At 66.2% G+C, this 44,212-nt stretch carries 37 protein-coding genes; 21 read left to right on the top strand and 16 right to left on the bottom strand.

From position 1 onward, the window contains the following. Positions 1 to 123: 123 nt before the first annotated feature. The 7 genes from J0M27_RS16965 to glgC all read right to left on the bottom strand — a co-directional run bounded on the left by J0M27_RS16965 (position 124) and on the right by glgC (position 11,641). Positions 124 to 621, bottom strand: coding sequence for a dihydrofolate reductase (locus tag J0M27_RS16965; protein WP_294994391.1), 498 nt, complete (start codon positions 619 to 621; stop codon positions 124 to 126). Positions 622 to 630: 9 nt separating this feature from the next. After that, a complete protein-coding gene (gene glgA, locus J0M27_RS16960; protein WP_294994388.1) occupies positions 631 to 2,061 on the bottom strand; it encodes a glycogen synthase GlgA in 1,431 nt (476 codons plus the stop codon). Positions 2,062 to 2,200: 139 nt separating this feature from the next. Then, a complete protein-coding gene (pgi, locus tag J0M27_RS16955) occupies positions 2,201 to 3,835 on the bottom strand; it encodes a glucose-6-phosphate isomerase (RefSeq protein ID WP_294994386.1) in 1,635 nt (544 codons plus the stop codon). An 11-nt stretch (positions 3,836 to 3,846) separates the two neighbouring features. After that, complete coding sequence (gene glgP, locus J0M27_RS16950; protein WP_294994383.1) at positions 3,847 to 6,402, bottom strand: alpha-glucan family phosphorylase; 2,556 nt, start codon at positions 6,400 to 6,402, stop codon at positions 3,847 to 3,849. 31 nt (positions 6,403 to 6,433) lie between these two features. Next, entirely contained in the window at positions 6,434 to 8,446 is a 2,013-nt protein-coding gene (locus J0M27_RS16945) for an alpha-amylase/4-alpha-glucanotransferase domain-containing protein (protein WP_294994380.1), read from the bottom strand. Positions 8,447 to 8,454: 8 nt separating this feature from the next. Then, complete coding sequence (locus J0M27_RS16940) at positions 8,455 to 10,176, bottom strand: glycoside hydrolase family 57 protein (RefSeq protein WP_294994377.1); 1,722 nt, start codon at positions 10,174 to 10,176, stop codon at positions 8,455 to 8,457. Positions 10,177 to 10,381: 205 nt separating this feature from the next. Further along, positions 10,382 to 11,641, bottom strand: a complete 1,260-nt coding sequence (gene glgC, locus J0M27_RS16935; RefSeq protein WP_294994374.1) for a glucose-1-phosphate adenylyltransferase — start codon at positions 11,639 to 11,641, stop codon at positions 10,382 to 10,384. 131 nt (positions 11,642 to 11,772) lie between these two features. Between glgC and glgB the strand changes: the two genes are divergently transcribed. Continuing rightward, entirely contained in the window at positions 11,773 to 13,926 is a 2,154-nt protein-coding gene (gene glgB, locus J0M27_RS16930) for a 1,4-alpha-glucan branching protein GlgB (protein WP_294994370.1), read from the top strand. Positions 13,927 to 13,929: 3 nt separating this feature from the next. On the opposite strand, the gene J0M27_RS16925 is transcribed toward glgB, so the two are convergent. The 3 genes from J0M27_RS16925 to J0M27_RS16915 are packed head-to-tail and all read right to left on the bottom strand — an operon-like array spanning position 13,930 to position 16,153. Further along, positions 13,930 to 14,361 (bottom strand): DUF2934 domain-containing protein, encoded by a 432-nt coding sequence (locus J0M27_RS16925; RefSeq protein ID WP_294994367.1) that lies wholly within the window; start codon positions 14,359 to 14,361, stop codon positions 13,930 to 13,932. Next, positions 14,358 to 15,341 carry a glucokinase gene (locus J0M27_RS16920; protein ID WP_294994364.1) on the bottom strand — a complete coding sequence of 328 codons (984 nt, stop codon included), beginning with the start codon at positions 15,339 to 15,341 and terminating at the stop codon, positions 14,358 to 14,360. Before J0M27_RS16920 ends, J0M27_RS16925 begins: the two co-directional genes overlap by 4 nt. Next, complete coding sequence (locus J0M27_RS16915; RefSeq protein WP_294994362.1) at positions 15,338 to 16,153, bottom strand: thymidylate synthase; 816 nt, start codon at positions 16,151 to 16,153, stop codon at positions 15,338 to 15,340. Before J0M27_RS16915 ends, J0M27_RS16920 begins: the two co-directional genes overlap by 4 nt. 245 nt (positions 16,154 to 16,398) lie before the next feature. On the opposite strand from J0M27_RS16915, the gene J0M27_RS16910 reads away from it, so the two are divergent. Further along, positions 16,399 to 17,889, top strand: a complete 1,491-nt coding sequence (locus J0M27_RS16910; protein ID WP_294994359.1) for a hypothetical protein — start codon at positions 16,399 to 16,401, stop codon at positions 17,887 to 17,889. 269 nt (positions 17,890 to 18,158) lie between these two features. Here J0M27_RS16910 and mog read toward each other — a convergent pair whose 3' ends face one another. Together mog and J0M27_RS16900 are read right to left on the bottom strand one after the other, a co-directional pair. Further along, entirely contained in the window at positions 18,159 to 18,743 is a 585-nt protein-coding gene (gene mog, locus J0M27_RS16905) for a molybdopterin adenylyltransferase (RefSeq protein ID WP_294994356.1), read from the bottom strand. 82 nt (positions 18,744 to 18,825) lie between these two features. Further along, complete coding sequence (locus J0M27_RS16900) at positions 18,826 to 19,581, bottom strand: YdcF family protein (RefSeq protein ID WP_294994353.1); 756 nt, start codon at positions 19,579 to 19,581, stop codon at positions 18,826 to 18,828. Positions 19,582 to 19,668: 87 nt separating this feature from the next. Here J0M27_RS16900 and J0M27_RS16895 point away from each other — a divergent pair, with 87 nt between their 5' ends. From J0M27_RS16895 to J0M27_RS16855, 9 genes are all read left to right on the top strand, one after another. Beyond that, a complete protein-coding gene (locus tag J0M27_RS16895; protein ID WP_294994351.1) occupies positions 19,669 to 20,967 on the top strand; it encodes an O-acetylhomoserine aminocarboxypropyltransferase/cysteine synthase family protein in 1,299 nt (432 codons plus the stop codon). Further along, positions 20,964 to 21,374, top strand: coding sequence for an SPOR domain-containing protein (locus J0M27_RS16890; protein ID WP_294994348.1), 411 nt, complete (start codon positions 20,964 to 20,966; stop codon positions 21,372 to 21,374). Before J0M27_RS16895 ends, J0M27_RS16890 begins: the two co-directional genes overlap by 4 nt. Before the next feature lie 10 nt (positions 21,375 to 21,384). Continuing rightward, positions 21,385 to 21,765, top strand: a complete 381-nt coding sequence (locus tag J0M27_RS16885) for a RidA family protein (RefSeq protein WP_294994345.1) — start codon at positions 21,385 to 21,387, stop codon at positions 21,763 to 21,765. Between the two features lie 177 nt (positions 21,766 to 21,942). After that, positions 21,943 to 23,982 (top strand): ATP-dependent DNA helicase RecG, encoded by a 2,040-nt coding sequence (gene recG / locus J0M27_RS16880; protein ID WP_294994343.1) that lies wholly within the window; start codon positions 21,943 to 21,945, stop codon positions 23,980 to 23,982. A 10-nt stretch (positions 23,983 to 23,992) separates the two neighbouring features. Beyond that, positions 23,993 to 24,880, top strand: a complete 888-nt coding sequence (ubiA, locus tag J0M27_RS16875) for a 4-hydroxybenzoate octaprenyltransferase (protein WP_294994339.1) — start codon at positions 23,993 to 23,995, stop codon at positions 24,878 to 24,880. Further along, positions 24,877 to 25,977: an MBL fold metallo-hydrolase gene (locus J0M27_RS16870; RefSeq protein WP_294994336.1), complete on the top strand. Its 1,101-nt coding sequence runs from the start codon at positions 24,877 to 24,879 to the stop codon at positions 25,975 to 25,977. The genes ubiA and J0M27_RS16870 overlap by 4 nt, the downstream gene beginning before the upstream one ends. Continuing rightward, entirely contained in the window at positions 25,974 to 27,464 is a 1,491-nt protein-coding gene (gene ubiD / locus J0M27_RS16865; RefSeq protein WP_294994333.1) for a 4-hydroxy-3-polyprenylbenzoate decarboxylase, read from the top strand. Before J0M27_RS16870 ends, ubiD begins: the two co-directional genes overlap by 4 nt. 8 nt (positions 27,465 to 27,472) lie before the next feature. Beyond that, positions 27,473 to 27,904: a hypothetical protein gene (locus J0M27_RS16860; protein WP_294994330.1), complete on the top strand. Its 432-nt coding sequence runs from the start codon at positions 27,473 to 27,475 to the stop codon at positions 27,902 to 27,904. A gap of 9 nt (positions 27,905 to 27,913) precedes the next feature. Continuing rightward, positions 27,914 to 28,618, top strand: a complete 705-nt coding sequence (locus J0M27_RS16855) for a YqgE/AlgH family protein (protein WP_294994327.1) — start codon at positions 27,914 to 27,916, stop codon at positions 28,616 to 28,618. Between the two features lie 853 nt (positions 28,619 to 29,471). Here the strand turns inward: J0M27_RS16855 and J0M27_RS16850 are convergent. After that, entirely contained in the window at positions 29,472 to 30,239 is a 768-nt protein-coding gene (locus J0M27_RS16850; RefSeq protein ID WP_294994324.1) for a fumarylacetoacetate hydrolase family protein, read from the bottom strand. A 123-nt stretch (positions 30,240 to 30,362) separates the two neighbouring features. Here J0M27_RS16850 and J0M27_RS16845 point away from each other — a divergent pair, with 123 nt between their 5' ends. Continuing rightward, positions 30,363 to 31,352: a hypothetical protein gene (locus J0M27_RS16845; protein ID WP_294994321.1), complete on the top strand. Its 990-nt coding sequence runs from the start codon at positions 30,363 to 30,365 to the stop codon at positions 31,350 to 31,352. Between the two features lie 133 nt (positions 31,353 to 31,485). Here J0M27_RS16845 and J0M27_RS16840 read toward each other — a convergent pair whose 3' ends face one another. Next, positions 31,486 to 32,817, bottom strand: coding sequence for a hemolysin family protein (locus J0M27_RS16840; RefSeq protein WP_294994318.1), 1,332 nt, complete (start codon positions 32,815 to 32,817; stop codon positions 31,486 to 31,488). A 316-nt stretch (positions 32,818 to 33,133) separates the two neighbouring features. Continuing rightward, positions 33,134 to 34,012, bottom strand: a complete 879-nt coding sequence (locus tag J0M27_RS16835) for an IS1 family transposase (protein WP_294994314.1) — start codon at positions 34,010 to 34,012, stop codon at positions 33,134 to 33,136. Between the two features lie 140 nt (positions 34,013 to 34,152). On the opposite strand from J0M27_RS16835, the gene J0M27_RS16830 reads away from it, so the two are divergent. From J0M27_RS16830 to tsaA, 4 genes are all read left to right on the top strand, one after another. Next, the gene (locus J0M27_RS16830; RefSeq protein ID WP_294994311.1) at positions 34,153 to 35,190 is read left to right on the top strand and encodes a P63C domain-containing protein; all 1,038 of its coding nucleotides are present in this window, start codon (positions 34,153 to 34,155) and stop codon (positions 35,188 to 35,190) included. A gap of 677 nt (positions 35,191 to 35,867) precedes the next feature. Then, a complete protein-coding gene (locus tag J0M27_RS16825) occupies positions 35,868 to 36,224 on the top strand; it encodes a hypothetical protein (RefSeq protein ID WP_294994308.1) in 357 nt (118 codons plus the stop codon). Further along, positions 36,218 to 37,045: an HDOD domain-containing protein gene (locus tag J0M27_RS16820; protein ID WP_294994305.1), complete on the top strand. Its 828-nt coding sequence runs from the start codon at positions 36,218 to 36,220 to the stop codon at positions 37,043 to 37,045. The genes J0M27_RS16825 and J0M27_RS16820 overlap by 7 nt, the downstream gene beginning before the upstream one ends. A 112-nt stretch (positions 37,046 to 37,157) precedes the next feature. Further along, entirely contained in the window at positions 37,158 to 37,628 is a 471-nt protein-coding gene (tsaA, locus tag J0M27_RS16815) for a tRNA (N6-threonylcarbamoyladenosine(37)-N6)-methyltransferase TrmO (protein WP_294994302.1), read from the top strand. A gap of 110 nt (positions 37,629 to 37,738) precedes the next feature. On the opposite strand, the gene J0M27_RS16810 is transcribed toward tsaA, so the two are convergent. Continuing rightward, on the bottom strand, positions 37,739 to 38,521 hold the full coding sequence (locus tag J0M27_RS16810; protein WP_294994298.1) for a class III extradiol ring-cleavage dioxygenase: 783 nt from the start codon (positions 38,519 to 38,521) through the stop codon (positions 37,739 to 37,741). A gap of 169 nt (positions 38,522 to 38,690) precedes the next feature. Between J0M27_RS16810 and J0M27_RS16805 the strand changes: the two genes are divergently transcribed. The 5 genes from J0M27_RS16805 (at position 38,691) to J0M27_RS16785 (ending at position 44,176) form a co-directional block, all read left to right on the top strand. After that, a complete protein-coding gene (locus J0M27_RS16805; RefSeq protein ID WP_294994295.1) occupies positions 38,691 to 40,073 on the top strand; it encodes a UbiD family decarboxylase in 1,383 nt (460 codons plus the stop codon). Between the two features lie 64 nt (positions 40,074 to 40,137). Beyond that, the gene (locus J0M27_RS16800; RefSeq protein ID WP_294994292.1) at positions 40,138 to 41,160 is read left to right on the top strand and encodes a TRAP transporter substrate-binding protein; all 1,023 of its coding nucleotides are present in this window, start codon (positions 40,138 to 40,140) and stop codon (positions 41,158 to 41,160) included. Next, complete coding sequence (locus J0M27_RS16795; RefSeq protein WP_294994289.1) at positions 41,160 to 41,702, top strand: TRAP transporter small permease subunit; 543 nt, start codon at positions 41,160 to 41,162, stop codon at positions 41,700 to 41,702. The genes J0M27_RS16800 and J0M27_RS16795 overlap by 1 nt, the downstream gene beginning before the upstream one ends. Before the next feature lies 1 nt (position 41,703). Next, complete coding sequence (locus tag J0M27_RS16790; RefSeq protein ID WP_294994286.1) at positions 41,704 to 43,014, top strand: TRAP transporter large permease; 1,311 nt, start codon at positions 41,704 to 41,706, stop codon at positions 43,012 to 43,014. Positions 43,015 to 43,099: 85 nt separating this feature from the next. Beyond that, positions 43,100 to 44,176 (top strand): NAD/NADP-dependent octopine/nopaline dehydrogenase family protein, encoded by a 1,077-nt coding sequence (locus J0M27_RS16785; protein ID WP_294994283.1) that lies wholly within the window; start codon positions 43,100 to 43,102, stop codon positions 44,174 to 44,176. Positions 44,177 to 44,212: the final 36 nt, after the last annotated feature.

The following is a 44,212-nucleotide window of genomic DNA, read 5'->3' as shown; positions in this document are numbered from 1 at the left end:
GGAGGTTCGTCCAGAATTCGCTCAATTGATCAAAACTTGATCAACTATCCCTCCCGGGCATCACGATCCACCTATTCGGCATAGCTCGGCACCCAAGTCATGGGGGCTGGTGAAATATCCGGGCTAGCGGATCCGCTCGTAGCTGACGAAGGCGTAGCCCGGCCCGGCAGGGTCGGCGTGCGCCTCGCGCGCCGATTCGCGCCAGTCGTTCGGGTCGCGCAGGGGAAACCAGGTGTCGCCGGCGTAGTCGGCGTCGATCTCGGTGAGTTCCAGCCGGTCGGCGTGCGGCAGCGCGGCCGCATAGAGTTCGGCGCCGCCGATGACGAAGGCCTCGCCGCTGGCGACCAGCGCCACCGCGGCCGGCAGCGAATTGGCGACCAGGGCGCCCTCGGCGCGATACGCGGCGTTGCGCGTGACGACGATGTTGCGCCGGCCCGGCAGCGGGCGAAATTTTTCGGGCAGCGATTCCCAGGTCTTGCGGCCCATGATCACGCTGTTGCCGGTGGTCAGCGCCTTGAAATGTTTCAGGTCGGCCGGCAGGTGCCACGGCAGGCGATTGGCCATGCCGATCACGCCGTTCCTGGCGACGGCGGCGATCAGTGCGAGGCGCGGCCCGGGCATGATGTCTGGCTACAGGGCGCGATACAGGTCGACATAGTGGCGCGCGGCGCTGGCCCAGCTCGAATCGCGTGCCATGCCGCGCTTTTGCAGGCGGCGCCAGAGCGCCGGATCGCGCCAGGCCGTGGCGGCGCGCTGCACGGCGTCGAGCAGTGCGGCGGCCGTGGCCGGGCCGAAGACAAAGCCGTTGCCGTGCTTTTCGTCGGCGGCATCGACCACGGTGTCGGCCAGTCCGCCAGTGGCGCGCACCACGGGCGGCGTGCCGTAGCGCAGGCTGTACATCTGGTTGAGGCCGCAGGGTTCGAAGCGCGAGGGCATGAGGAAGATGTCGGCGCCGGCCTCGATGCGATGGGCGAATCCTTCGTCGAAGCCGATGCGCACCGCGCATTGCCCCGGGTGGCGGTGGGCCATGCTGGCGAAGGCACGCTCCATGGCGTGGTCGCCGCTGCCGAGGATGACCAGTTGCGCCGGCAGTTCGAGGACGCGTGGCGCGATCTGCAGCAGCAGGTCGAGCCCCTTCTGTTCCGTGAGGCGGCTGACGACGGCGAGCAGCGGCAGGTCGTCGCGCAGGTCTAGCCCGACCTCTACCTGGAGCCCGGCCTTGTTGGCGGCCTTCGCCTCCAGCCGGCGCGGGCCATAGTGGTTGGGCAGGTGGGGGTCCGTCGCTGGGTTCCAGGCTTGCGTGTCGATGCCGTTGAGGATGCCCGAGAGCCGGGCCGCGCGATGGCGCAGCAGGCCGGCCATGCCCATGCCTTCGGCATCGGTCTGGATCTCGCGGGCGTAGCTCGGGCTGACCGTGCTTATGGCGTCCGCCTGTTGCAGGCCGGCCTTGAGGAAGGACAGGTAGCCGTGGTATTCGACGCCGTCCAGGTGCCATGACGCGTCGGGCAGGCCCAGCTCGAACAGAGAGGCGTGGTCGAACAGGCCCTGGAAGGCCAGGTTGTGCACCGTGAGCAGCGACTTCGCCAGCCGCCCCGGCAGGTAGCGCAGGTAGGCCGGCGCCAGGCCGGTCTGCCAGTCGTTGCAGTGGATGACGTCGGGCTGCCAGTCGAGCGTGCTGGCGTCGGAGCCGATCCAGGCGGCGACCCGCGACAGGAGGCCGAAGCGCAAATGGTTGTCGAGCCAGTCCCGTCCCTCGGGGCCGAGGTAGGGGTTGCCGGTTCGGTCGAAATAATGCGGGTAGTCGAGCAGCAAGAGCGGCGTGCCGTCGGGCGTCACCGCCTGCTTCAGGCCGGGCGTCGGCAGCAGGCCGCCGAGCCAGTGCGGGCGCGCGACTTCGACCGCGTCGGGAAACGCCTGCGCCAGGGCCGGGTAGGCGGGCACCAGGACACGCACGTCGACGTCCTGCGCGCGCAGCGCCGCCGGCAGCGAACCGGCGACATCGCCGAGGCCGCCGGTCTTGACCCAGGGCGCAAGTTCGGAGGTGGCGAAAAGAACCTTCATTGGCATTCCCCCCAACCCCCTTGCCACGCAAGGGGGTGGCGGCTGGTCGCCGTCCTGCGGCTTCGTGGTGTTGGCTTGCCCTGCCTTGGGGTCCCCCAAGGGGACTTCCTGCGGGGCGCGGCCCAGTGTCGGCAGGGCTTCACTTGCTCTTGCAGGCGGCGATCAGTCCCGCGGTCGAGCTGTCCAGGCCGGTTGCGGGCGCCTTGCCTTCGATGATCGGCAGCAGGCGGCTGGCGAGTTGCTTGCCGTATTCGACGCCCCACTGGTCGAAGGGATTGATGTTCCAGATGATGCTTTCGACGAACACCTTGTGTTCGTAAAGCGCGAGCAGCGCGCCCAGCGTGTGCGGGTCGAGGCGCGGCAGCAGCAGCGTGGTCGAGGGCTGGTTGCCGGGAAAGCTGCGGTAGGGCGCCTGCGCGGCGGCTTTGGCGGCCGTCATGCCGCCGGCGACGAGTTCGGCGGTGGTTTCGGCCAGCGTCTTGCCGCGCATCAGCGCCTCGCCCTGCGCGAAGCAGTTGGCGAGCAGCTTTTCGTGGTGTCCGGGGAGGGCAAAGTCGGCCTGCTTGCAGACGATGAACTCGCAGGGCACCAGGCGCCCGCCCTGGTGGATCAACTGGTAGAAGGCGTGCTGGCCGTTGGTGCCGGGCTCGCCCCAGAGGATGGGCGCCACGGAATGGTCGAGGGCCTGGCCCTGGCGGCTAACCGGCTTGCCGTTGGATTCCATTTCGAGTTGCTGCAGATAACGCGGCAGCAGTCCGAGGGACTGGCTGTAGGGGAGCAGGGCGCGGGTGTCGGCGCCGAGGAAGTTGCTGTTCCAGATTTCCAGCAGGGCCAGCGTACCCGGCAGGTTCTCGGCGGGCGGCGCGGTGAAGAAATGTTCGTCCATCGCGTGCGCACCGGCCAGCAGGCGACTGAAATTCTCGAAGCCGACCGCCAGCGCCAGCGGCAGGCCGATGACCGACCACAGCGAGTAGCGTCCCCCGACCCAGTCCCAGAAGGCAAGGGCATTGTCCGGGTCGATGCCGAAACGCGCCACTTCGGCGAGGTTGGTGGACACGGCGACGAAGTGCCGCGCCACGGCCGCTTCGCCCAGCGTCGCCACCAGCCAGGCGCGGGCCGAGGCGGCGTTCTGCATGGTTTCCTGGGTGGTGAAGGTCTTGCTGGCGATGACGAACAGGGTGGTGCGCGGCTGCAGCGCGGCGAGGGTGGTCGCCAGGTCGGCGCCATCGAGGTTGGCCACGTAATGCACGCGCAGGCCGGGCTGGTGGAAGGCGGCCAGCGCCTGGGTGGCCATGCGCGGGCCGAGGTCCGAGCCGCCGATGCCGATGTTCACGATGTCGCTGATTGGTTCGCCGGTGCTGCCGCGCCAGTGGCGGCCGTGGATCGCGGCACAGAAGGCGCGCATCTTGTCCAGTTCGGCATGCACGGCCGGCATCACGTCCTGGCCGCGATGCAGCAGCGGGCCTTTCCCGGCCGGATGGCGCAGGGCGATGTGCAGCGCGGCGCGACCCTCGGTATGGTTGATGTCCTCGCCGGCGCGCATGCGCGCGACCCAGGCCGGTACCTCCGCGGCGCGCCAGAGCGCGTGCAGCAGGTCCATGCCGCCGGCGTCTATGCGCTGTTTGGAGAAATCGAGCCGCCAGTCGTCCCAGACGATGGAAAGGCGCGCGAAGCGCTGCGGATCGGCGGCGAACATGTCGCGCAACGGCGTCGCGCGTCCTGACTCGGCAGCCCGAGCCAGGGCTTGCCAGGCGGCGTTTACGGCGGGTGTCATCGGCTGCGCTCCTACAACCAGAGCATCATGCCCATCTCGAAGGGATGGGTCAGCAGGGCGTGGGTGGGATATACGCGCACGCGGTATTCCATCTTGCCGCACTGGTCGGGCGTCAGTTCGCGGGCGAACAGATGTTCGCCATTGCCCAAAGGGCGCTCATGCTTCAGCACGTAGCGGCGGGCCCGCTCGGTGGTCGGTTCGCCGGGGCGGGTGAATACCATTTCCACCGTCAGGTCGTCCGGCGTGAGGCCATCGAGCTGGACTGCCACCTCGAAGCACATGGTTTCCCCATAGCGGATGCGCGGCACCGGCTGGTCGAGCCGGCGCAAGGCGATGCGCGGCCAGGCGGCGCGGATCCTCGTCTTCCATTCGGCGACGTGGCGCGCCCCCGAATAGCCGTCGCCGGCGTAGCGGCGCCACTGCTCCGCCGCCGGCGAATAGAACCTCTCGACGTAGTCGGTCAGCATGCGCTGCATGTTGAAGCGCGGCATGATGGAAGCGATCGACGACTTGGCCATCGCCACCCATTCCGGCGAATAGCCGAGCGAGGTGTTGCGGTAGTACATCGGGATTACGCTGTCCTGCAGCAGCTCGTAGAGCGTGCGCGCTTCGTCGGCATCGCGCTCGGACGGGTCGAGGCCCTCGGCCGCCGGCTTGATGGCCCAGCCGTTCTTGCCATCGTAGCCCTCGCCCCACCAGCCGTCGAGCACCGACAGGTTGATCGCGCCGTTGATCGCCGCCTTCATGCCCGAAGTGCCGGAAGCTTCCAGCGGATAGATCGGATTGTTGAGCCAGACATCGACGCCGGCGACCATGCGCCGCGCCAGGTGCAGGTCATAGCCCTCCACCAGCAGGATGCGGCCCTCGAACTCGCGCTTGTGCGAGAGTTCGGCGATCTGGCGGATCAGCTCGCGCCCCGGCTCGTCGGCCGGGTGTGCCTTGCCGGCAAAGATGAACAGCACCGGGCGCTCGGCATCGGAAATGATCTCGCGCAGCCAGTCGAGGTTGTTGAACAGCAGCGTGGCGCGTTTGTAGGTGGCAAAGCGGCGGGCGAAGCCGATGGTCAGCACCGTGGGATTGGACGGGTCGGCGCCGCGCAGCACGCGGTCTAGGTGGGCCTCCGAGCCCTGGTTGCGCAGATACTGCTGGCGCACCCGGCTGCGCACCAGGTGCAACAGTTGCGCCTTGAGCGACTGGCGGATGCTCCAGAATATCTGGTCCGGGATGCGATGCACGCCGTTCCAGCAGGCCTGGTCGGTCAGGCGGTGCTGCCAGCCGAGGCCGAGGTGGCGATCGAAGGTCTCGTACCAGTCGGTGGCGAGGAAGGTCGGCACGTGCACCGCGTTGGTGACGTAGTCCATCGGGTTTTCCGGGGCGGTGACCTGCGGCCACATGTCGGCGCAGATGCGTGCCGAGACCTCGCCATGGATGCGCGATACACCGTTGTGGAAGCGCGAGCCGCGCAGGGCCAGCGCCGTCATGTTGAACTCGCGGCCGCCATCGCCGACGCGCCCCATGCCGAGCAGTCCGTCGCGGTCGAGCCCCGCCGCCGCGCAGAACTCGCCGAAGTAGTGCATCACCATGTCGTCGGCGAAATGGTCGTGGCCGGCCGGCACCGGAGTATGCGTGGTGAATACCGTATTGGCGGAAGCGGCTTCCAGCGCCGCGGCAAAGCTCATGTCGAGCCGGATCAGGTTGCGGATGCGCTCCAGCACCAGGAAGGCGGCGTGGCCTTCGTTGATGTGCCAGACCGTCGGGCGCAGGCCGAGCGCGGCTAGCGCGCGCACGCCGCCGACGCCGAGGATGATCTCCTGCTCGATGCGCGTGCGGCGGTCGCCACCGTAAAGCTGGTGCAGGATGCCGCGGTCGGCATCGCTGTTCTCGTCGACCTGGGTGTCGAGCAGGTAGAGGCGGTTATTGCCGACGCGGGCGCGCCAGATCTTTGCCCAAACGGTGCGTCCGGGGAAATCCACGCCGACGCGCAGTTCCTTGCCGTCCTCGCCATGCACCAGTTCGATCGGCATGTCGTCGAAGTCGTTGTCGCCGTAATGCGCGGTCTGCCGGCCTTCGCGGTCGATCGACTGGCGGAAATAGCCCTGGCGGTAGAGCAGGCCGACGGCGACGAAGGGCAGGCGCAGGTCGGACGCACCCTTGCAGTGGTCGCCGGCAAGGATGCCGAGGCCGCCCGAATAGATCGGCAGGCTTTCATGGAAGCCGAATTCGGCGCAGAAGTAGGCGATCAGGTCGCTGGATTGCAGCGGCGGCTGTCCTGGCAGTTCGAGGCGCGGTTCGGCATGGTAGGAATCGTAGGCCGACAGCACGCGGTTCATGGTGCCGAGGAAGACCGGGTCCTCGGCGGCCTCGTCGATCCGCTTCTGGTCCATGCGCTTCATGAACGCCTTGGGGCTGTGGTGCACCGCGCGCCAGAGTCCGGCGGAGAGCCGCGCGAAGAGCGAGCGGGTGGGCCGGTCCCAGCTGTACCAGAGGTTGTTGGCGAGTTCGTCCAGGCGCGCCAGGCGTGGCGGAATTTCGGGATTGACTTCGAGCTGGTAGCGGGTGCCGGGCATGATGGGATACTGTCGAGGGGGAGCCGAAATTCTACGACGCCGCCGGGATCACGCGCAGCGTTATTCGCTGTTCGCCGGCGGCGGGCGACCAGGCCAGGGTGATGCAGGCCGCCTGCATGATCTTCTCGAAACCGGCTTCGGACTGCGAAACCGTGCGGTGGGGTCCGGCATCGATGCGCACCGGGCGGCTGGCCTCGATGCGCAGCGCGCCGCCGAGTTCGCTGTCGTCCAGCGTCAGCTCCGACGCGGAGGGCAGTCCGAGTGGCTCCCCGAAGCCGCCGGGAACGCTGCCGTCGGCGAGCACATAGCGGCCGCCGAAGCCGTCGCAGCTGGGCATGGCGAGGTTGATTTCGGTTTCCAGCGACGCCGGCGGGTTCCTGCCTTCGACGCGAAAGACGACGCTCAGCACATCCTTGTCCAGCGTGTAGCGTTTCTCGATGCGCCAGCCCTCGCCGACGGCGATCCAGCTTCCCGGCCTTGCATCGGCCTGGTAACCATCCACCGGGCAAAGCATGTCGTTGGCACAAACACGACTGTCGACGAAGAGGCCGCGCGGACGTTCGTCCGGGTCGGCGTCGCCCGGCAGGATGGTGTGCAGGAAGGCGATGCGGTCGTGGGCCGAGGTGATGCCTCCACCGCCGGCATTGCTGGTCTGGGTCAAGTCGGCAAGGTGGATCTTGGCGTGGTAGGCCTCCTCATAGGCACGCAGCGTGTCGCCGAAATTGTGCGCCACGGCCAGGCTTGAAAGTTCCACCAGCGAGGCATGGCCGTCGTCGCGCACATAGGCGTGGATCAGCGGGTTGCGCAGGGCGGTTTCGACATGGCCGTCATGGTCGAGGTCGCCCTGCTGCAGGCGCGGCCAGGGGGCCAGGCGTTCCAGCGCGGCCTCGAGCTTGAGCAGGTTGTTCCAGATGGCCCGGCGCAGGTGGGGCAGGTAAAGGCCGCCGAACAGGCCGTGCCAGTAGGCATCGTTGGCCTGGGCGCGGTGCAGGCATTCCTGCAGCTCGGGGCTGCGCTGCTCGGGCGGTAGCGCGGCGAGGCGTCGCGAGGCGCCGAGCATGCGCTTGTGCATCCAGTTGGCTTCACTGTAGCGCGACATGAAGTTGCGCCAGATGCCGCCGCGCAGGAAGGGCTTGTGCGCCTCGAAGCGGCCGGCCGCCTTTTCCGCCTCGACCAGGGCGTGGTACTCCGTGGCGCGCCGCGCCGGCAGCGTCCACTCGTTCATTTCGATGTAGGAGGTGGTCGGCAGGTAGACGATGCCGCGGGTGCGTTCCCGGGCGTGGTACTCGGCATAGGTCTCGGTGCGGATCAGCTTCGACGCCAGCACACCCTCGACGAACTGCGTCAGCCAGCCCTTCTCGTACACCCACTGGTAGGTCTCGGGCCAGATACCGAACTTCTCGATGTCGTCGAAGTAGATCGCCGCGCGGCGTCCCTGGCGGGCGAGGTCCTCGAGCCAGCCCACCGCCTCGTCGGCCGGCGAGAAGGGTAGGCGGTAGCGCGCGCCCTCCGAGATCGGGAACAGGTCGAGGCGGCGGCCGTCCTCGTCGGTGGAGAAGAAGCTGTCAAGGTGCTCCTGGCTTTCGCCGGCGCAAAGAAAATGGTAGTCGTCCACCGCCACGTAGCGGATGCCGGTGGCGACCAGCGAGGTGACCACCGAGGACTCCCAGACGCGTTCGGTGAGCCAGGCGCCGCTGGGCCGCATGCCGAACCGGCGTTCGATCTTGTCGGAGAGCGTGGCGATCTGCGTGACGCGGTCGCGATGCGGGATCGCCGCCAGCACCGGCTCGCAGTCGCCCGAGCCGAACCATTCGACCTGGCCGCGGCGGGTCATCGCGGCCAGGCGCGCCATGTCGTCGGGGAAGCGCTCGTAGAGTACATCGAGCAGCCAGCCGGAGAAATGCACGCTGAAACGGAACTCGGGGTAGCGTTCCATGACGCGAATGAACATGCCGTAGCTGCGGACATGGGCGTCGTCGATGACGGCGGGGAAGTTGCCGACCGGCTGATGGGCGTGGACGCCGAACAATAGGCTGATGGTCATGGTCGAATTCAGTTTTGGGAAACGGTGACGCGGCGCATCGAGCCGCCGGTGGCGGTCGCCGATCCGGCGCAAATGGGGGTGTCGAGCTGCGCAGGCGGCTCCAGCTGCAGCAACTGGTAGAGCCTTGCCAGGTTGCGCCGGTACAGGCTGTCGAAACTGGCGACAGCGGTCGACGGGTTGTAGTCGCCGAACCACCAGAACCAGTCGGAGCTTTCGCAGATGGCCAGCTGCGCGATGACCGCGGTGGCTTGCGCGCTGTCGAGGCGGCCGCTGGCCAGCACCCGGTCGCAGCTCTGCTTGGCTTCGCACAGCAGGTCCCAGCCCCGGTTCTTGGCCTCGTCGCCGATCCAGGTCGATAGCGTGCCATACACCCAGCTGCCCGCGGTCAGGCGCGGCAGTATCGTGGCGGCTGGCGGGCTGGGTCGTGCCAGCAGTTCGGCGTAGGTCGTGGTGCGGATACGGGGATGCTCGGCGAGCAGGCCGTAGAGGTCCTCGAAGAAGTAAAAGCCGTTGTAGGGATAGTGCTCCCAGGCATTTTCGCCGTCGAGGATGATGCTGACCACCGGGTTTTCTTCTCCTGTCGCGGCATCGAGGATGGCTTCCAGCTGCAGCAAAAGGTGCTTGGCGGCGTCGCGGCCGTGCCATTTGGCATAGTCGAAACCGATCAGGTCGGAAAGGCGCTCGTCGCGGAAAAACAGGGTCAGGCCGGGAGCCTGTTCCAGCTTCCAGGGATGATAGGTGGCGCGCGGGTCGCTGACCTTGCTGGTGGCAAGGCTGTTGTTCAGCACCCCTTCGCCGCTGGCGATCCAGCGGCAGTCGGCGGCGGCGAGGTGCTTGACGAAGTCCTCGGAAACGGCACCCTCGGCCGGCCACATGCCGACCGGCGGTGCGCCGAAGCGGCGGGCATGGCTGATGCGCGCGGCATCGATGTGGGCGATGACCCGGCTGCGCCCGCCGGGATAGGCCGCGCTGAAGGGCAGCGGCGCATCGGGCAGGCTCTCGCGTGCGGCCTTGAAGTCGAGCAGCAAGGGCGACAGCGGATGCGTGTTCGGCGTGGACGAGATCTCGACCTGGCCGCGTTCGGCGAGTGCCCGCCAGCGCGGAACCAGGCCGGTGATCAGTTCGCCGATGCTGTCCAGCAACGCGCGGCGATCCCCGGCGTCATAGCCTTCGCCCTGGCTCATCAGCTTGGCCAGCAGGGGGTTGCGGCGACGTTCGGTCTCGCCGGTCCACGCCAGGTGGTACCAGGTCACGAGGTCGGAGAAGTAGGCGCCGGACAGGTAGCAGTAGGTTGCTTCGCTGTCGTTGGCGAGCAGCAGGTAGATCTCGTGCAGGCGCTTGTATTGCGGGAAGGGCGCCAGCATGGTGGTGTGGTTGCTGCGGAAGCAGGTCGCCAACAGAAGCTTCCGGTCGGCCACGCCGAGGCATTCGAGGTCGGGTGTCGCCAGCATGCGCAGCAGGGGGTCGCGAAACTGCCTGCTGGCGAACTGCTGCGCGTAGTCCTCGATCTGGTCGAGCAGAACCGGGACGAAATTGACGACGCAATGGATCCGCGGATGGCGTTCCAGGTGCGCTGCCATGTCGACATAGTCCTTCATGGCGTGCAGATAGACCCAGGGCAGGACGAACTCTCCCGACGCCGTGTCGCCAGCGCCGACTTTTGCCGCGCCGTGATCGCGATAGTCCGGCTGGTGCATGTGCCAGAGAAAGACGAGATCGAGCTGTTTCATGACTGGAGCCGGGTCAGATGGCAGGGGCCGCGATACGCCACTTCGAGCGCAGCGAGCAATACTTGGCCCCCGCCCCGGGAAGGGGGCGCAGGCGGGGTTTCGCAAGGCACTGCCTTGCGCCGCCGCAGCCGGCCGGCTGTGCAAAGCCGGCCGTGGAGCGAGGGGTGGGGGGCCATGATGACCATGGTGACTTTCATTTTGAAAGTCACCTTATGTGGTGCGCCTGCTGGCCCAGCATTTCCGGCGTCACCAGCGTGACGCCGTTGTCGCTGACGTGGAAGCGCTTGCGATCGGCCTCGCGGTCGTAGCCGATCTGCAAGCCCTCGGGAACCCGGCAATGCTTGTCCATCACCACGCGGCGCAGTTTGGCGTGGCGACCGATATGGACGTCCGGCAGGATCACCGAGTCCTCGATCTCCGCGTGGCTGTGCACGTGGACCCGGGAGAACAGCAGCGAATGGCGCACCAGCGCGCCACTGATGATGTCGCCGCCGGAAACCAGCGAATCCACCGCCATGCCGCGCCGCCCGTCGTCGTCGAAAACGAACTTGGCCGGCGGCAGCTGTTCCTGGTGGGTCCAGATCGGCCAGTCGTCGTCGTAGAGGTTGAGTTCCGGCGTGACCTTGGTCAGCTCCATGTTGGCTTCCCAGTAGGCGTCGATGGTGCCGGCATCGCGCCAGTAGGGAATCCTGGTTTCGTCCATGCCGACGCAGGAATCGACGAAGTTGTGGGCGAAAACCCGGTAGCGGTCTACGCAATGCGGAATCAGGTCCTTGCCGAAGTCGTGCGACGACTTCGGCTCGTCGTGGTCGCGGATCAATTGTTCGAAGAGGAAGTCGGCATTGAAGACATACACGCCCATGCTGGCCAGGGCGCGGTCCGGGCGTCCAGGGATCGCCGGAGGATCCTTGGGCTTTTCGACGAAGGCCGCCACGCGCTGCTGTTCGTCGACGTGCATGACACCGAATTCGGTCGCCTCGAGCCGCGGGACATCGATGCAGGCAACGCTGAAATCAGCCTGGCGGTCGGCATGTTCGGCCAGCATGCGGGCGTAGTTCATCTTGTAGATGTGATCGCCCGAAAGCACCAGCACGTACCTTGGCCGGTTGCGCCGGATCAGGTCGAGATTCTGGAATACCGCATCGGCCGTTCCCCGATACCAGTCTTCGCTGATCTGCTGCTGCGCCGGCAGGATGTCGATGAATTCGTGGAAGCGACCGTCGAGGAAGCTCCAGCCGCGCTGCAGGTGCTGGATCAGGCTCTGTGCCTTGTACTGGGTGGCGACGCCGATGCGGCGGATGCCGGAATTGACGCAGTTCGACAGCGTGAAGTCGATGATGCGGAACTTGCCGCCGAATGGAACGGCAGGCTTGGAGCGCCAGTCCGTGAGTTGCATCAGGCGGCTGCCGCGGCCGCCGGCCAGCACGATGCCGAAGGTGTTGTGCGCGATCTCGGTGGCTGTCACGAACGCACTCCTCTGCCCGCGCCGGGCCGAGTCGCGTCGGAACCGGCAGGTTCTGCATTCCAATACATGGTGAATCCTCCCTTGCGGCTACAATCCGCACGATAGCAAAAAACTCCTGAGACTATATACCCATGCCTGACGCTGCCTTCCGCGCGCTGTTCGAGGCGCGCGAACATGACCCGTTCTCCGTCCTCGGACTGCACCCGCAGGGTGCCGGTTGGCACCTGCGCGTTTTTCGTCCCCGTGCCTCGGCGATCTCGGTGGAACTCGCCGACGGCGCCTGGGCGCCGCTCAAGCGTCGCCTTGGCAGCGACCTGTTCGAGTGGCAGGGCAGCGCGCCGCCGCCCCGGCCGTGGCGGCTCAAGATCGACGGCGCGACGCACTACGATGCCTACGCTTTCGTCCCGCGGCCACCGGCCGACGACCTGTTTCTTTTCAATGCCGGCCGCTTGCGCCAGGCGTGGCGCAGCCAGGGCGCGTTGCCGGAACAGCGCGACGGTGTTGCCGGTGTCTGCTTTCGCGTCTGGGCGCCGAACGCCGAGCGCGTCTCGGTGGTCGGCGATTTCAACGGCTGGGACGGCCGCGTGCACCCGATGGCGACGCTGGGCGCGTCCGGTGTCTGGGAACTGTTCGTTCCGGAGCTCGCCGCCGGCGCCTTGTACCGGTTCGAATTGCGCGTGCGTGGCAGCGGCGCGTTGCGCCTGAAGAGCGATCCTTACGCGCGGGCCTTCGAGCGGCGGCCGGCCACGGCCTGCCGCGTCACGGCCCCGGCGGCACACGTCTGGAACGACGACGCATGGCTGCAGGCGCGCGCAAGGCGCGACTGGCTGTCGGCGCCGATGAGCATCTACGAGATGCACCTGGGCAGCTGGATGCGGCATCCCGATCGCAGCTTCTACAGCTATCGTGACCTGGCGGAGCGGCTGGTTCCCTACCTGGTCGAGATGGGCTATACCCACGTCGAATTCATGCCGCTGATGGAGCATCCGCTCGACGAATCCTGGGGCTACCAATGCACCGGCTTCTTCGCGCCCAGCTCGCGCTTCGGCAGCGCGGACGATCTGCGCTGCCTGGTCGATGCGCTGCATCAGGCCGGCATCGGCGTGATCCTCGACTGGGTTCCCGGACACTTCCCCGCCGATGACTGGGCGCTGGCCCACTACGACGGCAGCGCACTGTACGAGCATGAAGACCCGAAGCAGAAAATGCATCCCGACTGGGGCACCCATGTCTTCAACTACGGGCGCAACGAGGTCAGGAGCTTCCTGCTTTCTTCCGCGTCCTACTGGCTGGGCGAGTTTCACGTAGACGCGCTGCGCGTCGACGCCGTGGCGTCGATGATCTACCTCGACTACTCCCGCCGCGCCGGCGAGTGGACACCGAACGTCCATGGCGGTCGCGAGAACCTCGAAGCCATCGCCTTCCTGCGCGAAATGAATGAAATGGTGCACGCCGATTTTCCCGGCGCGCTGACCATCGCGGAGGAATCCACGGCGTGGCCGATGGTGTCGCGCCCGACCTGGCTGGGCGGCCTGGGCTTCTCGATGAAGTGGAACATGGGCTGGATGAACGATACGCTCGACTACATGGAGCACGACCCGATCTACCGGCGCTACAACCACGAGCGGCTGACCTTCGGCCAGCTGTACGCCTACAGCGAGAACTTCGTGCTGCCCCTGTCGCATGACGAAGTGGTGCACGGCAAGCATTCGCTGCTGGGCAAGATGCCGGGCGATGAATGGCAGCGCTTCGCCAACCTGCGGCTGTTGCTGGCCTACCAGATGACGGCGCCGGGCAAGAAGCTGCAGTTCATGGGCGCCGAACTGGGGCAGCCCTGGGAATGGCGCCCCGCCGAGGAACTGCCCTGGCAACTCCTCCAGTCCCCTTTGCATGCCGGAGTCAGGGAACTGACGCGCGAACTCAACCACCTGTATGTCGGCGAAACGGCGCTGCATGAACTCGATTTCTCCTCCCTCGGCTTCCAGTGGATCGATTGCCACGACGCGGACCAGTCGGTCGTGAGCTGGTTGCGCCATGCGCGCGACGGCAGCCACGTCGTGGTGGTGCTCAACTTCACCCCGGTGCCGCGACACGGCTACCGGCTCGGCGTGCCGCGAACCGGACCCTACCGCGAACGGCTCAATACCGATTCAGCGCTGTATGGTGGCAGCGACCTGGGCAACGGTGGCCACGTAAATGCCGAAGCGCGTTCGTGGATGGGCTTCCCGGCTTCGCTGGCCCTGACCTTGCCGCCGCTCGCCGCACTGATCCTGCTGCCGGCCTGAAATTCAGCCGCCCAGACGCCCCTCGGCGAGCAGGCGGTCGATCTCGGCCTCGGCTTGCACCCAATCCTCCAGCGGATTGCCCGGAGCGAACCCACGCCGTTCGGCGATGTAATACGCCGCCATTTCGACGTAGTTCCGCCGCTGCTCGGCTGGCACGGACTTCGACTTCTTCGCGCGCGGGGCGGCGGGCTTCGGCACCGCTTTCGCATCGCTCAGCTTGACGGCCGGCTTCTTCACCGCCGCTACTGCCTTCGCGGGCTGCGCCCTCTTGGCCGGAGCCTTGGCTTGGGTCGCGGCGGGAACTTTCTTCGCCGCGCCGGTAGCGCTGCTTTTCGTGCTGGTCTTCGAACCTGTCATTTGGCGTTCCTCCTGATCTTCGATGTGCTTGATCGATATAGTGCGCCGCTGCCATGACAGCACGTTGACAATCGTCAAGCCCTCTGCCTGGCGACGCCGAGCGCGCCACGCAGCCCCAGCAGCGGATCGGTGGCAACGTGGATCGGCATGCGTGCGGCGATCGCGGCATGTTCGGCCTTCGCTCCGAAGGCGGCGAGGAATCCGCTGCGCGGCAGCAGCGGGAGCAGGCTGGCGGCAATGCCGCCGGCGATGAAGACGCCGCCACGCGCCAGGCAGGCCAGCGCCATGTCACCGGCGAACGCACCATAGGCGGCAAGGAAAAGGTCCACCGAACGTGCTTCGGCGCCAGCCGTATCCCCCGCCGCGCGTGCGGCGATCTCCGCCGGTGACAGCAGGTCGCCGGCGACGAATTCGTGGATGGCGGCCAGGCCCGGACCGGAAACCACCCTTTCCCAGGTGACCCGGCCATGACGCGCCTGCAGGAAGCGCCAAAGCGCCGCTTGCGTCTCGTCCGCAGGAGCAAAGGCCGCGTGTCCGCCTTCCCCGGCGACGATTCGCCACCCTGCGCCCTCGGGCAGGACGATGGCCATGCCGAGCCCGGTCCCGGCGCCGACCACCAGGCAGGGCGCCGTCGCCAGCGGATCGCCCTGCTGCAGGGTGTGGCGCTGCGCCGTCGAAGACGTCACGGCGCCCATTGCGGCCGCGGCGAAATCGTTGGCCAGGTGCAGGGCGGGCAGCCCGAAACGGTGGGTCAGCTTGGTGCCGTCGATGCGCCACGGCAGGTTGGTCAGCTGCGCCGAATGGCCGTCGTCGGCGATCGGACCCGCAACGGCCAGGCAGCCGCCATCGACCTGAGCCGGGTCGGTTCGCGTGTCGGCGAGGAAGGCGGCCAGGACAGCCGGAAAATCCGGAAAGTCGGCGTTGGTGTAACGGCGATGCGCCTGCAGACCGCCCTCGTCCGCGAGGCCCAGCAGCGTCTTGGTGCCGCCGATGTCGGCGCAAAGCAGGAGCCGCTTCCCCGCCGGCGCCCGTCCGCCAGTCGGCTTCCGCGGCGTCACACGGCCACCGGTGCGGCGATGTGCGGATGCGGGTCGTAGGCCTCTAGCGTGAAGTCCTCGTAGCGGAAGCCGAAGATGTCCTCGACCGCGGGGTTGATCCGCATCCTCGGCAGCGGTCGCGGTTCGCGGGAAAGCTGCAGGCGCGCCTGGTCGAGGTGGTTGGAATAGAGGTGGCAGTCGCCGCCGGTCCACACGAAGTCGCCCGGCGAGTAATCGCAGACCTGGGCCACCATCAGCGTGAACAGCGCGTAGGACGCGATATTGAACGGTACGCCGAGGAAGATGTCGGCGCTGCGCTGGTAGAGCTGGCAACTGAGCCTGGGAGCCAGTCCCGGGCTGGTCGCGGGAGCGACGTAGAACTGGAACAGCGCGTGGCAGGGCGGCAGCTTCATCCGAGGGATGTCGGCGGGGTTCCATGCCGAGACGATGTGGCGGCGCGAATCCGGATTCTTCTTCAGGCCGGCGATCAATTCGGCGATCTGGTCGATCGCGCCGTCCTTGCCGTCCGGCCAGTGGCGCCACTGGTGGCCATACACCGGCCCGAGGTTGCCGTCGGCATCGGCCCAGTCGTCCCAGATCGAAACGCCGTTTTCCTTCAGGTAGCGGATGTTGGTGTCGCCCTGGAGGAACCACAGCAGTTCGTGGATGATCGAGCGCAGGTGCAGTTTCTTGGTCGTCAGCAGGGGGAAGCCCTCGGCCAGGTCGAAGCGCATCTGCCAGCCGAACACAGAGCGAGTGCCGGTGCCGGTGCGATCGGACTTTTCGTTGCCGTGCTGGAGCACGTGGCTCATCAGGTCGAGGTAGGGGCGCATGGATGGATGGCGGGACTTGGATCGAGCGGCCTATTTTAGGGTCTATTGCCGCGCGATTCATCCATCGCAGGGCGGCGGGGGCGGCGGGTCGGTGGGGGAAAGGCGGTCGCCATCTCGCGGCCAATTGCCGCTAGGCCGCAAGCAATAGATGTTGCACGTGCCCCGACGCTGCTGGCACAATGGCGGCGCGGGATTCAAAGCGCCGCCGTCCCCGCCGCGCGGTAATCCATCCACTGGAAACATCCATGCTCGGATTCTTTTCCAAACAGCCGGTCCACCCCTTGGCCGACCCCAAGGAAGCCAAGATCATCCTCGGCGAGATCGTGACGCGCGAGCCCCTGCTCGCCGTCGAGGACGCCAGCGCATGGCTGGAGTCGGTCGCCGCGGACACCGGCTTCAAGCCCTTGCAGCGGCTCGACCTGGCGTTGCGACTGGACGAGGCGGCGGTGGCGCAGGCCCGGCGCTTGGCACGCGACTACCCCTCCCTGAGCGACCAGAGCCGCGCCATGGAATCGCGCCAGTGGGGCATCGGCCGCGGTTATTGGCAACTGCTTATCAATGCCTATCTCGACAGTCTGGCGCGCCTGAAGGCCGGAGAAAAGGACGCCGAGGCGATCAGGCCGCAATTGGGGGTGCTCTACGGTCGATTGATCGGCGCGCTCGCCGCGCGGCTGAAATGGGACCAGTTTCGCTACGGGCCGGTCGACCCGGAATTCTGGCTGAACGTCGGCGGAACCTACCTGGCCGCCTTCGACGGCAAACTCGATCGCAAGCCCCTGCAACTGTATGCCGGGGCGCCCGAGACCACGATCGAGGCCGAGTACCTCAAGGTGCTGGTGTTCCAGGCCACGTCGATGGACAAGCTCAAGCCCTTGCAAATCGAGATCGCGGAACATCTGGTCGCGCATTTCCTGCCCCATTTCTCCCTGATTCGCGAACTGCGGCCGGAAAATGTTTACTGGGTCGATGCCGCCAAGCCGGTACCTCCAACAAGGCTCGCCAAGCTTCCCGAGGTTTCGCCGACCCTGCGCTTCTTCAACGGCACCCAGGCGCTGGAGGCGGTGAACGAAACCGCCGAACAGATCACCAAGGATCGCCGCGTTCCGCCGAACATCAACCTTGGCGCGCAATACGACGCCGACGCGGTGTTGCCGGTCCTGGGCCACCTGGCGATGTACTGGGCACCCAAGCCACCGATGCGCAATACCAACCGGCGCCGGCTGGCTTCGCCGCTCAAGGTGGTCAACGGCATGACCGGGGTGCACCGTCGCTTGTCCGGTTACGGATCCGAAACCGAGGGCGTCGAATCCTGGATTGTCGACGACGTCAGCCTCGGCGGGCTGGGCGCCCATGCCACCCTGTCACGCACCGGATGGTTGCGCATCGGTGCCCTAGTCGCCGTGCAGCCGGACGGTGGCGACAACTGGCTGATCGGCGTCGTCCGGCGCTACGTGCGCACCGGCGCCAATAACCATTCCATCGGCATCGAAACGATTTCGAAAGCGCCGCGCGCTGTGCTGGCCGATGCCGGTGGCCTGCTCACCGAGGCGCTGTTGCTGGACGTGCCCGAAGTCGGCGAATACGCGCGCATGGCCTTGCCGCACAACACCCTCGAGGAGGGCGTTGCGCTGCTGTTCAAGGTCGACGAGAAGAACGCGCGCCTGCACCCGCGCGAGACGGTCGCGACCGGCCCCGATTTCGTCATCGCCAACTTCTTCGTCCAGTCGTATTCGTAAGCCGCGCAAGCCGTAATCGAAAAGGGAAAGCTTCGATCAAGCATGTTGGTGCTTGGCCGGAAAAGCGAATTGAAGGCCCGCCTCTCCCATCCGCTGCGCGGCCCACGGCTGGCTTTGCACAACCCGCCGGCTGCGGCGGCGCGACGCACGCGTTGCGAATTTCCGCCTCGCCTCCCCATGAGGAGGCGACTGATCGGCTCGCTTCGCTCGAAATTCTTCGCGGGATTCGTCGTGACGTGGCGGCTTGGTGGCTAACTGCCGCCGGCCTGCTATTTCGCCCGGATTGCCGACTTGGGCCGGAAGGCCTTGATCACCGATTCGTTGGTCTCGACGTAGGGCCCGCCGATCAGGTCGAGGCAATAGGGCACGGCGGCGAAGATTCCCGGCACCAGCGGCTTTCCCGCCGCGTCTTTCGCGCCCTCCAGGGTTTCCTTGATGGCCTTGGGCTGTCCCGGCAGGTTGAGGATCAGCGACTTGCCGCGAATCGCGCCGACCTGGCGCGAGAGGATGGCCGTCGGCACGAAGGCCAGCGAGATCTGCCGCATCTGTTCGCCGAAGCCGGGCATCAGCTTGTGCGCCACGGCCAGGGTCGCCTCGGGCGTCACGTCGCGCGGTGCTGGACCGGTGCCGCCGGTGGTCAGCACCAGATGGCAGCCGACCGTGTCGCACAGTTCGATCAGGGTCCGCTCGATCACCGGCTGCTCGTCGGGAATCAGGCGCGTCTCCATGCGCCAGGGCGAGGCCAGCGCGGCGCCGAACCATTCCTGCAGCGCGGGAATGCCCTTGTCCTCGTAGACACCGCTGGAGGCGCGGTCGGAAATGGATACGAGGCCGATCAGAAGTTCGTCGTTCATGGCTTCTCCGCAGGGCAGTGGAGCGGGCCTGGCCCGCGAACAAGTGTCACCCCCTGCCATGGGCAGGGGGATGGGGGGATGGTCATAACGATTCCTTCAGGCGGTAATAGAGTTGGCCGAGGTATTCGTTGAGCGCCCAGCGGCTGCCGGCCAGATTGCTGGGCAAAAGATTTTCCAGCAGGGAGGGTGAGGGCATGCTGAAGGCGGTTGGCGCGGCAAGGACTTGCAGGCCTTGCTGTTCGAACAGCGGGACCGCGCGCGGCAGGTGCCAGCCGTGGCTGACCAGCGCGATGCGGGTGATTCCGGCGGAGGCGAGCAGCGGCGCCGACAGGCGGGCGCTTTCCGCGGTGTCGCGCGAGGCGGATTCGACCCAGCGCACCGCGACGCCGAATTCCGGTTCCAGCGCCTCGCGCATCGAATCGGCCTCGGCGCGGCCGCCATAGGGGGCGCCGCCGGTGACCAGCAGCGGCAGGCGCGTCTTGCGCGACAGCCACGCGCCGTAGCGAATGCGCTCCAGGGTCGGGCCGCCTATCGTGTCGCCGCCATACTCGGGGGCCCCGTAGTAGGAACCGCCGCCGAGGATGACGATGGCCTGGACGTCCTTCAGTTGCCCGGGCGCGAGCGCCGGATGCCGCTGCAGCGGGGCCATCAGCGCATGGCCGACGATCGGCGTGGAAAGCACCAGCAACGCCAGCAGCGCGACCGACGCCAGGGCAACGCCGCCGTATTGCCAGCGCCGACTTTTGGCGCGCGACAGCCAAAGCCCGAACAGCGCCAGCAGGACCGGTCCGGTCGGCGGCAGGATCAGGGAAACAAGGATTTTCTTGAGCAGGAACATGGGCCGGGAAGCAGGCTGATCGCGTATCATCGCATGACGGTGGGCCGCCATTATCGGCGCAATTGCTCCGCCCCAGACGCGCACATCATGAGCGATCACCACTACGGAATCGAGACCCTCTGCCTGCATGCCGGCGCCCAGCCGGACGCGGCTACCGGCGCGCGCGCGTTGCCGATCCACCAGACCAGCTCCTTCGTCTTCGATTCGGCCGAGCACGCCGCCAGCCTGTTCAACCTGCAGACCTTCGGCAACGTCTATTCGCGCATCGGAAATCCGACCGTCGCCGCCTTCGAGGAACGCGTCGCCGCGCTGGAGGGAGGTCGCGCTGCCGTGGCCGCCGCCACCGGCCTCGCCGCGCAGACACTGGCCCTGTTGACGCTGTGCCAGGCCGGTGACCGCATCGTCGCGGCCCGCTCGCTCTACGGCGGCACCTTCTCGCAGCTCGATGTCAGTTTCCGCAGGCTCGGCATCGAGACCGTGTTCGTCGATTCCGACGATCCGGAGAACTTCCGCGCCGCGCTGTCCGACAACACGCGCTGCCTGTTCGCCGAAACTGTCGCCAACCCGCGCCTCAACGTGCTCGACATCGCCGCCGTGGCCAGGGTCGCCCACGATCATCGCGTGCCGCTGATCATCGACAATACCGTGCCCTCGCCGTATCTGTGCCGCCCCTTCGAGCACGGCGCCGACATCGTGGTGCATTCGGCGACCAAGTTCCTCGGCGGCCACGGCACCACCCTGGGCGGCGTGGTGGTCGAGTCGGGCAAGTTCGACTGGGGCAACGGCAAGTTCCCCGGAATGACCGAGCCCTCCGCCGGTTATCACGGCGTCAAGTTCTACGAGACCTTCGGCGACTTCGGCTTCACCATGAAGGCGCGCATGGAGACCCTGCGCACCTTCGGCCCCGCGCTTTCGCCCTTCTCGGCCTGGCAACTGATGCAGGGCATCGAGACGCTGCCGCTGCGCATGCAACGCCATTGCGAGAACGCGCTGGCCGTGGCGCGCCATCTGGAACAGCATCCGCGCGTGGCATGGGTGAATTACCCGGGCCTGCCTTCCAGTCCCGGCTACGCACTGGCGCAGCGCTACCTCGGCTCGCCGCGCCACCCCGGAGCCGGCGCGTTGCTGGCATTCGGCGTCACGGGTGGGCAAGCGGCCGGCGAGCGTTTCATCGATGCCCTGCAGTTCTGCTCGCATCTGGCCAACATCGGCGATGCCAAGACCCTGGTGATCCATCCGGCATCGACCACCCATCGCCAGATGAACGAGGCCGACCAGCGCGCCTCGGGCGTCACGCCGGACATGGTGCGGCTTTCGATCGGCATCGAGACCCTCGACGACATCCTGTGGGACATCGACCAGGCCCTGGAGCGCAGCGCATCATGAGCGAAACACCGCAGGGCGGCAGTGATCCGGTCAAGCGCATCAACGGACTGGTGGTCGTCCTCCTGGTGCTGGTCGGGGCCATGGGCGCCTGGATCATGTACCAATCCTTGCAGCAGTATTCGCCGGCGTCGGCATCCGCGCCGATTGTGCCGGCGGCCTCGCCCCAGGATCCCGTGCCGCGCTCCGCTGCCGCGCGCCACGCCATCCAGCTCAGCTCCTACAGCGAGGTCGCCACCGCCGAGGATGTGCGCGCCAAGCTGGACGCGCTGGGCATTCCCTCCAGCCTGCGCGTCGAGGCGCATGTCACGGTGGGGCCGTTCCGCACGCAGGAGGAAGCCGAGGCCGCGCGCGCAAAACTCAAGGAACTGGGCGTCTATGGCGCCCAGACCGTAACCCTGAAACAGTGAGAACCCAACCATGAGCCGCAAGATCATTTCCACCGCCGCCGCGCCCGCCGCCATCGGCACCTATTCCCAGGCCGTGCAGGTCGGCGACACCGTCTACATGTCGGGCCAGATCGGCCTCGACCCATCGACCATGACCATGGTCGAGGGCATCGACGCGCAGATCGTGCGCGTCTTCGACAACCTCAAGGCGGTGGCGGAAGCCGCCGGCGCGTCGCTCGCCGACGCGGTCAAGCTCAACATCTACCTGACCGACCTGGCCAACTTCGCCAAAGTCAATGAAACCATGGCGAGGTATTTCAGCCAACCCTTCCCGGCGCGCGCCGCCGTCGGCGTCAAGGAGTTGCCGCGCGGCGCGCTGGTCGAGGCGGACGCCGTGCTCGTCCTTGGCTGATTTTCAAAATCAGCCCTTTTCAGACGCCCGCCCCCCTTTCCGCTATGCGGCCCACGGCTGGCTTTGCACAGCCAGCCGGCTGCGGCGGCGCGACGCATGCGTCGCGAATTCCCGCCTCGCCCCCTCGCGGGGGGTTCCTGGTTTGCTCGCTGCGCTCGATGCCTGACACGATGCCCAATGGGTGTTCTTCACGTTAAACCCGCTGCCGCCGCCTCCAACACGCTCGCCGGCCGCCTGGCGCGGCTCGGCCTCAAGACCGACGCCGATTTCGCGCTGCACTTGCCGCTGCGCTACGAGGACGAGACACGCATTACCGCGCTGGCCGACGCGCGTCCCGGCGTCGCCGCCCAGTTCGAGGTCGAGGTCACCGACTGTGACGTCGCCTACCGTCCTCGCCGCCAGTTGATCGCGCGGGTGCGCGATGCCGGCGGTGCACTGTCACTACGCTTCCTGAATTTCTATCCCAGCCAGCAGAAGGTGCTGCAGCCCGGCACGCGCGTGCGCATCTTCGGCGAAGTGCACGAGGGCTACCTCGGCCCCGAGATCATCCACCCGCGCTTTCATCCGGTGGCGGCCGGCGAATCCCTGCCCGACGGGCTGACGCCGGTCTATCCGACCACGGCCGGGCTGGGCCAGGCCACTCTGCGCCGCCTGATCGAAAAGGCGCTGGCGCGGGTCGATCTCAGCGACACGCTGGCACCGGACCTGCTGCGCCGCCTGGATCTTCCCGGCATCGCGGAATCGATCCGCTTCCTCCACAACCCTCCGCCCGAGATGGCGCAATCGGTGCTCGAAGCGCGCGACTTCCCGGCCTGGCGCCGCGTGCAGTTCGACGAACTGCTGGCCCAGCAGCTCAGCCTGCGCCGTGCCTACCTTGCTCGCCGCGCGCGCGGTGCACCGAAGCTGGGGCCGACGGCGCAGTTCACCGACGCGCTGCTGAAATCCTTGCCCTTCAAGCTTACCGGCGCACAGCAGCGCGCCTGGCGCGAGATCGCCGCCGACCTTGGTCAGCCGCATCCCATGCAGCGCCTGCTGCAGGGCGACGTCGGCAGCGGCAAGACGGTGGTCGCCGCGCTGGCCATACTGCATGCGGTCGAAGCCGGACACCAGGCGGCGCTGATGGCGCCCACCGAAATCCTTGCCGAGCAGCATTACCGCAAGCTCGCGACCTGGCTGCAGCCCTTGGGGCTGGAAGTCGCCTGGCTCACCGGCAGCCTGAAGAAGCGCGACAAGGAAGCGGCGATCGCAAGAGTCGGCGCTGGCGACACGGCGATCGCGATCGGCACCCATGCCTTGATCGAGGACAAGGTCGAGTTCGCGCGTCTCGGGTTGGCCATCGTCGACGAGCAGCACCGCTTCGGCGTGCGCCAGCGCCTCGCGCTGAAGGACAAGGGTAGCTTCGCCCATCAACTGGCGATGTCGGCGACGCCGATTCCGCGCACCCTGGCCATGAGCTACTACGCCGATCTCGACGTCTCGGTGCTCGACGAGTTGCCGCCGGGACGCAGCCCGGTCACCACCAGGCTGGTCGCAGAGGGGCGGCGCGATGAAGTCCTGAAGCGTGTGCACGATGCCTGTCGGACGGGGCGTCAGGCCTATTGGGTGTGCCCGCTCATAGAAGAGAGTGAAACCTTGCAACTCAAGACCGCGGAAGAGACCTATGCGCGCCTGGTCGCCGAACTGCCGGACCTCAAGATCGGCCTGGTGCACGGCCGGCTCAAGGCCGCCGACAAGGCGGCGGTGATGGCGGCCTTCGTCGGCAACGAGGTCCACGTGCTGGTGGCGACCACCGTGATCGAGGTCGGTGTCGATGTGCCCAACGCCAGCCTGATGGTGATCGAACATGCGGAACGCTTCGGCCTCGCCCAGCTCCACCAGTTGCGCGGCCGCGTCGGGCGCGGCGCCGCGCAATCGGCCTGCATCCTGCTCTACGCCCAGCCGTTGGGCGAACTGGCGCGGGCGCGGCTGAAGGCCATCTTCGAAACCAACGACGGTTTCGAGATCGCGCGCGAGGATTTGCGCCTGCGCGGTCCCGGCGAATTCATCGGTGCGCGCCAAAGCGGCATGCCGCTGCTGCGCTACGCGGATCTGGAGGACGCCGCGCTGGTCGAGCGGGCCCGCGTCATCGCCGAGGACATGCTGCGCGACGCGCCGGAGCTGGCGACGGCGCACCTGCAGCGCTGGCTGGGCGGACGCGAGGAACTGCTCAAGGCGTAAAATCCGCCCCATGGATCTCGCCCGGATCAAAGAGCGCCTCGACCTCTACGAAAAGCTGATGCGGCTGGACAAGCCGATCGGCACCCTGTTGCTGCTGTGGCCCACCCTGTGCGCGCTGTGGATCGCCAGTCGCGGCCAGCCGAGCTGGCCGCTGGTCTGGATTTTCGCGCTGGGCACGCTGCTGATGCGTTCTGCCGGTTGCGTCATCAATGACTATGCCGACCGCGATTTCGACCCGCATGTCGAGCGCACCCGGGACCGTCCGCTGGCGGCGCGCAGGGTCTCCACGCGCGAGGCGCTGACCTTGGCCGGCGTATTGGTGTTCTGTTCCTTCCTGCTGATCCTGCCGATCTTCCGCGACGTCTGGTGGCTGGCGCTGATCGCGCTGTTCCTCGCCGCCAGTTATCCCTTCACCAAGCGCTTTTTCGCGTTGCCACAGGCCTACCTCGGGGTCGCCTTTGGCTTCGGCATCCCGATGGCCTTCGCCGCGGTGGATGGCGAAGTCGGTCCGGTGGGTTGGACGCTGCTGGCCGCCAACGTGTTCTGGGCACTGGCTTACGACACGGAATACGCCATGGTCGACCGCGAGGACGATCTCAAGATCGGCATCCGCACCGCCGCCATCACCTTCGGCAATTTCGACGTCGCCGCGGTGATGATCTGCTATGGCATCACGCTGCTGATACTGGTCGAAGTCGGCCTGCGCCTGGCCTACGCCTGGCCGTACTACGCGGGACTCGGCGTCGCCGCGATGATCGCCGGCTACCATTTCCTGCTGATCCGCGATCGCAAGCGTGACGGCTGCTTCGCCGCCTTCCGCCACAACAAGTGGTTCGGCGCGGCGGTCTTCGCCGGCATCGTCGCCGAGCTCAACCTGCGGCCCTGGCTCGGCCTGTGAGGCGGGCGCTCGCGCTGCTCGCGCTGGCCCTCGGCGTTGCCGCCTGCACGCCGGTGAATATCCACTACAACGCGGCCAAGGCCCATCACCGGCCCAACGGCTTCGTCAACTCCGATCCCGCAGCACCGGTAGGCGGCATTCCCTGGTACGAGATCCTGTTTCGCAACCTGCGCGGGGATTTTCGTCCGGTGGCGCCGCCCGAGGGTGGCTACGTGGCCTTTGCCGCGATGTGGACGGCGCCGGTCGAGCATGCCCTGCTGGCGCGACGCACCCAGGAGCCGCGCATCACCTGGCTGGGCCATGCCTCGCTGCTGCTCCAGGTGGGCGGGCAGAACATCCTGATCGATCCGCAGTTCTCGAACAAGGCCGGCCCCGTCATCGGCGGCCTGCTCGACCTCGGCGCGCCGCGCCATGTGCCGCCGCCGCTGTCCGAGGCGCAACTGCCGCCGATCGACCTGGTGCTGATTTCGCACAACCACTACGACCACCTCGACGAGCCGACGCTGCGCCGCCTGCATGCCGCCGGACAGAGGCCAGCCTACGTGGTGCCGCTGGGTCTCAAGTCCTGGTTCGAGGAGCAGGGCATCGGTCCGGTGGCGGCCGAGATGGATTGGTGGGACCGGATGGAAATCGCTGGCCTCACGTTGCGCTTTACGCCGGCCCAGCACTGGAGCCGGCGCACCGCATTCGACACAAATGCCTCGCTGTGGGGCGGCTTCATGGTCGAATGGAAGCGCGGCGACGCCGAAGCCTGGCGCTTCCTATACACCGGTGACACCGGCTACTCGGCCGACTTCCGCGAAATCCGCCGTCGCCTCGGCCCGGTGGATCTCCTCGCGGTACCGGTGGGTGCCTACCTGCCGCGCGACTTCATGGGGCCGCAGCACGTCAATCCCGACGATGCGCTGCAGATTCTGCTCGACCTCGACGCGAAGCAAGGGCTCGGTGTGCACTGGGGCACCTTCGCCCTGACCCAGGAGCCCTTCGACCAGCCGCCCAAAGACCTCGAACTGGCGTCGCGCCAGCGCCGACTTTCGCCCGACCGGATCTGGCTCCTGAAACATGGCGAGACGCGGACGGTTAGAATCGAAAAATGAAATACGCCGACCTGCGCGACTTCGTCCGCCAGCTTGAAGCCATCGGCCAGCTCAAGCGCATCACGGTGGAGGTCGATCCCAAGCTGGAGATGACCGAGATCGCCGATCGCGTGCTGCGCGCCGGCGGTCCCGCCCTGTTGTTCGAGAATCCCAGGGGCCACGCCATGCCGGTGCTGGCCAACCTGTTCGGCACGCCCGAGCGCGTCGCCATGGGGATTGCCGCAGGCGCGGCAGCGGAGGGCGCGGCAGTGGACTGGAAGACCCGCTTGCGCGAAGTCGGCGAACTGCTGGCCTACCTCAAGGAACCGGAACCGCCCAAGGGCATCAAGGACGCCTGGGACAAGTTGCCGGTCCTCAAGCAGGTGCTCAACATGGCGCCCAAGGTCGTCTCGTCCGCGCCCTGCCAGGAAGTCGTTTGGGAGGGCCGCGAGGTCGACCTCGGCCGCCTGCCGATCCAGACCTGCTGGCCGGGCGACGCCGCGCCGCTGGTCACCTGGGGCCTTGTGGTGACGCGCGGGCCGCACAAGGCGCGGCAGAACCTCGGCATCTACCGCCAGCAGCTGCTCGCGCCGAACAAGCTGGTCATGCGCTGGCTGGCCCATCGCGGCGGCGCGCTGGACTTTCGCGAGCATTGCGCGACCAAGCCCGGCCAGCCTTTCCCGGTCGCGGTGGTGATCGGCGCCGATCCGGCGACCATACTCGGCGCCGTGACTCCGGTGCCGGACACGCTGTCAGAATACCAGTTCGCCGGCCTGCTGCGCGGCGCCAAGACCGAGGTGGTGAAATGCATCGGGTCCGACCTGCAGGTGCCGGCCTCCGCCGAGATCGTGCTCGAAGGCGTTATCCATCCAGGCGAGACCGCAGCCGAAGGTCCCTACGGCGACCACACCGGGTATTACAACGAGGTCTCCGAGTTTCCGGTGTTCACGGTGCAGCGCATCACCCTGCGGCGCGACGCGATCTACCATTCCACCTATACCGGCAAGCCGCCCGACGAACCGGCAATGCTTGGCCTTGCGCTGAACGAGGTCTTTGTGCCGCTGCTGCGCAAGACCTTCCCCGAGATCGTCGATTTCTACCTGCCGCCCGAGGGCTGCTCTTACCGCATGGCGCTGGTCTCGATCCGCAAGGCCTATCCCGGCCACGCCAAGCGGGTCATGTTCGGCATCTGGAGCTTCCTGCGTCAGTTCATGTACACCAAGTTCATCGTCGTCACCGACGACGATGTCGACGTGCGTTCCTGGCCCGAGGTGATCTGGGCGCTGACGACGCGGGTCGATGCGGCGCGTGATACCCTGATTGCCGAGAATACGCCCATTGATTACCTCGATTTCGCTTCACCGGTGGCGGGCCTGGGGAGCAAAATGGGCATCGACGCGACCAACAAGTGGCCGGGCGAGACGACACGGGAATGGGGCCGTCCGATCGTCATGGACCCCGCCGTGAAGCTGCGCGTGGACGCGCTCTGGCAGCAGTTGGGACTCTAGGAGGACAGATGACTGAAGTCGAAGTGATTTCCGCGCGCGACGACGGCGATCTGGACGGGCCGCGCGCCTGGTGCCACGTGATGTATGGCCTCCACGCGGTTTCGGCGATATCCGGTGTGCTCACTTCGGCCACCGTGGTCGGCGCCTTCGTCTTCGGCTGGCCGTCGATCATCGCGGTGATCATCAATTACGTCACCCGTGACAAGGTGCGCGGCACCTGGCTGGCGACGCACTGGCGCTGGCAGATGCGCACCTTCTGGTTCGCCGCGCTCTGGCTGCTGGTCGCCGGCATCCTGATGCTGACCTTGATCGGCATTCCGGCAGCGATCCTGGTCATCGTCAGTACGGGCCTCTGGGTGCTTTACCGCGTGATCCGCGGCTGGTTGGCGCTGATCGACCGGCGTGCGATGCCGGTCCCGCCCGAGGCCTCGGCCGCCTGATTTTCCGCGATGCCGGTGCCCGACCGCCCGGCTGGCCGCGGTGCAGGCGGCGTCTATGCTTTTTCCATGCCGCGCCTGTTCGCCGCCCTCCTGATGCTCCTGTTCGGCTGCATCTCGTCGCCCGCGCTGCTGGCGGCGGACGTGGCCGAAGCGCGCTCCGTGCTGCTGATCGCGGCCGAAGGGATGGCCGATCCGCGCTTTCGCCAGAGCGTGGTCCTCGTCACGCGGCACGGCCGCAGCCGCTCGACCATCGGCGTCATCGTCAATCGCGCGCTCGACCTGTCGCTGGCGCCGCTGTTTCCCGGACTGGAAGCGGCGGCCAGGCATCGCCTGCACTACGGCGGCCCGGTGGCGCCGGGGCAGATCGTGTTCCTGGTGCGGGCCGAGACCGCACCGGCGGCGGCGATCAACCTCGCCGAACGGCTATTCATCAGCAGCGACGGCGAGGGCCTGCGGCGCCTGCTCGACGCGGCCACCCCGGACAGCCGCCTGCGGGTATTTCGCGGCATCGCCAGCTGGGTGCCGAACCAGCTCGAAGTCGAGATCGATCGCGGCGACTGGTACCTGCTGCCGGTCGATGCGGACGCGCTGTTCAACGAAGCGCTCGACGACCTGTGGCCCAAGCTGTGGCGTCGCGCCACCCAGGTGATGGTGCGGGCGCCGGCGTCGGTGTCGCCCGTCGAGATCGCGGCGTGGCGGCCGCCACTGCGATGATTGCCTGCGCCTGGCGGGAGCCGGGCGCTGCTTGTTTGCCTCGTCCTGCCGCCGGCGAGCCGCGCCTGTTCGGTCCGCAACGCATGGTCGATCGCGACTCCTGCCATGGCGATTCTGCCGATGCCAGGTCGCCCCAGTCGGCCAGCGTATTCCTTAGCCAGGACGCCTCCCGCCTCTGCCTGGTCCGCGATCGCTTCCGAGTCCACGGCATGCCGCCTGTGCATTGTCGATTCTGCATCCGTAAACCCGAACCCACCGTTCGGGCTGATCCTGTCGAAGCTCTGCGCGCCCTTCGACAGGCTCAGGGCGAACGATTAAGTCGCTTGCGGTCGCGGCATTAGGCGGCGCCGACTACCCCCCGACGGGAACGCGCCGCATACTGCGCGATCTCTGCCATCCCTTACAGGAATCATCATGACCGTTTGCCCGATTGCCATTGTCGCCGGCTGCCAGAAATGTCCGGCCTTCAGGATCTGCCCGCTCAAGGGCGTGCTCGGTGACAAGCCGCCGGCACCGGCTGCAGAAGCGAAAGTTCCGGCAAAGCCACGCAAGTCGGCCACAAGCCGGAAGAAATAGTTCCACTGCCTCGCAGGGGTGGGCACCCGCCATAGCCGATGCGGAGCACCTACTCAGGTCAGGGGTTCTCTCGCGCACGCCGTTGTGGTGCGTAACGTCGCCCGGATCGCTGTATAGCGCAGGCCAGCACACAGCGTCCTGCGGAACTGTCAGCCATGTCTGGAGCGGTCCCTCGTGTTTTTCGACATGAAGACCGGCCAGGGGCTGGACACCGCCATCGCGTTCATCGTCAGCCCGGGAATATGCTGCCGGCGCGCCAGGCGCGCCGCGCGGTGGCTCAAACCAGGTGATTGACCAGGCGCCCCACGCCGTCGATGATGACCTCGACCGTGTCGCCGTCGGCCAGCGCCCCGGCGCCGACCGAGGTACCGCAGGCGATCACGTCGCCGGGTTCCAGCGTCATGTCGTGCGAGATGTGGCTGACGATCTCCGCCGGTGAAAAGAACATGTCGGCCACCGGGTAGTCCTGCAACTCGCGACCGGCGACTACGGCGCGTACGCGCAGGCCGGCCGGATCGACGCCGGTGGCGATCACCGGGCCGAAGGGACCGAACGTGTCGAAGCTCTTGGCGCGCGTCCAGTGCGCGAAGGCCGGGTCAAGGCGCAGCAGGTCGCGCGCGGTGACGTCATTGACGCAGGTGTAGCCGAAGATCGCCGCCGGCGCCGCCGCGACATCGATGCCGGAAACCCGCCTGCCGATCACGATGCCGAGCTCCGCCTCGAACACCATCGCGCCTGCGTAATCCGGCGGACGGCGGATGGCGTCGCCCTGCGCCGCGATGCAGGTGGTGGCCTTGAGGAAATACAGTGGATGGGCCGGCCGCTGCAGCCCTTCCTTTGCCGCGCGTTCGTGGAAGTTGTTCCACAGGCCGATCATCTTGCCCGGCCGGCAGGGCGCGAGGAGGCGCACGTCGGCGAGCGGAAAGCCAAGGTCGGTGCGCTGCGGATCGGCGAACATGTCGCCATGCCAGACGGCTACCCTGTCGCCGTCAAGGGTACCGAAATGTTCCGTGCCTGCAGCGGAGAAACGTAGCCAGGAAGCCATGATGCGTCGCCGGTGGTTGCGGGGCGGCGAGTGTAGCACCGCCGAACTGCGGCCGCCGCGCCGCGCATTGACGGCGCACGCGGACCACCGGATACTTGGTCCATGTCGGATCCGGAGGGAACCATGTTGACTGCCCGCGCTTGCATTCTTGTCTTTGCCTTTGCCGCCGGAACAGCGCTGGCCGGCGGTTCGAACTACGGCGTCGCGCCCGGCGCGCTCAAGCAGATCGCCGGACAGGCGCGCGAATGGCCGGTGCCGACGCCCAGTTTCGCGCGCGATCCGGCGCCCGCGCCCGACGGCAATATCTACATCGCCGTGATGCATGGCAACCGCATCGCGCGCTTCGACACCGCCGCCGAAAAATTCACCGAGTGGGAACTGCCGCCCGGCGCCAAGCCGCACGGCCTTCTCGTCGACGAGGCCGGCATCGTCTGGTACACGGGCAACGGCAACGGCACCGTCGGTCGCCTCGACCCGAAAACCGGAAATGTCACCGAATACCGCGTGCCCGGCGGCGGCGATCCGCACACCATCGTCATCGATGCCAAAGGCAAGCTGTGGTTCAGCATCCAGAGCGGGCAGCGCGTAGGCCGCCTGGATCGCGCCAGCGGCCGGATCGACGAATTCCCGATGAGTGGCAATCCCTACGGCCTTGCCATCGACCGCGACGGCATCGTCTGGGTCTGTCGCCTTGCGGGCGATGCGCTGGGCTGGATCGATCCCGCCAGCGGCAAGACCGGCGAGTTGGCGACCGGCCCTGGCTCGCTGCCACGCCGCATTGCCACCGCGCCCGACGGCAGCCTGTGGGTGGCCTACTTCGGCAACGGCAAGCTGGCGAAGCTCGATCCGAAGGCGAAGCGCATCGTCAAGACCTGGGCGCTGCCGAAGGCCGGCGGCGAGCGCGCTTACGCCGTGACCACCGACGCCGCCGGGCGCATCTGGATCAACGGCATCGACACCGACACCGTCTCGGTGTTCGATCCGGCGAAGGAGGAATTCCGCGTCGTCAGTCTGCCGTCGACGAACCTCGGCATCCGCAAGGCCATCATCGACGGCGCCGGGCGCTACTGGTACATGGGTAGCCACAACGGGCGTCTGGGGATGGTACGGTAGGCAATCGTGCCTGCCGGACTTGAGAGGATCGAGCGAGTGGCATCAAGGCTTTCGGCCAACGCTGCCGCAATCGACCCAAGGAAACGGTCGCCTGCGGTGTCCGCCACTCGAACGCGGCCGACATTGCCGGTTCTCAGCCGGCGGGTGGAGCTGGAGCGTGGGCAGGCGGCGTGCCCTCGATCGCATCCGGCAATCGACTGGCCAGGACCTTGTCGACTCGCTTGCCATCCAGATCGACGACCTCCAGGCGCCAATCTTCCCAAGTACCCACGTCGCCGGTCTGCGGCAGGCGGCCCAGCAGCCACATCATGAGTCCGCTCAAGGTGTGATAACGCCCCTTGTCTTCCTCGGGCACGGTCTTCAGCTCCAGTTTGTCCTTGAGTTCCGGCACTGGAATCAGACCATCGAGCAGCCATGATCCGTCCTCCCGCTGGACCGCCCAGGCATCCTCCTGGTTGCGTGGCTTGAATTCCCCGGTTACGGCCTCCAGAACATCCTGCAGCGTTACCAGGCCCTGCACCTCGCCATACTCGTCCACCACCATCACCATCTGCACGCCGGAAGCGCGGAAATGGTCCAGCAGATCCATGCCGGTCAGCGTTTCGGGCACGAACACGGCCGGCTGCAACTGGGTGGCAAGGTCGGTAATTCCGCCCTTCAGGGTCTTTCGCAGCAATTGCTTGGCATTGATGACGCCCAGCACTTCGTGGAGTCCGCCGCGACAGACAGGAAAGCGCGAATGTTCCGAATCGGTCACATGGTCCATGTTTTCCTGGAGCGGGCGATCGACATCGAGATAAACGATATCCGCGCGCGGAATCATCAGGGAGCCGATCTGGCGATCATCGAGGCGGAACACGTTGCGCACCATGTCGTGTTCCTGCTGCTCGATCACACCGGCCTCCGATCCCTCCTCCAGCATGGCGTGGATCTCCTCTTCCGTGACGCCCTGGCCTTCCGCTTCGCGCTTGCCCAGCAGGCGCAGGATGGCGTCGGTGGAAAAGGAGAGCAGGCGCACGAAGGGGCGCGTGAGCAGCGAAAGGAATTGCATCGGCCGCGCCACCAGGCGGGCGATGCCCTCGGGATTGAACTGACCGATGCGCTTGGGCACCAGTTCGCCGATGACGATGGATATGAAGGTGATTACCACGACCACCAGGGCGGTTGAGATGATGCTGCTGCTGTCTGCGTCCATTCCCAGTCCCTGCAGCCGGATCGCCATGGGCTCTGCAAGTACGGCCTCGCCGATGATGCCGTTGAGGATGCCGATCGAGGTAATGCCGATCTGGATGGTGGACAAGAAGCGGGTCGGCTCATCATGGAGCTTGATGGCAATCGCAGCGGCGCCATCGCCATCCTCGGCGAGGCGCGCCAATCGTCCGCGGCGCGCGGTGACCAGGGCGATCTCGGACATGGCGAAGGCGCCGTTGAGCAGGATTAGCGTAACAAGGAAGAAGATTTCCATGATGTGATCCGAAGTGATTGGGCCGCAGCGGACGCCAGCCCGTCAGGGCAGGCAGACATCCATCGCACACCCGGTTGCATGCGAAGTGAGCGCGGGGAATAAGCGCTTGGAGCGATGATTGCCGCTACCAGGCCAGTGGGTGTTCGTGCTACCGAGGAGAGGTGTCCGCATTGCGCCGACGACCGAACATGAGACAGTTGCAAACCTACACATAGGGCGGAGTCATGACCCCGCAAATCCCTTCCGTCCTTGCACCAAATTGCATTGTCGCCGAACCGGGTGCAGTTGTCACGCCAACGGTCTGGCGGGTGGTGTCTCAGTTTGAATTTTCTTTCTTTTTGTACGGGCCGCGTTTGGCTGGCGTCTCGTCTTTGACCAGGGCCGCGATTTCTTCAAGCGTCCAAACGTGATCGCTGATGCCCGCTTCCATCGCTGGGGTTACGCGCAGCGTCTTGTGAATGCGCCCGAAGTTGTAGAACATGAAATGCAGGGCTACGGCATGGCCCAGGTTCTCGATCTTCTTGCTGAACCCGTTTGTAAGGCGCGTGAAGCGGCGCATGCTCATGCGCATCGTGAGGTTCTGACGCTCAACGTAGCTGGTTGAAACTTCCTTTACGTCGGGGTTCCCGTTGATCCGGCGCTTTTCAGACTTCACGAATCCAGCGGGACTATAGCGGCGCTGATCTTTCTGGCCATCGCCTTCGTAAATTTTCACCAGTATGGCGTAGTCAATTGCGCCACCAAACACCTTGTCGACCGCCCCAACATACGGCCCCCATCCGTCAGTGGTCAATTGAATCCGACCGGCCAAGCGTGAGGCGAGATCGGTGATGAACGCTTCGGCGTAGTCGCCATCACGCTGGCCCACAAGCCACGAAATAGCCAGCTTGGTATCCGCATCAATGGCGGTCCAAGTGTAGGCGTCACCGTGGCCCAGGATGCCTTTATCTTCTGGCGCGACGTTCTTTTCCTTGGAGTAGCAGAACGACCAGATTTCGTCGCACTGAACGCGCTTGCTGTTGATGTTACGGATTGCGCCGTCTTGGAACTCTGCGCAGGCTGCGCCTACGTCTTCGAGCAACTTGGTCACGGTGTTGATGGAGCATCCGACCAATCGGGTCACGGCGCGCATGCTGTTGCCTTCGACCAGCAGGCCGATGATCTGCGCGCGCTTTTGAAGACTCAACTTGTTCATGGCTACCCCTCAAGCATTAAGTTCATAATGAAATTATGCCTGAACTTAGAGTAAATGCAAGCATTAGTTTTAAGTAATGCTTGCATTAAAACCTGACTATGGGTTATATTGCAAGCATCGCCACAAATGGAGATGCAAGCATGACCTCAGAAGCGCCACAAGGTAAAGCTAAGGGAGGGGTTGCTCGGGCTAAAAAACTCTCAGATGACGAACGCCGTGATATTGCCTCTCACGCGGCAAAGGAAAGATGGTCAAAGCCACGCAGCACAGAAACGGCAGAGACATCAGAAATCACCCACGAAGGTGAATTAAAACTTGGCGACGTGACAGTTCCGTGCTTTGTAACAAGCACCGGCGAACGGCTCATCGCAAGCAGAAAGATGCAGGAAATACTAAAGGTCGTTGAGGACGAACCAGAAGACCGAACCAGGGTGCAAAGACCTGGGACCCGATTCAAGCGGTTTTTGGGCAGAAAATTCTTTAGCTCTTTGATTTCTCAAGAGGAAATGAAGGACCTCTTCACCACGATTCAGAAAAATTATCGGGGCAGAAAGATCAACGGATTTACTGCGGATGCGCTGACAAAATTCTGTGAGCTGATGATCTTGGCGCGAGACCGAGGTCTGTTGAGTACAGAGCGTCAATATATCGTTGCTGATCAAGCTCAACTCATCTACAAAGCATTTGCAAAGATAGGTCTTGTCGCGCTCATTGACGAAGCCACTGGCTATCAACAGCAGCGATCAAAAGACGAACTTAGGAAGTTGCTTGAGGCATATGTCGCACCTGAGTTCTTACCTTGGACCAAGCGATTCCCTGATGAGTTTTATCGTGAGATGTTTCGTCTTAGAGGATGGAGCTATAACCCGCTATCAGTGAAACGACCAATTCTGATCGGGAAATTAACTGAGGCCATAATCTACAAGCGACTGCCTATTGGCGTGCTAGACGAATTAAAGAACAAGAATCCAAAGAACGAGCAAGGTCGACGGAAACATAAGCATCACCAGTTTCTGACCGATTACATAGGGAACCCGCATCTTGAACGTCAAATTGCATCAACAATGACGCTGATGAGAATCTCCTCGACTTGGCGACAATTCGAGGGACACGTTAAGAAGGCGTTTCCTATTCCCGGTGAAACTCAGCGCCTTTTTGACGACGACGAAACTGATTAAGATTTCTCCCATCTCGCCGCTGCCGCCTTTTTCGCAATCTCTGACCGCTCTTTAGCGGTCAGTTTTTTTGCTCGGGCAGCACCACCCTTGAGGCCACCAAGGCGACCAAGAGCAACGGCAGCCGGGTTCTTCTCAGGCTGTTCTGGTTGCTTGGGTTCCTCGTCGGTAGCCTGGGCGACAATCGACGCGGCGAGTTGATTCAGGTCTTTGCGACCAGTGCTTGAGCGTTTAGGCATAGTACGCACAGCGTAGCGCCTGCCTCTCCGATGTCAAGAGTTGGGTTTTTCAAACTGAGACACTACCGTCTGGCGGATACGCCCTGTCCGAATTTGACGATGGTCGGGACAAGAAGCGCTGGTGCCGCATTCGGGCGTCTGCAGCGAATCGACCATGGAGTCGACCTCGGTGACTTTGGAACCTCCGTTCGCGCCCGGGGCGATCGGAAGAGGCAAGCTCAGGGCGATTGTTCTGGAAGGTTGCAGCCGACTCAATGGCAATCGGCGAATTGCTTCCGCGCGCAACGATCGGAATGGTCGGTTTTTCCGCCGTCGCGAGCGACCGTATATGCGTAAGGGATCGTGCATGGGCCTGTCGATCGCTCCAGAACCGAGAGGGCGCGTGGCTACGTCGTTCGCAGCGCGTCACATGGACATGCCCTTACGCGTTACCATTGCGCCATGAGTACGGAAGACGCGCTCTCCGCCGCCGCGCCCGGTTGCTACTGCTGGATTCCGACCGAGGATCTTGCGCCGGGCATGGTGATCGCCCGTCCGGTCCAGGGCGGGCGCGGCAACCAGCTCACGTTGCGCATCGCCGTGGGCAGCAGCGTCACCACCAGCACCATCGCGCAACTGGTGAACAAGGGCGTCGAATGCGTCGCCGTGCGCCAGGACGCCCCACTCGACGAGGCGGCGCGCGCGGCGGCCGTCGCCCGCTACGGGCAGCGCTTGGCCGAGATCTTCGGCGACCAGCCCAACGATGCCTGCCATCCCCTGCTCGATGCACTTCGTGCCTGCGGCCCGTCCGCATGCTGAGCGTAGCCACGCTGCCGGGCGCGATCGGGACGATCGCCAGGTATTTGCCGCCCTTTCCCAAGGTGGTGCTGCAACTGCTGGCGATGTTGCGCGACGAGGAAGCCTCGATGGAAGCCATGACGCGCCTGGCGCGGAACGACCCGGTGATCACCTCCGGCGTCCTCGCCACCGCCAACCGGCTGCGACGCATCAACGCCCTGCCTGACTTGCACGATCCCTTCGTCGCGGCCTCGCTGATCGGCATCACCCAATTCCAGCACATCGTCGTCACCGCGGCGATGAACAAGTTCCTGGCCGACGACAGGGGCGCGACCTTCCTCTTCGACCATTCCCATGCGGTCGCCATCGTTGCCCAGGAACTGGCGCAGTTGTGCGGCGAATCCACGGAGAAGGCCTATGTCGCCGGCATCCTGCACGATGTCGGCCAACTGTGCTTCCACATCATGGACGCCGGGCAGTTCCAGGATGTCTATCGCCGGTCGGTTGCCGACGGGCGGCTGATCGAGAGGGAGACCGCCGCCTTCGGCGTGGACCACACCCTGATCGGTGCCGCGCTCGCCGCCCACTGGCAGCTACCGGAGGACTTCATACTTTCCATCCGCGATCACCATGAGGACGCGGTGGTCACCAGCAGGCTGCAGGCGGTCATCAATGTCGCCGAGAGCTTGGCGCGCGGCCTCGACATTCCATCGTCGCCGAAGAACCGGGTGACGCGCCTGAATGTGAAGGCCGTGGAGGAACTGGGCATCGACTGGAATTCCCCGGCAATGCACGACTGCTTCGGCCGCTGTCGCGCGCGCTTCCACTACTCCACGCGGTGATCGCCCGGTCGCGCCCGGCGCCGCGGGATGTTTTCCACGCCGTGTCGCCGGCGCCGACTTTTCGCCTTTGTCGCACAATGCGGGGATGCGCGACGACTTCCGAAAGCCAGCCATGGATTCCAAGCCGAAAAGCCTGCTCCGGGGTGCCTGCCTGCCGCTGGTTGCCTTTGCCCTGACGCTTTGCTTGAGTCCGCCGCTGCTGGCCGAGGCGGCGACGAAGGCCGCGCCGGTGTACTCGATGAGCCCGATCGGCTGGGTGCGCAAGGCCGGCGGCAAGACCTTCATCGAGGTCGAACCGCGGTACCAGGTGGCACTGCTCGGCGTCGATGAACTGTCCTCGCTCTGGGTGTTCTGGTGGTTCGATCGCAACGACACGCCCGACAAGCGCGCGATCCTGCAGGTGCATCCGCGCGGCAATCCCGACAATCCGCTGCGCGGAGTGTTTGCCACGCGCTCGCCGTTCCGTCCCAACCTGATCGCGCTGACGCAGGTGAAAGTGATAGCGGTGCGCGGCAACGTGATCGAGATCGGCGACATCGACGCCTTCGCCGATACGCCGGTGCTCGACCTCAAGCCTTACTGATGGCTACGGCTTCGAAAGCCACCAGCAAGTCGCGAAACGTTCGCCCCCGCCCGGGGGATTACTGATTGGCTTGCTGCGCTCGATATCACCAACTACCTGCACTGCGCCATTCAGTTCGTGCCTGAATCGAAGACGAAGCTGTCGAGCGCCAGGGCGCCAAGCTGGTAATCGCTGAACGCCGTCGAGGGCTGCGCGTCGTCGCCGGCTGCGCCGAGCGCGACGAACAGCGGCAGCAGGTGTTCCGGCGTCGGATGTGCGCGCCGGGCGTGGGGCATCTGCCGCTGCCAGTCGAGCAGGCGCTGCAGATCGCGCCGCAGCAGCGCATCGACGAACGCATCGCGGAACTCGCGCACATGCGGCAGAGCGATGCCGTCGGCGGCATCCCACGCCACCTCGCCCAGGTTGTGCGTCAGGCCGCCGGTGGCGAGCACCAGCACGCCGTCCCGCGCCAGGGCCTGCAGTGACTGGCCCATGCGGTGGTGCGCGGCCGCGTCTGCGCGCGGCATTACGGCCAGCTGGATGACGGGGATGTCGGCCGCCGGATACATCGCGCGCAGTGGCGACCATGTGCCGTGATCCAGTCCTCGGCGCGGGTCGACATGGATGCCGGGCAGCAGCGCAGTGACTTCCGCTCCCAAAGCGGGTGCGCCGGGTGCCGGGTAATCAAGGTCGTAGAGCGCCTCGGGAAATCCGTGGAAATCGTGGATGGTCGGTGGGGCGGCAGCGGCGCTGACGGCCGGCGACAGGCTAGTCCAGTGCGCGGAAACGGCGAGGATGGCGCGCGGCCGCGGCAGCGATCGCGCCAGTGCCTGCCACGCCGGGCCGGCGCGTCCGGGCTCCAGCATCAACATCGGCGAGCCGTGGGAGATGAAGATGGGCGGAACAAAGTTCATGGCTGCAGTCTAGCGGCGCGGCCTTGCGCAGCCCAGACGCGCAGGATGAAATGACTGTTACCGGTCGCGCAACAGGGTGCCACCTCTTCCCATGCGGTTTTAATTTGTATACAGTATCCGCAAACTGCCCCGCGGCTCGCGGAACGGCAATAACGCACGGAGGGAGGGCATGGCGCAGGTGGCAGCCGATATTTCCGATCTCGCTTCGATCATCCAGTGGCTCGACGGGCGCGGTCGCCTGGTGCGGGTGCGCTCCGAGGTCGACCCGGCGCACCAGTTGGCCGGCATTGCGGCGAAATTCGAGCGCGGCCCGCGCGCCGTGCTGTTCGAGAGGGTCAGGGGCTCGGCCTTCCCCGTATTCACTGGCCTGTACTGGTCGCGCGAGCTGCTCGGCGAGTTGTTCGGCAAGCCGGTGCTGAGCCTGCCGCAGTATGTCGCCGAATGCATACGCGACTGGCAGGTGAATCCCGTGGCGCCGGTGCTGGTGAGGAGCGGCCCGGTGCGCGAGGTCACCGAGGATACGGTCGACCTCTCCATCCTGCCGGTGCCGACCCATGCCGAACTCGACGGCGGGCCGTATTTCGATGCCGGCGTGGTGATCACCAAGGACCCCGAAACCGGCATCCGCAATACCTCGATCCAGCGCTTTCAGGTCATCGGCAAGGACCGGCTGGCGATCAACATCGATGCCGGCCGCCACCTTGAACTGTGTCTGGCCAAGGCGGCGGCGCGCAACCAGGTGCTGCCCTTCACGCTCAACATCGGTGTCGGCCCCGGCCTGCATTTCGCCGCCGCGGCGCCGGCCGAAGCTGCGCCCTTCGGCACCGACGAACTCGGCATCGCCAGCCGCTTCCACGGCCGGCCGCTGGAACTGGTCGGCAGCTCCTTGACCCATGTCGAGATGGTGGCCGACGCGATGATCGCGCTGGAATGCGAAATGATGCCCGGCGAAGTTCATCCGGAAGGCCCCTTTGCCGAGGTCACCGGCTACTACGCCACGGTGGCGCCACGTCCGCTGGTGCGCGTGCGGCGCATCCACCGCCGTCGCCACCCCGTGTTCCAGACCATCATCTCGGGCGGCGAGGTGTTCAACTCGGTCGGCCTGCTCGGCGAGGCCAATGTGCTGGCACTGCTGCAAAAGCAGGTGCCCGGCGTCAAGGATGTTTACTTCTCCCACGGCGGCTGCGGCTTCTACCACGCCGTGGTGCAGATCGCGCAGAAGCGCGCCGGCTGGGCCAAGCAGGCGCTGATGGCGGCCTTCGCCGCCTTCCCGCCGCTGAAGATGGTGACCGTGGTCGATGATGACGTGGACATCCGCAACCCGGCCGATGTCGAGTGGGCGATGGCGACACGGCTCGATCCGAAGCACGGAATTCTCGTGATCGACAATGTCTTCGGCCATGGCCTCAACCCGACCTTTCCCGACTACCTCGGCAGCAAGGTCGGCTTCGACGCCACGCGGCCCTTTCCGCACACGCCGAACTTCACCCGCGCCAAGGTCAAACCGGCGACGCTGGACGGGCTCGACATCGAGGTGCCGGAGATCAGGTAAGACAGCAGGACAAGACCGCCGCGCGTCCGGCAGTGCGCGCAGACAAACAACAGGAGGAGTCAGCATGAACCGTCGCAACAGCTTATCCGCAATCGCCGCCGCGCTCGCCCTCGGCGCCCTCGGCCTGCCGCAGGCCGCAGCCGCCGCCGATGTCACGCTCACCTACGCCTTCTTTGCCCCGGCCAAGACCTTTCCCGCCGTGCAGATGGCGCACTGGGCGCAGCAGTTGAACAAGCGCAGCAGCGGCAAGGTCGAGGTCAAGACCTTCCCCGGCGGCACGCTGCTCGGCGCCAAGGACATGTATGACGGCGTCACCAAGGGCGTGGCCGACATCGGCCTGGGCTCGCCCTCCTACGATCCGGGCCGCTTCCCGCTGACCTCGGGCGTGGCGCTGCCGGTCGGCTTCACCAGCGCGACCCAGGCCAGCAAGACCCTGTGGGCGCTGACCAAGGAGTTCAAGCCCAAGGAATACGAGGGATTCAAGGTGATCGCGATGTTCACCACCGAGCCCGGCTTCATCCAGAGCAAGACGGCGGTGAGGAACGCCGCCGACCTCGCCGGCATGAAGCTGCGCGCCGCCGGTACCGGCGTGCCGGTGCTGAAGGCGCTGGGCGCGGCGCCGATCGGCATGCCCATGCCGGAAGTGCCGCAGTCGGTATCCACCGGCGTCATCAACGGCACCATGACCTCGCGCGAAGTCTTGCAGGATTTCAAGCTGGCCGAATCGCTGAAGTTCGTCACCGACTACCCGACCGTGGTGGTGGCCTTCGCCGCCGTGATGGACCAGAAGAAATGGGACAAGCTGCCGGCCGACGTGAAGAAGGTGATCGAGGAACTGGCCGAGGAAATGCCCGGCTGGACCGGCAACTACCATGACAACGAGAACGTCGGCGCCGCCATGGCCTGGGCGCAGAAGGACCACAAGCTGCAGGTGGTGCCGCTCGCCGCCGACGAAAAGGCGCGCTGGGATGCCAAGCTCAAGTCCATGGAAGAGGACTGGGTCAAGGAGATGACCGGCAAGGGCCTGCCCGCCGCCGCCTACATGAAACGCCTGCACGAACTGGCGCCGCAGTTCGCCAAAAAGTAATGGCAGGAGGAGCACAACCGGGCGCGGATGCCGTGCCCGGCGGGGTGGTCCACGCCCTCGACCGCGCCAGCGCCCGCCTCAACGAGGGCCTGGCCTGGGCCGCCGCCGCGCTGCTGGCCGCGATGATGCTGTTCTCGGTAGCCGACATGGTGATGCGCGGCCTGGGCCGCACGATCGCCGGTTCCTACGAGGTGATTGGCTGGATGTCGGCCGCCGCCATGGCGCTGGCCCTGGGCACGGTGCAGCGGCACAAGGGCCACGTCGCCATGGAGCTGTTCGTGGTCAGGCTGGGGCACCGCAACCGCGCGCTGGTCGAGGCGGCCATGGCCGTGCTCTCGCTCGCGCTGTTTGCCGTGACGGCTTTCTACGTCACGCGCTACGGCCGCACCCTGCACGAAACCGGCTCGATGTCCGAGACCCTGCGGGTGATCGTCTATCCCTGGGTCTATGTCGTCGGCATCGGCTGCTTCGGCCTCGCGCTGGCGTTGCTGGTCGACCTGCTGAAGTCGCTGGCCGCGCTGGGCGCGGCGATGAAGGCCTGAGATGGACGCGAACATCGTCGCCGTGATCGGCCTCGCCCTGATGGCGCTGCTGATGCTGCTCGGCCAGCCCATCGCCTTCACCATGCTCGCCGCCGGTGTCATCGGCAATGCCTACCTGCTGACCCCGGCCGCCGCCACCCATTTGCTGGCGACCAACATCTGGGAGCAGTTCTCCTCCTATGGCCTGTCGGTAATCCCGCTGTTCGTGCTGATGGGCCAGTTCGCCTACCGCGCCGGCACCACCGAGCGGCTTTACCGGGCGGCCTACACCTGGGTCGGGCGCCTGCCCGGCGGGCTGGCCGGCACCACGATTGCCGCCAGCGCCGGCTTCTCGGCCATCTGCGGCTCGAATTCGGCGACCACCGCCACCATGGGCACCATCGCCATGCCCGAGATGCGCCGCTACGGCTACGACCCGGCGCTATCCACCGGTGCCATCGCGGTGGGCGGCACGCTGGGCGTGGTGATCCCGCCCAGCGTGGTGCTGATCGTGATCGCGGTGCAGACCGAGCAGTCGCTGCTGCGCCTGTTCGTCGCCGCCGTGGTGCCCGGGCTCATCCTCACCGCGCTGTTCCTCGCCACCATCGTATGGATGTGCAAGCGCAATCCGGCGCTGGGGCCGCTGGGGCCGCAAACCACCTGGGGCGAGAAGCTGCGCGCGCTGACCGGCGTGGTCGAGGCGCTGGCGCTGTTCTCGCTTGTCATCGGAGGCCTCTACATGGGCTGGTTCACGCCCACCGAGGCCGGCGCGGCGGGCGCCTTCGGCGCGCTGGCGATCGGCCTGGTCCAGCGCAGCCTCGACCTCAAGGGCATCGTCATGTCCATTGTCGAGAGCGTGCGCATCTCCGCCATGGTGGTGCTGCTGATTGCCGGCGCGGTACTCTTCGGCCGCTTCCTCACCGTCTCGCGCCTGCCCTTCGAACTGGCGGAGTGGGCTGCCGCGCTGCCGGTGGCGCCCTTCGTCATCCTGCTGGTGGTGCTCGGCATCTACATCATCGGCGGCATGCTGATGGACGCGCTGGGCTTTCTGGTGGTGACCATCCCGATCTTCTTCCCGCTCGGCGTCGCACTCGGCTACGACCCGGTCTGGTTCACCGTGATCCTGACCATCGTCACGACGATGGGCGCGGTGACGCCGCCAGTGGGGGTGAATGTCTTCATCGTCCACGGCCTCGCGCCCGATGTACCAATCCACACCATCTTTCGCGGCGTGGCCTATTTCGTGGTCTCGTTCGTGCTGTGCATCCTGATGATGTGGGTCTACCCGGCCACCGTCACCGGGCTGCCGAACTGGATGCTGGGGGCAGGATGAGAGTTCCTGTTAGGACGCATCGCGTTGGTGCTGTGACTGGATTTCCGCTTCGCGGGACGGCAACGGCGATTTTGGACCTGAAGCCATGCGCATAGCCGTGCTGGGCGGCGGCAACGGCTCGCACGCCGCCGCCGCCGATCTTTCCGATCAGGGCCACGAGGTCCGTTTCTGGCGACGCGACGCGGCGGCCTTCGGCGAACTGGCAACGACGCGGCGCCTGATGCTGAAAGACATCGCCGGCCGGCGTGAAGTCGAAATCGCCGTGGTCACGGCCGATCTCGGCGCCGCCGTACGCGGCGCCGAGCTGATCCTGATTCCGACGCCGGCATTCGCCCAGGAGGACATCGCCCGCGCCCTGGCGCCGCATCTCGCCGACGGGCAGGTGATCTTCCTGCCGCCGGGCACCTTCGGCAGCGTGGCCATGATGCAGGCCCTGCGCCATGCCGGCTGCGCCGCCGAGGTCGCCTTCGCCGAGACCGGCACCCTGCCCTGGCTGACGCGCCTGCACGGGCCGGCGGAAGTCGCCATCACCATGCGCGCCGTACGCCTGCCCACCGGCGTTTTCCCGGCGGAGAAATCCGCCGCCGCCTTCGCCGTGCTGCGCGCCGCGTTTCCATCCGTCGAGCCGATCGAGGATGCGCTGGCCGGCGCGCTGATGAACGCCGGGCCCATCATCCACCCGCCGCTGATCCTGATGAACGCCGGCCCGCTCGAGCACTTCGAGCGCTGGGACATCCACAACGAGGGCACCCAGCCCGCGATCCGCCGCGTCACCAATGCGCTTGATGATGAACGCGTGGCGATCCGCGTCGCGCTAGGCTACACCGGCGAACACTTTCCGCTGCGCGACCATTACGAAAATGACCGCTGGATGTACGGCGACGCCCATAAGCGCCTCACCGACAGCGGCGACTGGCGCGAGCACATCGTGCTCACCGAGCATCGCTACATGACCGAGGACATCCACTACGGGCTGGCCTTCCTCGTCTCGGTGGCCGACTGGGCCGGTGTCTCCGCGCCGCTCGCCAGCGGCCTGCTGGCGCTGGCTTCGGCCATCTGCGGCCGCGACCTGCGCGCCGGGCCGCGTACGCTGGAGGCTCTGGGCCTGGCCGCGCTCGACCGCGCCGGCATGCATCGTTTGCTGGCGACCGGGCACGCCTGATGCGCGCCGCCCGCCGGGCCGCCCCAAGGGCGGCGC

Origin of the sequence: Sulfuritalea sp., assembly GCF_017302275.1 — a bacterium.
Lineage (GTDB): Bacteria > Pseudomonadota > Gammaproteobacteria > Burkholderiales > Rhodocyclaceae > Sulfuritalea.
The sequence above is the reverse complement of the archived record's forward strand: the minus strand, read 5'-3'. Positions and strand labels throughout refer to the sequence as shown.

Bases quoted from the DNA above. Each gene is read 5' to 3' on its own strand.
- J0M27_RS16965 (WP_294994391.1), bottom strand. From the start codon at position 621: ATGCCCGGGCCGCGCCTCGCACTGATCGCCGCCGTCGCCAGGAACGGC.
- glgA (WP_294994388.1), bottom strand. From the start codon at position 2,061: ATGAAGGTTCTTTTCGCCACCTCCGAACTTGCGCCCTGGGTCAAGACC.
- pgi (WP_294994386.1), bottom strand. From the start codon at position 3,835: ATGACACCCGCCGTAAACGCCGCCTGGCAAGCCCTGGCTCGGGCTGCC.
- glgP (WP_294994383.1), bottom strand. From the start codon at position 6,402: ATGCCCGGCACCCGCTACCAGCTCGAAGTCAATCCCGAAATTCCGCCA.
- J0M27_RS16945 (WP_294994380.1), bottom strand. From the start codon at position 8,446: ATGACCATCAGCCTATTGTTCGGCGTCCACGCCCATCAGCCGGTCGGC.
- J0M27_RS16940 (WP_294994377.1), bottom strand. From the start codon at position 10,176: ATGAAACAGCTCGATCTCGTCTTTCTCTGGCACATGCACCAGCCGGAC.
- glgB (WP_294994370.1), top strand. From the start codon at position 11,773: ATGCCTGACGCTGCCTTCCGCGCGCTGTTCGAGGCGCGCGAACATGAC.
- J0M27_RS16915 (WP_294994362.1), bottom strand. From the start codon at position 16,153: ATGCGCCCCTACCTCGACCTGATGAGCCACGTGCTCCAGCACGGCAAC.
- J0M27_RS16910 (WP_294994359.1), top strand. From the start codon at position 16,399: ATGCTCGGATTCTTTTCCAAACAGCCGGTCCACCCCTTGGCCGACCCC.
- mog (WP_294994356.1), bottom strand. From the start codon at position 18,743: ATGAACGACGAACTTCTGATCGGCCTCGTATCCATTTCCGACCGCGCC.
- J0M27_RS16900 (WP_294994353.1), bottom strand. From the start codon at position 19,581: ATGTTCCTGCTCAAGAAAATCCTTGTTTCCCTGATCCTGCCGCCGACC.
- J0M27_RS16895 (WP_294994351.1), top strand. From the start codon at position 19,669: ATGAGCGATCACCACTACGGAATCGAGACCCTCTGCCTGCATGCCGGC.
- J0M27_RS16890 (WP_294994348.1), top strand. From the start codon at position 20,964: ATGAGCGAAACACCGCAGGGCGGCAGTGATCCGGTCAAGCGCATCAAC.
- J0M27_RS16885 (WP_294994345.1), top strand. From the start codon at position 21,385: ATGAGCCGCAAGATCATTTCCACCGCCGCCGCGCCCGCCGCCATCGGC.
- recG (WP_294994343.1), top strand. From the start codon at position 21,943: ATGGGTGTTCTTCACGTTAAACCCGCTGCCGCCGCCTCCAACACGCTC.
- ubiA (WP_294994339.1), top strand. From the start codon at position 23,993: ATGGATCTCGCCCGGATCAAAGAGCGCCTCGACCTCTACGAAAAGCTG.
- ubiD (WP_294994333.1), top strand. From the start codon at position 25,974: ATGAAATACGCCGACCTGCGCGACTTCGTCCGCCAGCTTGAAGCCATC.
- J0M27_RS16860 (WP_294994330.1), top strand. From the start codon at position 27,473: ATGACTGAAGTCGAAGTGATTTCCGCGCGCGACGACGGCGATCTGGAC.
- J0M27_RS16855 (WP_294994327.1), top strand. From the start codon at position 27,914: ATGCCGGTGCCCGACCGCCCGGCTGGCCGCGGTGCAGGCGGCGTCTAT.
- J0M27_RS16850 (WP_294994324.1), bottom strand. From the start codon at position 30,239: ATGGCTTCCTGGCTACGTTTCTCCGCTGCAGGCACGGAACATTTCGGT.
- J0M27_RS16845 (WP_294994321.1), top strand. From the start codon at position 30,363: ATGTTGACTGCCCGCGCTTGCATTCTTGTCTTTGCCTTTGCCGCCGGA.
- J0M27_RS16840 (WP_294994318.1), bottom strand. From the start codon at position 32,817: ATGGAAATCTTCTTCCTTGTTACGCTAATCCTGCTCAACGGCGCCTTC.
- J0M27_RS16835 (WP_294994314.1), bottom strand. From the start codon at position 34,012: ATGAACAAGTTGAGTCTTCAAAAGCGCGCGCAGATCATCGGCCTGCTG.
- J0M27_RS16830 (WP_294994311.1), top strand. From the start codon at position 34,153: ATGACCTCAGAAGCGCCACAAGGTAAAGCTAAGGGAGGGGTTGCTCGG.
- J0M27_RS16825 (WP_294994308.1), top strand. From the start codon at position 35,868: ATGAGTACGGAAGACGCGCTCTCCGCCGCCGCGCCCGGTTGCTACTGC.
- J0M27_RS16820 (WP_294994305.1), top strand. From the start codon at position 36,218: ATGCTGAGCGTAGCCACGCTGCCGGGCGCGATCGGGACGATCGCCAGG.
- tsaA (WP_294994302.1), top strand. From the start codon at position 37,158: ATGGATTCCAAGCCGAAAAGCCTGCTCCGGGGTGCCTGCCTGCCGCTG.
- J0M27_RS16810 (WP_294994298.1), bottom strand. From the start codon at position 38,521: ATGAACTTTGTTCCGCCCATCTTCATCTCCCACGGCTCGCCGATGTTG.
- J0M27_RS16805 (WP_294994295.1), top strand. From the start codon at position 38,691: ATGGCGCAGGTGGCAGCCGATATTTCCGATCTCGCTTCGATCATCCAG.
- J0M27_RS16800 (WP_294994292.1), top strand. From the start codon at position 40,138: ATGAACCGTCGCAACAGCTTATCCGCAATCGCCGCCGCGCTCGCCCTC.
- J0M27_RS16795 (WP_294994289.1), top strand. From the start codon at position 41,160: ATGGCAGGAGGAGCACAACCGGGCGCGGATGCCGTGCCCGGCGGGGTG.
- J0M27_RS16790 (WP_294994286.1), top strand. From the start codon at position 41,704: ATGGACGCGAACATCGTCGCCGTGATCGGCCTCGCCCTGATGGCGCTG.
- J0M27_RS16785 (WP_294994283.1), top strand. From the start codon at position 43,100: ATGCGCATAGCCGTGCTGGGCGGCGGCAACGGCTCGCACGCCGCCGCC.